The sequence below is a fragment of the Pseudomonas rhizoryzae genome, assembly GCF_005250615.1.
GTDB lineage: Bacteria > Pseudomonadota > Gammaproteobacteria > Pseudomonadales > Pseudomonadaceae > Chryseomonas > Chryseomonas rhizoryzae.
The window spans coordinates 111,848-167,027 of record NZ_SULM01000003.1; the positions used below are offsets into that span (position 1 = coordinate 111,848).

The 55,180-nt window shown below is 66.1% G+C and carries 54 protein-coding genes and 1 other RNA gene (2 of these 55 cut by a window edge); 28 read left to right on the forward strand and 27 right to left on the reverse strand.

Annotated features, from left to right (window positions below; translation table 11 throughout):
* A protein-coding gene (locus FAZ11_RS05110) for a CAP domain-containing protein (RefSeq protein WP_058773603.1) crosses the window boundary here: on the reverse strand, window positions 1-747 show its 5' portion. The gene continues 102 nt to the left of window position 1, outside the view; 747 of the gene's 849 nt are visible here — the first part of the coding sequence; the start codon lies at window positions 745-747; the stop codon falls past the left edge of the window.
* Window positions 748-898: 151 nt separating this feature from the next.
* Here FAZ11_RS05110 and FAZ11_RS05115 point away from each other — a divergent pair, with 151 nt between their 5' ends.
* The 4 genes from FAZ11_RS05115 to FAZ11_RS05130 all read left to right on the forward strand — a co-directional run bounded on the left by FAZ11_RS05115 (window position 899) and on the right by FAZ11_RS05130 (window position 4,322).
* The gene (locus tag FAZ11_RS05115) at window positions 899-1,180 is read left to right on the forward strand and encodes a peptidylprolyl isomerase (RefSeq protein WP_007160531.1); all 282 of its coding nucleotides are present in this window, start codon (window positions 899-901) and stop codon (window positions 1,178-1,180) included.
* Between the two features lie 99 nt (window positions 1,181-1,279).
* Complete coding sequence (locus FAZ11_RS05120) at window positions 1,280-1,711, forward strand: GFA family protein (RefSeq protein WP_058773602.1); 432 nt, start codon at window positions 1,280-1,282, stop codon at window positions 1,709-1,711.
* 659 nt (window positions 1,712-2,370) lie between these two features.
* On the forward strand, window positions 2,371-3,966 hold the full coding sequence (locus FAZ11_RS05125) for an isocitrate lyase (protein WP_058773601.1): 1,596 nt from the start codon (window positions 2,371-2,373) through the stop codon (window positions 3,964-3,966).
* 26 nt (window positions 3,967-3,992) lie between these two features.
* On the forward strand, window positions 3,993-4,322 hold the full coding sequence (locus tag FAZ11_RS05130) for a hypothetical protein (protein WP_058764486.1): 330 nt from the start codon (window positions 3,993-3,995) through the stop codon (window positions 4,320-4,322).
* 116 nt (window positions 4,323-4,438) lie between these two features.
* On the opposite strand, the gene prpD is transcribed toward FAZ11_RS05130, so the two are convergent.
* The 4 genes from prpD to FAZ11_RS05150 all read right to left on the reverse strand — a co-directional run bounded on the left by prpD (window position 4,439) and on the right by FAZ11_RS05150 (window position 8,810).
* Window positions 4,439-5,923 (reverse strand): 2-methylcitrate dehydratase, encoded by a 1,485-nt coding sequence (gene prpD / locus FAZ11_RS05135; RefSeq protein WP_058768558.1) that lies wholly within the window; start codon window positions 5,921-5,923, stop codon window positions 4,439-4,441.
* A gap of 110 nt (window positions 5,924-6,033) precedes the next feature.
* Window positions 6,034-7,161, reverse strand: a complete 1,128-nt coding sequence (gene prpC, locus FAZ11_RS05140; RefSeq protein WP_058773600.1) for a bifunctional 2-methylcitrate synthase/citrate synthase — start codon at window positions 7,159-7,161, stop codon at window positions 6,034-6,036.
* Between the two features lie 55 nt (window positions 7,162-7,216).
* Complete coding sequence (gene prpB / locus FAZ11_RS05145) at window positions 7,217-8,104, reverse strand: methylisocitrate lyase (RefSeq protein WP_058768559.1); 888 nt, start codon at window positions 8,102-8,104, stop codon at window positions 7,217-7,219.
* 4 nt (window positions 8,105-8,108) lie between these two features.
* Window positions 8,109-8,810, reverse strand: coding sequence for a GntR family transcriptional regulator (locus tag FAZ11_RS05150; protein WP_027598994.1), 702 nt, complete (start codon window positions 8,808-8,810; stop codon window positions 8,109-8,111).
* Window positions 8,811-8,963: 153 nt separating this feature from the next.
* Between FAZ11_RS05150 and pabB the strand changes: the two genes are divergently transcribed.
* Genes pabB through FAZ11_RS05165 form a run of 3 tightly spaced genes read left to right on the forward strand, consistent with a single transcriptional unit; the run spans window position 8,964 to window position 12,314 of the window.
* Window positions 8,964-10,307, forward strand: a complete 1,344-nt coding sequence (gene pabB, locus FAZ11_RS05155) for an aminodeoxychorismate synthase component I (RefSeq protein ID WP_058773599.1) — start codon at window positions 8,964-8,966, stop codon at window positions 10,305-10,307.
* Between the two features lie 48 nt (window positions 10,308-10,355).
* Entirely contained in the window at window positions 10,356-10,976 is a 621-nt protein-coding gene (locus FAZ11_RS05160; protein WP_017641933.1) for a phosphoadenosine phosphosulfate reductase domain-containing protein, read from the forward strand.
* Window positions 10,977-11,033: 57 nt separating this feature from the next.
* Complete coding sequence (locus FAZ11_RS05165; protein WP_058773598.1) at window positions 11,034-12,314, forward strand: MFS transporter; 1,281 nt, start codon at window positions 11,034-11,036, stop codon at window positions 12,312-12,314.
* Here the strand turns inward: FAZ11_RS05165 and FAZ11_RS05170 are convergent.
* Complete coding sequence (locus FAZ11_RS05170; RefSeq protein ID WP_058768562.1) at window positions 12,287-13,597, reverse strand: MFS transporter; 1,311 nt, start codon at window positions 13,595-13,597, stop codon at window positions 12,287-12,289. The genes FAZ11_RS05165 and FAZ11_RS05170 overlap by 28 nt on opposite strands.
* 265 nt (window positions 13,598-13,862) lie before the next feature.
* Here FAZ11_RS05170 and FAZ11_RS05175 point away from each other — a divergent pair, with 265 nt between their 5' ends.
* The 8 genes from FAZ11_RS05175 (at window position 13,863) to FAZ11_RS05210 (ending at window position 23,487) form a co-directional block, all read left to right on the forward strand.
* Window positions 13,863-14,615 (forward strand): FadR/GntR family transcriptional regulator, encoded by a 753-nt coding sequence (locus tag FAZ11_RS05175; RefSeq protein ID WP_058764502.1) that lies wholly within the window; start codon window positions 13,863-13,865, stop codon window positions 14,613-14,615.
* A gap of 28 nt (window positions 14,616-14,643) precedes the next feature.
* The gene (locus tag FAZ11_RS05180) at window positions 14,644-15,330 is read left to right on the forward strand and encodes a FadR/GntR family transcriptional regulator (RefSeq protein ID WP_058764505.1); all 687 of its coding nucleotides are present in this window, start codon (window positions 14,644-14,646) and stop codon (window positions 15,328-15,330) included.
* An 83-nt stretch (window positions 15,331-15,413) separates the two neighbouring features.
* Window positions 15,414-16,283: an SMP-30/gluconolactonase/LRE family protein gene (locus tag FAZ11_RS05185; RefSeq protein WP_058773597.1), complete on the forward strand. Its 870-nt coding sequence runs from the start codon at window positions 15,414-15,416 to the stop codon at window positions 16,281-16,283.
* Between the two features lie 218 nt (window positions 16,284-16,501).
* Window positions 16,502-17,506, forward strand: a complete 1,005-nt coding sequence (locus FAZ11_RS05190) for a substrate-binding domain-containing protein (RefSeq protein WP_058773596.1) — start codon at window positions 16,502-16,504, stop codon at window positions 17,504-17,506.
* A gap of 219 nt (window positions 17,507-17,725) precedes the next feature.
* Complete coding sequence (gene araG / locus FAZ11_RS05195) at window positions 17,726-19,252, forward strand: L-arabinose ABC transporter ATP-binding protein AraG (RefSeq protein WP_058773595.1); 1,527 nt, start codon at window positions 17,726-17,728, stop codon at window positions 19,250-19,252.
* A 173-nt stretch (window positions 19,253-19,425) separates the two neighbouring features.
* A complete protein-coding gene (gene araH / locus FAZ11_RS05200; protein ID WP_058764513.1) occupies window positions 19,426-20,394 on the forward strand; it encodes an L-arabinose ABC transporter permease AraH in 969 nt (322 codons plus the stop codon).
* Between the two features lie 82 nt (window positions 20,395-20,476).
* Window positions 20,477-22,216 carry an IlvD/Edd family dehydratase gene (locus FAZ11_RS05205; RefSeq protein WP_058764515.1) on the forward strand — a complete coding sequence of 580 codons (1,740 nt, stop codon included), beginning with the start codon at window positions 20,477-20,479 and terminating at the stop codon, window positions 22,214-22,216.
* Between the two features lie 122 nt (window positions 22,217-22,338).
* Complete coding sequence (locus FAZ11_RS05210) at window positions 22,339-23,487, forward strand: aldose epimerase family protein (protein ID WP_058773594.1); 1,149 nt, start codon at window positions 22,339-22,341, stop codon at window positions 23,485-23,487.
* A gap of 268 nt (window positions 23,488-23,755) precedes the next feature.
* On the opposite strand, the gene FAZ11_RS05215 is transcribed toward FAZ11_RS05210, so the two are convergent.
* Both FAZ11_RS05215 and araD1 read right to left on the reverse strand, forming a co-directional pair.
* Window positions 23,756-25,333 (reverse strand): aldehyde dehydrogenase (NADP(+)), encoded by a 1,578-nt coding sequence (locus tag FAZ11_RS05215; RefSeq protein ID WP_058773593.1) that lies wholly within the window; start codon window positions 25,331-25,333, stop codon window positions 23,756-23,758.
* A 149-nt stretch (window positions 25,334-25,482) separates the two neighbouring features.
* Entirely contained in the window at window positions 25,483-26,478 is a 996-nt protein-coding gene (gene araD1 / locus FAZ11_RS05220) for an AraD1 family protein (protein ID WP_058773592.1), read from the reverse strand.
* A gap of 102 nt (window positions 26,479-26,580) precedes the next feature.
* Here araD1 and FAZ11_RS05225 point away from each other — a divergent pair, with 102 nt between their 5' ends.
* The gene (locus FAZ11_RS05225; RefSeq protein ID WP_058773591.1) at window positions 26,581-27,504 is read left to right on the forward strand and encodes a LysR family transcriptional regulator; all 924 of its coding nucleotides are present in this window, start codon (window positions 26,581-26,583) and stop codon (window positions 27,502-27,504) included.
* A 190-nt stretch (window positions 27,505-27,694) separates the two neighbouring features.
* On the opposite strand, the gene cysB is transcribed toward FAZ11_RS05225, so the two are convergent.
* The 3 genes from cysB to FAZ11_RS05240 all read right to left on the reverse strand — a co-directional run bounded on the left by cysB (window position 27,695) and on the right by FAZ11_RS05240 (window position 29,680).
* Window positions 27,695-28,669: an HTH-type transcriptional regulator CysB gene (gene cysB, locus FAZ11_RS05230; protein WP_058764526.1), complete on the reverse strand. Its 975-nt coding sequence runs from the start codon at window positions 28,667-28,669 to the stop codon at window positions 27,695-27,697.
* A 105-nt stretch (window positions 28,670-28,774) separates the two neighbouring features.
* Window positions 28,775-29,257, reverse strand: a complete 483-nt coding sequence (locus tag FAZ11_RS05235; RefSeq protein ID WP_058764528.1) for a universal stress protein — start codon at window positions 29,255-29,257, stop codon at window positions 28,775-28,777.
* 96 nt (window positions 29,258-29,353) lie between these two features.
* Window positions 29,354-29,680, reverse strand: a complete 327-nt coding sequence (locus FAZ11_RS05240; protein ID WP_058773590.1) for a thioredoxin family protein — start codon at window positions 29,678-29,680, stop codon at window positions 29,354-29,356.
* A 165-nt stretch (window positions 29,681-29,845) separates the two neighbouring features.
* On the opposite strand from FAZ11_RS05240, the gene FAZ11_RS05245 reads away from it, so the two are divergent.
* Complete coding sequence (locus FAZ11_RS05245) at window positions 29,846-30,925, forward strand: 3-deoxy-7-phosphoheptulonate synthase (RefSeq protein ID WP_058764532.1); 1,080 nt, start codon at window positions 29,846-29,848, stop codon at window positions 30,923-30,925.
* 58 nt (window positions 30,926-30,983) lie between these two features.
* Here the strand turns inward: FAZ11_RS05245 and FAZ11_RS05250 are convergent, their stop codons facing one another.
* Window positions 30,984-31,265: a GNAT family N-acetyltransferase gene (locus FAZ11_RS05250; protein ID WP_058764533.1), complete on the reverse strand. Its 282-nt coding sequence runs from the start codon at window positions 31,263-31,265 to the stop codon at window positions 30,984-30,986.
* 444 nt (window positions 31,266-31,709) lie between these two features.
* Between FAZ11_RS05250 and FAZ11_RS05255 the strand changes: the two genes are divergently transcribed.
* Window positions 31,710-31,961, forward strand: coding sequence for an Lpp/OprI family alanine-zipper lipoprotein (locus tag FAZ11_RS05255; protein ID WP_007160560.1), 252 nt, complete (start codon window positions 31,710-31,712; stop codon window positions 31,959-31,961).
* Window positions 31,962-32,088: 127 nt separating this feature from the next.
* Here FAZ11_RS05255 and FAZ11_RS05260 read toward each other — a convergent pair whose 3' ends face one another.
* From FAZ11_RS05260 to FAZ11_RS05270, 3 genes are all read right to left on the reverse strand, one after another.
* On the reverse strand, window positions 32,089-33,066 hold the full coding sequence (locus FAZ11_RS05260) for a L,D-transpeptidase family protein (RefSeq protein ID WP_058764535.1): 978 nt from the start codon (window positions 33,064-33,066) through the stop codon (window positions 32,089-32,091).
* A 76-nt stretch (window positions 33,067-33,142) separates the two neighbouring features.
* Window positions 33,143-33,424: a hypothetical protein gene (locus FAZ11_RS05265; RefSeq protein ID WP_058764537.1), complete on the reverse strand. Its 282-nt coding sequence runs from the start codon at window positions 33,422-33,424 to the stop codon at window positions 33,143-33,145.
* A gap of 98 nt (window positions 33,425-33,522) precedes the next feature.
* Window positions 33,523-34,077, reverse strand: a complete 555-nt coding sequence (locus tag FAZ11_RS05270; protein ID WP_193557141.1) for an arylesterase — start codon at window positions 34,075-34,077, stop codon at window positions 33,523-33,525.
* Between the two features lie 148 nt (window positions 34,078-34,225).
* Here FAZ11_RS05270 and FAZ11_RS05275 point away from each other — a divergent pair, with 148 nt between their 5' ends.
* From FAZ11_RS05275 to greB, 3 genes are read left to right on the forward strand one after another with little or no spacing between them, the layout of a single operon-like run.
* On the forward strand, window positions 34,226-34,900 hold the full coding sequence (locus FAZ11_RS05275) for an ABC transporter ATP-binding protein (protein WP_058773589.1): 675 nt from the start codon (window positions 34,226-34,228) through the stop codon (window positions 34,898-34,900).
* Window positions 34,897-37,407, forward strand: a complete 2,511-nt coding sequence (locus FAZ11_RS05280) for an ABC transporter permease (RefSeq protein WP_058773588.1) — start codon at window positions 34,897-34,899, stop codon at window positions 37,405-37,407. The genes FAZ11_RS05275 and FAZ11_RS05280 overlap by 4 nt, the downstream gene beginning before the upstream one ends.
* Before the next feature lie 3 nt (window positions 37,408-37,410).
* Window positions 37,411-37,914, forward strand: a complete 504-nt coding sequence (gene greB, locus FAZ11_RS05285; RefSeq protein WP_058764546.1) for a transcription elongation factor GreB — start codon at window positions 37,411-37,413, stop codon at window positions 37,912-37,914.
* 3 nt (window positions 37,915-37,917) lie between these two features.
* Here the strand turns inward: greB and FAZ11_RS05290 are convergent, their stop codons facing one another.
* Window positions 37,918-38,223 carry a hypothetical protein gene (locus tag FAZ11_RS05290; protein WP_058764548.1) on the reverse strand — a complete coding sequence of 102 codons (306 nt, stop codon included), beginning with the start codon at window positions 38,221-38,223 and terminating at the stop codon, window positions 37,918-37,920.
* Between the two features lie 153 nt (window positions 38,224-38,376).
* Complete coding sequence (locus FAZ11_RS05295) at window positions 38,377-39,807, reverse strand: MltF family protein (RefSeq protein WP_058773587.1); 1,431 nt, start codon at window positions 39,805-39,807, stop codon at window positions 38,377-38,379.
* A gap of 224 nt (window positions 39,808-40,031) precedes the next feature.
* Between FAZ11_RS05295 and FAZ11_RS05300 the strand changes: the two genes are divergently transcribed.
* From FAZ11_RS05300 to FAZ11_RS05310, 3 genes are all read left to right on the forward strand, one after another.
* A complete protein-coding gene (locus tag FAZ11_RS05300) occupies window positions 40,032-40,862 on the forward strand; it encodes a TatD family hydrolase (protein ID WP_058773586.1) in 831 nt (276 codons plus the stop codon).
* A 160-nt stretch (window positions 40,863-41,022) separates the two neighbouring features.
* Window positions 41,023-42,297, forward strand: coding sequence for a methyl-accepting chemotaxis protein (locus tag FAZ11_RS05305; RefSeq protein WP_058773585.1), 1,275 nt, complete (start codon window positions 41,023-41,025; stop codon window positions 42,295-42,297).
* A gap of 47 nt (window positions 42,298-42,344) precedes the next feature.
* Window positions 42,345-42,551: a hypothetical protein gene (locus tag FAZ11_RS05310; RefSeq protein ID WP_193557483.1), complete on the forward strand. Its 207-nt coding sequence runs from the start codon at window positions 42,345-42,347 to the stop codon at window positions 42,549-42,551.
* Here the strand turns inward: FAZ11_RS05310 and FAZ11_RS05315 are convergent.
* From FAZ11_RS05315 to FAZ11_RS05335, 5 genes are all read right to left on the reverse strand, one after another.
* Window positions 42,533-44,542 (reverse strand): transglutaminase TgpA family protein, encoded by a 2,010-nt coding sequence (locus tag FAZ11_RS05315; protein WP_058773583.1) that lies wholly within the window; start codon window positions 44,540-44,542, stop codon window positions 42,533-42,535. The genes FAZ11_RS05310 and FAZ11_RS05315 overlap by 19 nt on opposite strands.
* Window positions 44,539-45,522 (reverse strand): DUF58 domain-containing protein, encoded by a 984-nt coding sequence (locus FAZ11_RS05320; protein ID WP_058773582.1) that lies wholly within the window; start codon window positions 45,520-45,522, stop codon window positions 44,539-44,541. The genes FAZ11_RS05315 and FAZ11_RS05320 overlap by 4 nt, the downstream gene beginning before the upstream one ends.
* The gene (locus tag FAZ11_RS05325) at window positions 45,492-46,409 is read right to left on the reverse strand and encodes an AAA family ATPase (protein ID WP_058773581.1); all 918 of its coding nucleotides are present in this window, start codon (window positions 46,407-46,409) and stop codon (window positions 45,492-45,494) included. The genes FAZ11_RS05320 and FAZ11_RS05325 overlap by 31 nt, the downstream gene beginning before the upstream one ends.
* Before the next feature lie 103 nt (window positions 46,410-46,512).
* The gene (pyrF, locus tag FAZ11_RS05330) at window positions 46,513-47,211 is read right to left on the reverse strand and encodes an orotidine-5'-phosphate decarboxylase (protein WP_058764563.1); all 699 of its coding nucleotides are present in this window, start codon (window positions 47,209-47,211) and stop codon (window positions 46,513-46,515) included.
* Between the two features lie 81 nt (window positions 47,212-47,292).
* Complete coding sequence (locus FAZ11_RS05335) at window positions 47,293-48,168, reverse strand: LysR family transcriptional regulator (RefSeq protein WP_058768591.1); 876 nt, start codon at window positions 48,166-48,168, stop codon at window positions 47,293-47,295.
* Between the two features lie 82 nt (window positions 48,169-48,250).
* Here FAZ11_RS05335 and FAZ11_RS05340 point away from each other — a divergent pair, with 82 nt between their 5' ends.
* Both FAZ11_RS05340 and FAZ11_RS05345 read left to right on the forward strand, forming a co-directional pair.
* Window positions 48,251-48,706 (forward strand): multidrug/biocide efflux PACE transporter, encoded by a 456-nt coding sequence (locus FAZ11_RS05340; protein WP_058773579.1) that lies wholly within the window; start codon window positions 48,251-48,253, stop codon window positions 48,704-48,706.
* Window positions 48,707-48,754: 48 nt separating this feature from the next.
* A complete protein-coding gene (locus tag FAZ11_RS05345; RefSeq protein ID WP_074528330.1) occupies window positions 48,755-48,922 on the forward strand; it encodes a DUF2897 family protein in 168 nt (55 codons plus the stop codon).
* A gap of 64 nt (window positions 48,923-48,986) precedes the next feature.
* Here the strand turns inward: FAZ11_RS05345 and FAZ11_RS05350 are convergent, their stop codons facing one another.
* The 5 genes from FAZ11_RS05350 to FAZ11_RS05370 all read right to left on the reverse strand — a co-directional run bounded on the left by FAZ11_RS05350 (window position 48,987) and on the right by FAZ11_RS05370 (window position 54,172).
* Window positions 48,987-50,096, reverse strand: coding sequence for a Gfo/Idh/MocA family protein (locus FAZ11_RS05350; RefSeq protein WP_058773578.1), 1,110 nt, complete (start codon window positions 50,094-50,096; stop codon window positions 48,987-48,989).
* Window positions 50,097-50,208: 112 nt separating this feature from the next.
* A complete protein-coding gene (locus FAZ11_RS05355) occupies window positions 50,209-50,796 on the reverse strand; it encodes a hypothetical protein (RefSeq protein ID WP_240043560.1) in 588 nt (195 codons plus the stop codon).
* A 43-nt stretch (window positions 50,797-50,839) separates the two neighbouring features.
* Entirely contained in the window at window positions 50,840-52,273 is a 1,434-nt protein-coding gene (locus tag FAZ11_RS05360; RefSeq protein WP_058764573.1) for an aminotransferase-like domain-containing protein, read from the reverse strand.
* 217 nt (window positions 52,274-52,490) lie between these two features.
* Window positions 52,491-53,420 (reverse strand): electron transfer flavoprotein subunit alpha/FixB family protein, encoded by a 930-nt coding sequence (locus FAZ11_RS05365; protein WP_058773576.1) that lies wholly within the window; start codon window positions 53,418-53,420, stop codon window positions 52,491-52,493.
* Window positions 53,420-54,172, reverse strand: a complete 753-nt coding sequence (locus FAZ11_RS05370; RefSeq protein ID WP_027599021.1) for an electron transfer flavoprotein subunit beta/FixA family protein — start codon at window positions 54,170-54,172, stop codon at window positions 53,420-53,422. Before FAZ11_RS05370 ends, FAZ11_RS05365 begins: the two co-directional genes overlap by 1 nt.
* A 144-nt stretch (window positions 54,173-54,316) precedes the next feature.
* Between FAZ11_RS05370 and FAZ11_RS05375 the strand changes: the two genes are divergently transcribed.
* A non-coding RNA gene (locus FAZ11_RS05375) (sX9 sRNA) lies at window positions 54,317-54,392 on the forward strand.
* Window positions 54,393-54,610: 218 nt separating this feature from the next.
* On the forward strand, window positions 54,611-55,180 hold the start of the coding sequence (locus FAZ11_RS05380; protein ID WP_058764577.1) for an electron transfer flavoprotein-ubiquinone oxidoreductase. Its footprint extends 1,080 nt past the window's final position; the window shows 570 of its 1,650 coding nt (coding positions 1-570); it begins with the start codon at window positions 54,611-54,613; its stop codon lies off the right edge, out of view.

Sequence of the window (55,180 nt, forward strand, 5' to 3'; positions counted from 1 at the left end):
GTTGGCGCAGTGTCCCGGACTGGCCAGCCAGCCCTGCATGGCCTGGGCCACCGAGCCGGCACCGGCGGCGATGTTCTCGCCGATGCGGGTCCAGCCATAGCCCTGCTTGGCCACGCGCTCGGCCACGGTGCCGCCACCGGGCGCCGTGTGGGAGAAGAAGTCATGGCTGGCCATGTCCTGGCTATGGGCCAGGGCGGCCTTGGCCAGCGCCGGATTCCAGCGCAGCGGCGTGGTCGCCGCGAAACGCCGGGTACCACAGGTGCGTGCCTGAGCGCGGGCGCGATTGACCTCGGCCAGCACCGCCTGGCCAGCGACCTGCCAATCCCCCAAGCCCGCACTCACCACCGGGCGCGCCAGCACCAGTTGCCAGCGCGGCCCCTGTTGGCTCACGCCGATCTGGGCAAAGTCGCCGCTGGCCAGCGGACGGCAATACTGCTGACGCAAGCCGGCCATGGCCGCCTGGGCGGTGGGGGCGCCGGCCAGCAGGATCACCTGCACGGCGGCGGCCTGGTAGCCCGCGGCGCGCAGGTCGCTCTGCAAGCGGTCGCGACCCGTCAGGCGCACCGCGGCCAGGCGGCTATCGGCAGCCAATGGCGCGGCAGCGCGTGCCCCGGCACAGCCCTGGGGGGCGGCGCGGTAGGCGTTGATCAGGCCGAGCAGTTGGGTTTCCTCGGGTGTCGCCGCCAGGGCGACATTGGCCAGCAGGCCAGCGGTGAGCGACAGGGAGACAGCGAGAAGACGAGACATGCGCGAACCGATCCGGAAACAGGGAAGCGCTATGTACCCGGCCTGGGCGCAGGGTGCAAGCCAGCCGCTGCGCCAGCCGAGGAACGGACGGCAGTTTGCTTGCCAGGGCGATTGGGGTAGGCTCGCCGGTCAATTCAACAGGAGTCATCCCATGGCCAAAGCCTCTGCCCGCCACATCCTGGTTTCCAGCGAAGCCAAGTGCAACGAACTCAAAGCCGCCATCGAAGGGGGCGCCGATTTCGCCCAGGTGGCCAAGGACAACTCCAGCTGCCCCTCCAGCCGCCAAGGCGGTGACCTGGGCACCTTCCGCCCGGGCCAGATGGTCAAGGAATTCGACACCGTGGTGTTCAGCGCTCCGCTGCACCAGGTCCAGGGTCCGGTGAAGACCCAGTTCGGTTATCACCTGGTGGAAGTCACCAGCCGCGAGGATTGATCCCGCGGGCGCTCCCGCCCTGCGCGGGAGCGTCGTTCCCTCTCCCTCCGCGTTCCCGGCTATCCTGCAGATTCCCCTGCCCCTTGCGAGGATAGCGCCTTGTCCACTCCCCTCTCCTGCCACGGCCAGTGCCTGTGCGGCGCCGTCCAGCTCGATTGCCGCCCCGACAGCACCGAGGTATCGGCCTGCCACTGCCAGACCTGCCGCCGCTGGGGCGGAGGCCCGCTGCTGGTCGCGGAATGCGCGCAGCAGCCCCTCATTGGCGGCGGTGACGCCCTGGCCATCCACGCCTCGTCCGACTGGGCGGAGCGTGGCTTCTGCCGCCACTGCGGCACCCATCTGTTCTACCGACTCAAGGCCAAACCCTACTACGCCATCCCCGTCGGCCTGCTCGGCGATGGCCCGGATTGGACCCTGACCAGCGAAGTCTTCATCGACGAGAAACCCGCCTGGTACTGCTTCAGCAACCAGACCCGCCAGTTGACCGGTGCGCAGCTGTTCGCCGAACAGGACCCGTCCGACCCGACCTAGCGCCGTGCTGCTGCGCCCTCGCTCGCCGTAGCGGACGGATCACCCCACATGAGTGACTACCAAGCCGGGGTGTCGCTACCGTTCGTCGGTACTGACTGGCGAGTCCTCCCTCCGCTCCCTCCCCTGGGCAGCGGCCAAGGCCGGATACCAAAGTCCGCTCAACCCCCTCTGCTATGACCGCAGGGTCACGGCCTAGGCCTTGGCTTACGGCCCTGTTTCGCCCCGAGCCGCGACCCGTTGGTCACCAATAGACGCCTGAAACCCACTGCACACCTGCTCTACGACTTTTGTAGTGACTATACGAAAGCACTACAAAACCTAGTTGACGACGCCCTGATCTCCTGCAAATCTCTAAGTGCACCGGACGCGAACCCCCTATCCATGCGGGTCGCGCCTGGGCTCCGGGTGACCCTCGGGCCGTCTTGCGTAGTGATGCTCAAGAGGCACTACAAGAGAAGACGACTGGAACGCCACGCTGCTCGAGGCAGCGTCGCCAGAGGTGACGTCCGGATCCATGCAGGCACGCACGGCGACATGACTCGACAGCTGGGCCCACCTCTCGCCTTCGCGACTGGCAGCCAGATGGCAACCGCCATCCCCCTGCCAGGCGTTGGGAAAAGACTGGTACCCAAGCAACCCTCATCAGGAAGGATCGACTCATGTCCGCTTACGAGAACGACGTTCAGGCCATCGCCGCCCTCAAGAACAGCACCGGCAATCACTGGAGCGCCATCAATCCGGAATACGCCGCCCGGATGCGCTTGCAGAATCGCTTCAAGACCGGTCTCGACATCGCCCGCCACTGCGCGGCCATCATGCGCCGGGACATGGCCGCCTACGACGCCGACAGCAGCGCCTACACCCAGTCCCTGGGCTGCTGGCACGGCTTCATCGGCCAGCAGAAGCTGATCGCCATCAAGAAGCACCTGGGCAGCACCCAAGGCCGCTACCTCTATCTGTCCGGCTGGATGATCGCCGCGCTGCGCTCGGAATTCGGCCCGCTGCCCGATCAGTCCATGCACGAGAAGACCAGCGTGCCGGCGCTGATCGAAGAGCTCTACACCTTCCTGCGCCAGGCCGATGCCCGCGAACTGGGCATGCTGTTCCGCGAGCTGGACGCCGCCCGCGCCGCCGACGAGAACGCCAAGGCCGCCGCCATCCAGGCCAAGATCGATAACCACGAAACCCACGTGGTGCCGATCATCGCCGACATCGACGCCGGTTTCGGCAACGCCGAAGCCACCTACCTCTTGGCCAAGAAGATGATCGAAGCCGGGGCCTGCTGCATCCAGCTGGAAAACCAGGTCTCCGACGAGAAGCAGTGCGGCCACCAGGACGGCAAGGTCACGGTGCCCCACGAGGACTTCCTGGCCAAGATCAACGCCGTGCGCTACGCCTTCCTCGAGTTGGGCGTGGACGAGGGCGTCATCGTCGCCCGTACCGACTCCCTGGGCGCCGGCCTGACCAAGCAGATCGCCGTGAGCAAGCAGCCGGGCGACCTGGGCGACCAGTACAACGGCTTCCTCGACTGCGACGAGGTGGACGCCAGCCAGCTGGGCAACGGCGATGTCCTCATCAGCCGCGGCGGCAAGCTGCTGCGGCCCAAGCGCCTGGCCAGCGGCCTGTTCCAGTTCCGTGCCGGCAGCGGCGTGGACCGGGTGGTGCTGGACTGCATCACCTCGCTGCAGAACGGCGCCGACCTGCTGTGGATCGAGACCGAGAAGCCCCACGTAGGCCAGATCAAGGCCATGGTCGACCGCATCCGCGAGGTCGTGCCCAACGCCAAGCTGGTCTACAACAACAGCCCGTCGTTCAACTGGACGCTGAGCTTCCGCCAGCAGGTGTTCGACGCCCTGCAGGCCGAGGGCAAGGACGTCTCCGCCTACGACCGCGCCAAGCTGATGAGCGTGGACTACGACGACACCGAACTGGGTCGCCTGGCCGACGCGCGCATCCAGAGCTTCCAGCGCGACGCGGCGCGGGAGGCAGGCATCTTCCACCACCTGATCACCCTGCCCACCTACCACACCGCGGCCCTGTCCACCGACAACCTGGCCAAGGGCTACTTCGCCGAGGAAGGCATGCTGGCCTACGTCAAGGGCGTGCAGCGCCAGGAGATCCGCCAGGGCATCGCCTGCGTCAAGCACCAGAACATGGCCGGCTCGGACATGGGCGACGACCACAAGGAATACTTTGCCGGGGAAGCCGCGCTCAAGGCGGCGGGCAAGGACAACACCATGAACCAGTTCCATTGATCACGGCCACTGCGGAGGACACGCTCATGAACCTGAACGACAACCCCAGCCTGGACGATCTCAAGCAACTGTTCGCCCGGCTCAAGGACAAGAACCACAACCACATCCTCTGGGTCTGCGAGAGCGGCGCGGTGCACGTCGACCGCCTGCCCGGCGGCGAGACGCCCGAGCAGTTCGAAGAGCGCCATCCCAGCCTGCGCATCCGCTTCAAGACCTACAACAAGGGCGGCGGCTACGTTGGCAAGTCGGCGGCGGCGGACGACAACTTCATCCGAAGCGTCCACGCTGCCCTGCAGGAACACTGGCGCCTGGCCGGTCGGCAGCAACAGCCGGCCTATGTGGATCGTTACTACTAAGCCATGAAAAAGGGCGCGATGGGTGCTTAGTCACCCATCGCGCCCTGCCCCAACCTTCGAGGCGACTCGCCTGATCCTGGATGGCCCTCTTGGATCGAGCGAGTCGCCTCTTCTGTTTACAACACGAATAGATCCACGAAGCGGTGCACCGGCGTCGCTTCCAGTCCTGCCTGATCCTTGCACAGCTCGAAGATCTGAGCGCAGCGACCGGCCGGGAAGCGCGTGGCCAGGTTGTTCTGGAATTTGCGCTCCAAGAGCGGAATGCCCTCTTCGCGACGCCGGCGATGGCCGATGGGGTATTCCACGGCGATCTTCTCGGTGCTGCTGCCGTCGGTGAAGAACACCTGCAGGGCGTTGGCGATGGATCTCTTGTCGGCTTCCAGGTACTCGCGGCTGTAGCGCTCGTCCTCGACGATCACCATCTTCTCGCGCAGCTGGTCGATGCGCGGATGGGCCTGGTGGAAGGCGTCCTCGTAGTGCTCGGCGACCAGATCACCGAACAGCAGCGGCACGGCGATCATGTATTGCAGGCAGTGGTCGCGGTCGGCGGCATTGGCCATGGGACCCTGCTTGGAGATGATGCGGATGGCCGATTCGTGGGTGGTCACCACGATCTTCTCGATCTGATCGACGCGATCACGCACCTGGGGATGCAGGAGCACCGCGGCCTCGGCGGCGGTCTGGGCATGGAATTCCGCCGGGAAGCTGATCTTGAACAACACGTTTTCCATCACGTAGCTGCCGAAGCCCTGGGGAAAGCGGAATTGGCGCTGGTCGGCCGGCTTGGTGGCCAGGTCCTTGTTGGTATGGCTGAACAGCACGTCATAGAAGCCCCACTGAGGCGCGCTGAGCACCCCGGGAATGCCCATCTCGCCACGCAGGGCGATGTCGGCCAGGCGCACGCCGCGGCTGGAGGCGTCACCCGCGGCCCAGGACTTGCGGCTGCCGGCGTTGGGCGCATGGCGATAGGTGCGCAGCGCCTGGCCATCGACGAAGGCGTGGGACAGGGCCGCCAGCAGTTGCTCGCGGTTGGCGCCCATCAGCTTGGCGCTGACCGCGGTGGAGGCCAGCTTGACCAGGAAAACATGGTCCAGGCCAACGCGATTGAAGGAGTTCTCTAGTGCGAACACCCCCTGGATCTCATGGGCCATGACCATGGCTTCCAGCACCTCACGCATGGTCAGGGGCGCCTCGCCCTGAGCCACGCGGCGCTGGGAGAGGTGGTCGGCCACCGCCAGGATGGCGCCGAGGTTGTCGGAGGGATGCCCCCACTCGGCGGCCAGCCAGGTGTCGTTGTAGTCCAGCCAGCGAATGATGCAGCCGATGTCCCAGGCCGCCTTGACCGGGTCCAGGCGATAGCTGGTACCCGGCACCCGCGCGCCCTGGGGTACCACGGTACCCTCCACCTGGGGGCCGAGCAGCTTGGTGCACTCGGGGAAGCGCAGGGACAGCAGGCCGCAGCCGAGGGTGTCCATCAGGCAATTGCGGGCGGTGTCCAGGGCCTCGCGAGAGGTGACCTGGTAGGTCAGCACGTAGTCGGCCAGGTCCTGGATGACCTGGTCGTAATCGGGTCGGTTGTTGAGATCGACGTTGGCGCTCATGAGATTTCCTTTATATCGTGGCCGTGGCGGTCCGCCGATGCGGCCGCTCCTACGGGGGTTGGCTGCCGAGGCCGCTCCCGTAGGAGCGGCCCATGGCCGCGATCAAACATTCACCGATTGGCGATGGGCGTGAACGGCCGCTGCTCCACACCGATGTAATCCGCGCTGGGGCGGATGATGCGGTTGTCGGCGCGCTGCTCGAAGACGTGGGCGCACCAGCCGGCTGTACGCGAGCAGACGAAGATCGGCGTGAACAGCGGCGTCGGGATGCCGAGGAAGTGGTAGGCCGAGGCGTGGTAGAAGTCGGCGTTGGGAAACAGCCCCTTCTCTTCCTTCATGGTGCGGTCGATGGCTTCCGAAACCGGGAACAGCACCCGGTCGCCCACTTCCGCCGCCAATTGCCGGGCGTAGTCCTTGATCACCTCGTTGCGCGGATCGCTGTCGCGGTAGATGGCGTGGCCGAAGCCCATCACCTTTTCCTTGCGTTCGAGCATCTGCTTGAGACCCGCGACCGCGTCCTCCGGCGAGGCGAAGCGCTCGATCAGCGCCATGGCCGCCTCGTTGGCACCGCCATGCAGCGGCCCGCGCAGGGAGCCGATGGCACCGGTGACGCAGGAATAGAGGTCGGACAGCGTCGAGGCGCAGACCCGGGCGGTAAAGGTGGAGGCGTTGAATTCGTGCTCGGCATAGAGGATCAGCGAAACGTTCATCACCCGGGCGTGCAACTCGCTGGGCGCCTTACCGTGCAGCAGGGTTAGGAAGTGGCTGGCGATGTCTGGGGCGTCGCTGCTGCAGTCGATGCGGGTGCCGCTCTGGCTGAAGTGATGCCAATAGAGCAGGATCGCCGGAAAGGCACCGAGCAGGCGGTCGGCCACCAGCTGCTGGTCGGCGAAGCTGCGCTCCGGCTCCAGGGTGCCCAGCAGCGAGGCGCCGGTGCGCATCACATCCATGGGATGGGCGCTGGCGGGAATGCGCTCCAGGCCTTCCTTGAGTGGCTGCGGCAGGTCGCGCAGCGCGGCCAGGCGCTGGCGGTAGGCGTCCAGTTGCGCCTGGGTCGGCAGCTCGCCATGGAGCAACAGGTGGGCGACTTCCTCGAAGTCGGCCTCAGCGGCCAGTTCGCGGATGTCGTAGCCCCGGTAGGTGAGGCCGGCGCCGGTCTTGCCGACGGTGCATAGCGCGGTCCGGCCGGCGACCTGGCCACGCAGGCCGGCGCCGCCAAGGGTTTTGCTGTCTGCCATCGTCTCGCTCCTCTTGGAGTTGTTATGCGAAAAAGCGGGCGTTCAGGGTGGAGCCTCAGTGCTTGTGTTGCTGGAACAGGCGATCCAGCTGATCTTCGTACCTGTGATAGTCGATGCGGTCGTAGAGCTCGGCGCGGGTCTGCATGGTGTCGACCACCGCCTGCTGGCTGCCATCGCGGCGGATCGCCGTGTAGACGTGCTCGGCGGCGCGGTTGGCGGCGCGGAAGGCCGACAGCGGATAGAGCACCAGGCTGACCTCGGCCCCGGCCAGCTCCTCGGTGGTGAACAGCGGCGTGGCGCCGAATTCAGTGATGTTGGCCAGGATCGGCACCTTCACCGCCTGGGCGAACTGGCGGTACATGGGCAACTCGGTCATGGCCTCGGGAAAGATCATGTCGGCGCCGGCCTCGACGCAGGCGCAGGCGCGGTCGATGGCGGCCTGCAGGCCCTCCACCGCCAGGGCGTCGGTGCGGGCCATGATGACGAAGTCGGGATCGGTACGGGCGTCCACCGCGGCCTTGATGCGGTCGACCATCTCCTGCTGGCTGACGATCTCCTTGCCCGGCCGATGACCACAGCGCTTGGCACCCACCTGATCCTCGATATGCATGGCCGCCGCGCCGGCCTTGATCAGCGACCGGACGGTGCGGGCCACGTTGAAGGCCGAGGCGCCGAAGCCGGTGTCGACGTCCACCAGCAGCGGCAGGTCGCAGACGTCGGTGATGCGGCGCACGTCGATCAAGACGTCTTCCAGGCCGCTGATGCCCAGGTCCGGCAGCCCCAGGGAACCGGCCGCGACGCCGCCGCCGGACAGGTAGATGGCCTGGAAGCCGGCACGCTTGGCCAGCAGCGCATGATTGGCGTTGAGGGTGCCGACCACCTGCAGCGGGCGTTCGGCGGCGACGGCGGCGCGGAATTTCTGGCCGGGACTGACGGCAGGCATGGCGTTACCTCGACTGAGCTTGGACTAGGGGATGGTGCTGCAGATTGCGCTTGGACGCGGCGATGTGGCGGCGCATCAGCAGTTCGGCCAGTTCGCCGTCGCCCTCGGCCAGGGCATCGAGGATGCGATGGTGCTCGGCGAAAGCCTGGCGCGGCCGGTTGGGGGTGGCGGAGACCTTGAGCCGGTACATGCGCACCAGGTGATAGAGCTCGCCGCACAGCAGCCGCACCAGCATGCCGTTGCCGCTGGCCTGGATGATGCGGTAGTGGAAGTCGTGGTCGCCTTCCTGCAGGTAATAGCCGGTGCCGGCCTGGAACGCCGGGTCGCGCTCGTGGGTATCCAGCAACTGACGCAGTTCGTCGATGCCCTGGGGCGTGAGGCGCTCCGCCGCCAGGCGGCAGGCCATGCCTTCGAGGGATTCGCGGATCTCGTAGAGTTCGACCAGTTCGGCCAGGCTCAGGGCGGCGACCCGGGCGCCGGCATGGGGCACCCGCACCACCAGCCGTTGGCCTTCCAGGCGATGGATGGCTTCGCGCAGCGGACCGCGGCTGATGCCATAGGTACGGGCCAGCTCGGGCTCGGAAATCTTGCTGCCCGGCGCCACGTCGCCGCGGACGATGGCCTCGCGAATGCGCCGGAAGACCTGCTCGGAGAGGGTCCCGCTGTCGGTCTCGGGCGCTTCGGCCTGGAGGGGGCTATCGATCATTGTCGACACCTTTTGTGTTTATGGGCTGAATAACTACGCCTGAACGCCTTTCCCGTCAATCTTTGTCGACAATCCAGCTGTGACAGTCTGTATCTCCCCTCCCCCTGAGCGGGTTCGCTACACTAGCGCGCCATCTACCCAGCCGACCTCGCCATGCCCTTCTGCCACCTGCATCCGCTGCCCTACCACGCCGAGCCCACGGCGCGTTTCGCCCTGCTGCAGGGCGAGCCCGGCGCGGTGCTGCTGGATTCCGGGCGGCCGGTGGCCGAGCGCGGTCGTTACGACCTCATGGCGGCCTGGCCGCTGGCGGTGCTGCAACCGGCAGCCGACGAAGATGGCCGCGCCTTCTTCGCCCGGGCGCGTGCCGCCTTGGGCACACTAGGCCGAGCGGAATTGCCGGACCAAGTGGAGCTCCCCTTCGCCGGTGGCCTGCTGGGCTATCTCGGCTATGACTTCGGCCGGCGCCTGGAACGGCTGCAGGAGGGTGCCCGCGCCGATCTGCAACTGCCCGATGCCCGCCTGGGGCTCTATGCCTGGGCGCTCACCACCGATCACCAGGCGCGGACCAGCCAACTGGTCTGCCATCCGGCACTGGACGCAGGCGAACGGCAGCGGCTGATCGCCCTGTTCGAAGCCGAGGCAACGCCCGAGACCTCGGACTTCAGCCTCACCGCGCCCTTCGCCGCCGACATCGACCGCGATACCTATCGCCAGCGCATCGAGGCCATCCAGGCCTATATCGCCGCGGGCGATTGCTACCAGGTCAACTTCGCCCAGCGCTTTCGCGCCCCCTTCCAGGGTTCGCCCTGGGCCGCCTACCTCGCCCTGCGCGCGGCCTGCCCGACGCCCTTCTCCGGCTACCTGGCACTGGACAGGGGCGCCCTGCTCAGCCATTCGCCCGAGCGCTTTTTGCGGGTGAGCCGCGGCCAGGTGGAAACCCGGCCAATCAAGGGCACCCGGCCACGCCGCGCCGATCTCGCCGCCGATGCCGCCGAGGCCGAGGCCCTGCTGGCCAGCCCCAAGGATCGCGCCGAGAATCTGATGATCGTCGACCTGCTGCGCAACGACCTGGGGCGCAGTTGCCGCATCGGCTCGGTACGGGTGCCCGAGTTGTTCGCCCTGGAGAGCTATCCCAACGTCCACCACCTGGTCAGCGCCGTCACCGGTGAACTGGCCGCCGGGTTGGACGCCCTGGACCTCTTGGCCGGCAGCTTTCCCGGCGGCTCCATCACCGGCGCACCGAAGATCCGTGCCATGCAGATCATCGACGAGCTGGAAGAGACCCGCCGCGGCCCCTACTGCGGTTCGCTGCTCTACCTGGACGTGCGCGGCGAGAGCGACAGCTCCATCCTGATCCGCAGCCTGCTCGCCGAAGACGGCGTGCTCAGCTGCTGGGGCGGCGGCGGCATCGTCATGGATTCCCACTGGGCCGACGAGTACGCCGAGTCCCTGGCCAAGGTGCGGGTGCTGCTGGAGACGCTGGAAGCCCACAGCTGATCGAGCTTTGTTACCATGACGTCATCTTCTCCCTGCCTGGAGCCCGCCATGTCTCTCGATCTCGCCCGCATCAACGCCGACCTCGGCCGCGACCCCGAAAAGCTCGTCGCCTGGGCCCTGGGGCTGGGTAAAAGCGCCATCGTCACCACCAACTTCCGTCCCTTCGAGGCGGTGATCCTGCACCTGGTCAGCCAGGTCAAGCCGGATATCCCGGTGGTCTGGATGGACAGTGGCTACAACACCCCCGCCACCTATCGCTGCGCCGACGAGATCGTGCGCAAGCTCAATCTCAACCTGGTGACCTACCTGCCCAAGCGCTCCCGCGCCCACCGCGAGGCCATCGACGGTCCGGTGCCGGGGCTGGACGATCCGCGTCACGCCGCCTTCACCGAAGAGGTCAAGCTCGAACCCTTCGCCCGCGCCCTGCGCGAGACCGCCCCGGAGGTCTGGTTCACTGCCCTGCGCGCCACCGACACCGCCGTGCGCGCCCAGATGGACCCGGTCAGCGTCAATCCGGATGGCCTGATCAAGGTCGCGCCGCTGCTGCACTGGACCTCCAAGGACCTCTACCAGTACCTGACCGCCCACGACCTGCCCAACGAATTCGACTACTTCGATCCCACCAAGGGCGACGAGAATCGCGAGTGCGGCCTGCACCTCGCCCACTGAGTCGACGTCTTTCGCGCGCTCGATTCGGGCGCGCCCTGCTCTGCTGAACCTCTGCCCATGAACGCTTCCAGCCCTACCCACTCCCGCAAGGGCGTCTTCGCCGTGGTGCTCGGCAACGCCGTGGAGTTCTTCGACTTCGGCGTCTATGCCACCTTCGCCGTGCTCATCGGCCAGGTGTTCTTTCCCTCGCAGAATGCCTTCGCCAGCCTGATGGCCAGCGTCGTTACCTTCGGTGTCGGCTTCGTCGTCCGGCCACTGGGCGCCCTCTTCATCGGTGCCTGGGCCGACCGCGTCGGCCGCAAGCCAGCCATGCTGTTGACCATGGTGCTGATGGCCCTGGGCACCGGTGGCATCGCCATACTGCCCGGCTACGAACAGATCGGCATCGCCGCGCCCATCCTGCTGGTGGTGACGCGCCTGCTGCAGGGCCTGGCCTGGGGCGGCGAAGCCGGTCCCGCCACCACCTACATCCTCGAAGCGGCGCCGCTGCACAAGCGCGGCACCTACGCCTGCTGGCAGGTGGTGGCCCAGGGCCTGGCGGCGGTGGCGGCCGGACTGATCGGCTACGGCCTGACCCTCTGGCTGACACCGGAGCAACTGCTGGCCTGGGGCTGGCGTCTGCCCTTCCTGCTCGGCCTTGTGATCCTGCCCATCGGTCTCTATATCCGTCGCGGCCTGGTGGATACCCACGTCGGTGAAACCCGGGGCACCGGCGCGGTACTGGGCGACGTGCTGGCGACCCAGCGCCGCCCCCTGGTACTGGGCCTGCTGATCCTCTCCGGCAGCACCATCACCCAGTATTTCCTCAACTACATGACCACCTTCGCCCTGGTCGAACTCAAGCTGCCGGCCGACATCGCCATGCTCGCCACCCTGGTAACGGGCGCGGCCATGGCGGTCTGCTCGATCGTCGGTGGCGTGCTCAGTGATCGCTATGGCCGGCGCATCGTGCTGATCCTGCCGCGCCTGCTGCTACTGGTGCTGCTCTATCCGGCCCTGGAACTGATCGTCCGGGCCCCCGGAGCCGGCGTCTTCTTGCTGACCCTGGCGGTGCTCTCCGGCCTGCACGGCATGAGCGGCGCCGCGCTGATCGTGCTGCTGGTGGAAAGCTTTCCGCAGCGCGTGCGGGCCACCGGCTTTTCGCTGGTCTATGCGGTGGGCGTGGCAGCCTTCGGCGGCACCGCCCAGATCGTGGTGACCTGGCTGCTCGGTGCCACCGGGGATCGCATGGCACCGGGTGCCTACCTGCTGATCGCCAATCTGGTGTGCCTCGGCGCCGCCTGGTTCGCCGCCGAGACCTGCCCGAATCGTCAGCCGGCGGAGCGCTCCACGGCGTAACCCTCTGCGCGGCGGTGCTTGCGCTCCAGGCGGGTGTAGACGATGCCGGTGAGCAGCAGGCCGAACACCAGCACCCCCGCCAGCAGATAGAGTCCGGAAGCCAGGGTACCGGTCGCTGCCTTGAGCGCGCCTATGCCATAGGGACCTAGATAGCCGCCGAGGTTGCCCACCGAATTGATCAGGGCGATGCCGGCGGCGGCACTGGCCCCGGCGAAGAACCGTCCCGGCAGGGTCCAGAACAACGCCGTGAGGGAAAACAGGCAGAAGGCAACCACCGACAGCGCCGCGAGTTGCAACACGGCGGTGTCGAACCAGGCGCTACCGGCCATGGCCAGGGCGCCCACTGTATAGAGCACCGCCAGGTGCCCGTAGCGATCACCCAGCCGATCCGAACTGCGCGGCACGATGAGCAGGCCGAGGATGCCGAAGGCATAGGGAATGGCCGAAACGAAGCCGGTGGTGAGGTCGCTGCCGCCGAATTGGTGGATCAGCGTTGGTAGCCACAGCCCCAGGCCATAGATGCTCAGGGTCACCGGCAGATAGTAGAGCGCCAGGAGCAGCACCCGACGATCCTTGAGTGCCTGCAGCGGGTTGCCATGGCGGGTCTGGTCGAACAGGTGCAGGTCCTTTTCCAGCTCCGTGGCGAGCCAGCGCTTCTCCTCCGCATTCAGCCAGGCCACCTGCTGCGGACCGTCCGGCAGTCGGGTCAGGGTCGGCCAGGCGAGCAGTACCGCCGGCGCACCGATGCAGAGGAACAGCCACTGCCAGCCGTGCAGGCCGAGCGCGCCATCCAGTTGCAGCAACAGGCCTGACAACGGCCCGGTCACCAGCATGGCGATGGGCTGGGAAAGGATGAACAGGCCCATGATCTTGCCGCGATGCCGTACCGGGAACCACTGGGTGAGGTAGTAGAGCACCCCCGGGAAGAAGCCGGCCTCGGCCACCCCCAGCAAGAAGCGCATGACATAGAAGCTGGTGGGCCCCTGGACGAAGGCCATGCCCATGGTGATGGCACCCCAGGTCACCAGGATGCGAGCGAACCAGCGCCGCGCGCCGAAACGCTCCAGCAGCAGGTTGCTGGGCACTTCGAAGAGGAAGTAGCCGATGAAGAACAGTCCGGCACCGAGGCCATAGGCGGCGTCGCCGATACCGACGTCGGCCCCCATGTGCAGCTTGGCGAACCCCACCGCGGAGCGGTCGATGTAGGCCACGAGATAGAGCAGAACGAGGAAGGGAATTAGCTTCCGGGTGATCCGGCGGATGAGGACGGAATCAGGATGCATGGCGGTCTCCGATTGTTGTTTTTGTGCCATTTGAGCGCGAAGCATAAAAAGGTTGACATATTATCATTGAAACGACAATTAGCTAAAAAATGCCATTTATCGGCAAAATTTATCTATTTGGTATTATAAAAATAAAGACACGAAGTAGGAAATCCTACATCTTGCTTTCCGCTAATCCCCATTCCAGAGCCGTCGGGCCGTCTTCTACAACGGTTATTGCGCTGACAGTGTTACAATGATGGCACGACGAATCGGATGCCTTTCGATGAATTACCAGACCCCGTTGCCGCGAAAAAGCCGACACGCCCGTATCGTCAATGAACTCGGAACTCAGATCGTCTCAGGTCATTTTCGACCCGAGCAGCGTCTGCCGCCCGAGGCTCAATTGTGCGAAGACTACGATGTCAGTCGTCCAGTACTCCGAGAAGCAACCCGGGTGCTGGTCGCCAAGGGGCTGGTCCGCTCCAAGCCCAAAGTCGGTACCGTAGTGCGGCCACGCCGTGAGTGGCACCTGTTCGATCCCGATGTACTGCATTGGCTGCTACAGAGCGACTCGCGGCACGGCTTCTACGAAACCTTGATCAAGGTGCGGAATATCATCGAGCCAGAGGTGGCGGCCATGGCTGCGGCCAATGCCCTACCCGAGGATATAGCCGCGATCGAAGATGCCTACATTCGCATGGAGCAGGCAGAGGGCATCGCCGGCATGGCCGAGCCGGACATGGAATTCCATCTGTCCATCGCCAATGCCACCCACAACGAGCTGCTGATCCACCTCTACAGCATCATGCTGCTGCCGGTACGCGAGTATCTCGAACGCTCCTCGGCACTGTTCAACGGAGACGGCCTGGCACTACTGGTGTCTCGCCACAAGGCGATCCTGACCGCCATTCAGCATCGTGATCCGCTCAGTGCCAGGCATGCCGCCATTGCCCAGTTGTCTGGCGTCGATGACCTGGTGACGGAGTCCTTTCGGACCGAGCCCTTGTCCACCGCCGATGTTTCATATGATCATTGAGAGAAGAACCCACTAGTGGTACGACCTCATGTCCAGCAGCTACCATGCCTCGACCGTAGAACAGCTCGGCCAACGCCTCGCCGCTGGCCAGTTTCCTCCCGGAAGTGCGCTCAAGGTAGAGGCGGATCTCTGCCAGGAGCTGGGCGTTAGCCGCACCATCCTGCGCGAGGCGATCAAGACCCTGGCGGCCAAGGGCATGCTGGAAGTCGGGCCCAAGGTCGGCACTCGCGTGCTGCCGCTCAGTCGTTGGAATCTGTTCGATACCCAGGTGGTGGGCTGGTTGGCCATCGGCGGCCTGCCCGCCCACTTCGTCAAGGACCTGCTCGACCTGCGCCATGCCATCGAACCGGCGGCGGTGCGCTGGGCTTGCGAAAGAGCCACGCCCGAGCAGGTCCAGGCGATCCAGGTCGCCTATCAGCACCTGGAAGCTTCGCTCAACGGCGGTGACTACAATACCGCCGACCAGCGCTTCCACGAATGCGTCCTGGCTGCCAGCCATAATCAGTTCATCGAGCAGATGGTGCCCGCCCTGGGCGCGCTGCTGGCCGCCTCCTTCACCCTGTCGTCGGCCGATCCCGACGAATTGCGCCGCACCCTCCCCCTGCACAAGACCCTCGCCGACGGGATCGCTTCCCGCGATGCCGCGCGTGCCGTCTGGGCCTGCATGATGCTGATCGACAGTGCCGCCGTGACCCTGGCGCGCTACACCGACTGACATCCCGCCCGACGCAACCTCCCCGTTCGTTCAGGTTCCTATGCCTGGATTTTCCTGCACCGCCACAACAAGAGAGGTGAACGATGGACTGGCAGCCGCTGCTTCCCCAGCGCTTCAAATTGGCCGAGGGTCCCTTCTGGGATCAACAGACCAAGGCGCTCTACTGGGTGGACATCGCCGGTTTCAAGGCCTGCCGCCTGCACGGCGAGCATTATCAGGAATGGCAACTGGATCGCCCCTGCTCGGCCTTCGTGCCCACGGTGCGCGGCGATGCCCTGGTGACCCTGCCGGACGGCGTCTTCCGCCTGGATCTCGACTCGCCCGAGGACCGGCCGCGCCTGGAACTCTTCTGCGTCGCCGATCCCGATCCGGGCAACCGCGGCAACGAAGCCCGTTGCGACGCCCGTGGTCGTCTCTGGCTGGGCACCATGCAGAACAACCTCGACGCTAAGGGAGGCGACGTCCCCATCGAGCGGCATTCGGGCGGCCTGTTCCGCATCGATCCGGACGGCAGCGTCACCCGCCACGCCAGCAACCTCGGCATCGCCAATACCCTGGTCTGGAGCGCAGCGGAAAACCACGTCATCAGCGCCGATACGCTGAAGGACACCCTCTATCGCTACCCCCTGGATGCAGCCGGCAATCTGGGCGAACCCATCGCCTGGGCCGGCCCCCACGAACGCGGCTCGCCGGACGGCTCGGCCATCGACAGCGAAGGCTGCGTGTGGAACGCGCGCTGGGACGGCAATTGCCTGCTGCGCTTTTCGCCGGAGGGCGAGTTGCTGGAGATCGTCGAGCTGCCGGTCCAGCGACCCACCAGTTGCGTCTTCGGCGGCGCGGATCTGCGCACCCTGTTCGTCACCAGCGCTGCGGCCGATGGCGCTCTCGACGGCGCCGTCCTGATGGCCACCGCCCCGGTTTCCGGCATGCCCTGTCACCGTTTCGCCGGTTGATTCATCCTACCTCGTCCGGGGCAACCAACAGCCTCCCAGCCCCGGGCGCTTTGTAACAGCGCCGTGACAAAGGCGACGAAAAACTTCGTCACCTTTTTCTTGCGCCCGCCCTCATCCAATCATACTATCAATGAGCAGTGACACCGCTCCTTCTCCAGAGCGCGTGCCTGTCGCCTCGCATTGCCTGGCCACACCAATAAAAACAAGGAGTTCCAGCTATGTTCCGTGTCCCGGGAGTTCGTTCCCTGCTGCGTGCCGCCCTCACTGCCGGCGCTGTCAGCCTGTCGCTATCCGCCTTCGCTGCCGATCCGGTCAAGATCGGTTTCCTGGTCAAGCAACCCGAGGAACCCTGGTTTCAGACCGAGTGGGCCTTCGCCGAAAAAGCCGCCAAGGACAAGGGCTTCACCCTGCTCAAGATCGCCGTGCCCGACGGCGAGAAGACCCTCGCCGCCATCGACAGCCTGGCCGCCAATGGCGCCAAGGGCTTCGTCATCTGCCCGCCCGACGTCTCCCTCGGCCCAGCCATCGTCGCCAAGGCCAAGCGCGACGGCCTCAAGGTGATGGCGGTGGATGATCGCTTCGTCGACGCCGACGGCAAGTTCATGGAAGACGTGCCCTACCTGGGCATGGCCGCCTTCGAGGTCGGCCAGCAGCAGGGCGCGGCCATGGCGGCGGAAGCCAAGAAGCGTGGCTGGAAATGGGATGACACCTATGCGGTGATCAACACCTACAACGAACTGGACACCGGCAAGAAACGCACCGATGGTTCGGTGGATGCCCTGGAGAAGGCCGGCCTGCCCGCCGACCACATCATCTACGCCCCGCAGAAGACCCTGGACGTGCCCGGTAGCATGGACGCCACCAACTCGGCGCTGGTCAAGCTGCCGTCCAATGCCAAGCACCTGATCATCGGTGGCATGAACGACAACACCGTGCTCGGCGGCGTGCGCGCCACCGAGAGCGCCGGCTTCCCGGCTAGCCAGGTGATCGGCATCGGCATCAACGGCACCGACGCCATCGACGAACTGAAGAAACCCGACAGCGGCTTCTTCGGCTCCATGCTGCCCAGCCCCCACGAAGAGGGCTACCAGACCGCCAGCATGATGTACGACTGGGTCACTACCGGTAAGGAACCGCCCAAGTACACCGCCATGGACAAGGTCACCCTCATCACCCGCGCCAACTTCAAGCAAGAGCTGGAGAAGATCGGCCTCTGGAAGTGATGACCCCGGCGGCGCCCACGCGGGCGCCGCTGCCCTCTTTAATTCTGGAGCCTTTTTACGATCTAGCGAGCTAGCGACAAACAAGGCGAAAAGACTTGAGGAAGCGCAGTTTACGAATAGTAAATGAGCATTCCGACGGGGCTGGCCCTCCAGAGTCTTTTCAACGCAGTTTGGCCGACGCGCAGCAGATCGTTAAAAGGTTGTGACAGGAGTGGCCCCATGGCAGCTTTGGAACAAACCGCCGCGCGCGGCGCCGACAGCCTCGGCTTCGTCGGCATCGGCAAGACCTTTCCCGGCGTCAAGGCGCTCGCCGACATCTCCTTCAACGTCCGCCCCGGCTCGGTGCATGCCCTCATGGGCGAGAACGGCGCCGGCAAGTCGACCCTGCTGAAGATCCTCAGCGGCTACCACGCCCCCAGCAGCGGCCATCTCATCATCGACGGCCAGGAGCTGGTGTTCAAGAGCACCGCCGAAGCCATCCGCGCCGGCGTCGCCGTGATCCAGCAGGAACTGCAGCTGGTGCCGGAGATGACCGTCGCCGAAAATCTCTTTCTCGGCCACCTGCCGGCGCGCTACGGCGTGGTCAATCGCGGTCACCTGCGCCGCCAGGCATTGGAGCTGCTCAAGGGCCTGGCCGACGAGATCGACCCCCATACCAAGGTCGGGCGCCTGTCGCTCGGCCAGCGCCAACTGGTGGAGATCGCCAAGGCCCTCTCCCGCGGCGCTCGCGTCATCGCCTTCGACGAACCCACCAGCTCCCTCTCCGCCCGTGAGACCGATCGGCTGATGACCATCATCGCCCGGCTGCGCGACGAAGGCCGGGTGGTGCTCTATGTGTCCCACCGCATGGAGGAAGTCTTCCGTATCTGCGACGCGGTGACGGTGTTCAAGGATGGCCGCCATGTGCGCACCATCGACCGCCTGACCGACATCACCCCCGAAGGGCTGATCAGCCTGATGGTGGGCCGTGACCTGGCCGACATCTATGACTATCGCCCGCGCGAGATCGGCGGCGGCTGCCTCAAGGTCGAGGGCCTGCTCGGCCCGGGCCTGCAGCAACCGGTGAGCTTCGAGGTCTGCCAGGGCGAGATCCTCGGCCTGTTCGGCCTGGTCGGCGCCGGCCGCACCGAGTTGCTGCGCCTGTTGGCCGGGCTGGACAAGCACAAGGCCGGCAGCCTGAGCCTCAAGGGCGCGCCGGTCAGCTTGAAATCCCCACGCGACGCCATCGCCGCCGGCATCCTGCTCTGCCCGGAAGACCGCAAGAAGGAAGGCATCGTGCCCCTGGCCAGCGTGGCCGAGAACATCAACATCAGCGCCCGCGCCCAGCATGCCAGCCTCGGCTGCCTGATCCAGGGCCGCTGGGAAAAGGCCAATGCCGAGAAGCAGATCCGCGCGCTCAACGTGAAGACGCCCCACGCCGGGCAACGGATCAAGAATCTCTCCGGCGGCAACCAGCAGAAGGCCATCCTCGGTCGCTGGCTGTCGATGCCCATGCAGGTCCTGCTGCTCGACGAGCCCACCCGCGGCATCGACGTCGGTGCCAAGTCGGAGATCTATTCGATCATCCACGACCTGGCCGCCCGTGGCATCGCCGTGGTGGTGGTCTCCAGCGACCTGATGGAAGTCATGGGCGTGGCCGATCGCATCCTGGTGATGAGCGAAGGCGCCCTGACCGGCGAGGTGGCCCGCGCCGATTTCAACGACGAGCGGCTGCTGCAGCTCGCCCTGCCCCGTACCCGTGCGTAAATAAAAAGAGTGCATTCATGGTCGAGCGAGCTAGAGACAAACAAGGCGAAAAGACCTGAGGAAGCGGAGTTTACAAAGTGTAAATGAGCATTCCGAAGGTCTTTTCAACGCAGTGTGGCCGACGCGCAGCCGATCATGAATGCGCTCGAGAAAACAATAAAGAGGTCCCGTCTATGTCCGCCCAACCCCACAGCCTGACCCCGCCGCGTCGCGGCTTCGACATGCGCCGCTTCCTCGACGACTGGGCCATGATGCTGGCCGCCGTCGCCCTGTTCCTGCTCTGCGCGCTGTTTGTGCAGAACTTCCTCTCGCCGCTGAACATCCGCGGCCTGGGGCTGGCGATCTCCACCGTCGGCATCGCCGCCTGCACCATGCTGTTCTGCCTGGCCTCCGGTCACTTCGACCTCTCGGTGGGTTCGGTCATCGCCTGTGCCGGCGTGGTAGCGGCGGTGGTGATGCGCGATTTCCACAGCGTCTTCCTCGGCGTGGCCGCCGCCCTGGCGCTGGGCCTGGTGGTGGGCCTGATCAACGGCCTGGTGATCGCCAAGCTCAAGATCAACGCCCTGATCACGACGCTTGCGACCATGCAGATCGTGCGCGGCCTGGGCTACATCTTCTCCAACGGCAAGGCCGTGGGCGTGTCCCAGGAGCAGTTCTTCGTGTTCGGCAATGGCCAGCTGTTCGGCCTGCCGGTGCCCATCGTCATCACCCTGCTGTGCATCCTGTTCTTCGGCTGGCTGCTCAACTACACCACCTTCGGCCGCAACACCATGGCCATCGGCGGCAACGAGGAAGCGGCGCTGCTGGCCGGCGTCCACGTCGACCGCACCAAGATCATCATCTTCGCCATGCACGGGGTGATCGGCGCCCTGGCCGGTGTGGTACTGGCCTCGCGCATGACTTCCGGCCAGCCGATGATCGGCCAGGGCTTCGAACTCACGGTGATCTCCGCCTGCGTGCTGGGCGGGGTTTCCCTGGCCGGCGGCATCGGCATGATCCGCCACGTGATCGCCGGCGTGCTGATCCTGGCGATCATCGAGAACGCCATGAATCTAAAGAACATCGACACCTTCTACCAGTACGTCATCCGCGGAACCATCCTGCTGCTGGCGGTGGTCATCGACCGCTTCAAGCAGCGCTAAACCCAGACTCTGCCCTCCCCCGCGGCGCCACGGGCGCCGTGCCGGGGACCGCTTTGCCCGTGAAATGCCCGAGGACAAAACAATGACCACGCCCAAACGCCCGCTGCGCTCCGCCCAATGGTTCGGCAGCAACGACAAGAACGGCTTCATGTACCGGAGCTGGATGAAGAACCAGGGCATCCCGGATCACGAGTTCCAGGGCAAGCCCGTCATCGGCATCTGCAACACCTGGTCCGAGCTGACCCCCTGCAACGCCCACTTCCGCAAGATCGCCGAGCACGTCAAGCGCGGCGTCTACGAAGCCGGCGGCTTCCCGGTGGAATTCCCGGTGTTCTCCAATGGCGAGTCCAACCTGAGACCCACCGCCATGCTGACCCGCAACCTGGCCAGCATGGACGTGGAAGAAGCCATCCGCGGCAACCCGGTGGACGCCGTGGTGCTGCTCACCGGCTGCGACAAGACTACCCCGGCGCTGCTGATGGGTGCCGCCAGCTGCGACGTGCCGGCCATCGTCGTCACCGGCGGCCCCATGCTCAACGGCAAGCACCATGGCCGCGACATCGGTGCCGGCACCATCGTCTGGCAGATGCACGAGGCCTATAAAGCCGGCGCCATCGACCTCAACGAATTCCTTTCCGCCGAAGCCGGGATGTCGCGCTCGGCCGGCACCTGCAACACCATGGGTACCGCCTCCACCATGGCCTGCATGGCCGAAGCCCTGGGCACCTCGCTGCCGCACAACGCCGCCATTCCGGCGGTGGATTCGCGCCGCTACGTGCTGGCACACCTCTCCGGCATGCGTATCGTCGAGATGGTGGAAGAAGACCTGCGGCTGTCGAAGATCCTCACCAAGGAGGCCTTCGAGAACGCCATCCGCGTCAACGCCGCCATCGGCGGGTCAACCAACGCGGTGATCCACCTCAAGGCCATCGCCGGCCGCATCGGCGTGGAGCTGGACCTGGACGACTGGACCCGTGTCGGTCGCGGCACCCCCACCATCGTCGACCTGCAACCGTCCGGGCGCTTCCTGATGGAGGAGTTCTACTATTCCGGCGGCCTGCCAGCGGTGATCCGTCGCCTGGGCGAAGCCAACCTGCTGCCCAATCCCGAAGCCCTGACCGCCAACGGCAAGAGCCTCTGGGCCAACTGCGCCGAGGCGCCCATCTACGGTCAGGACGAGGTCATCCGCGCACTGGACAACCCCCTGCGCGCCGACGGCGGCATCTGCGTGCTGCGCGGCAACCTGGCGCCCAAGGGCGCGGTGCTCAAGCCCTCCGCCGCGACCCCTGAACTGATGCAACACCGCGGCCGCGCCGTGGTGTTCGAGAACCTGGAAGACTACAAGGCGCGCATCGTCGACCCGGATCTGGATATCGACGAAACCTGCGTGATGGTGCTGAAGAACTGCGGACCCAAGGGTTATCCGGGCATGGCCGAGGTGGGCAACATGGGCCTGCCGCCCAAGCTGCTGGCCAAGGGCATCACCGACATGGTGCGCATCTCCGACGCCCGCATGAGCGGCACCGCCTACGGCACCGTGGTGCTGCACGTGGCGCCCGAAGCCTCGGCCGGCGGCCCGCTGGCAGTGGTGCGCGAAGGCGACATGATCGAGCTGGACTGCGCCTCCGGCCGCCTGCACCTGGACATCCCCGACGAGGAACTGGCCGCGCGCCTGGCCGATTGGCAACCGCCGGCGGAACAGCTGCTGGCCGGCGGCTATCGCCGCCTCTACGTCAACCACGTCCTCCAGGCCGACGAAGGCTGCGACTTCGACTTCCTGGTCGGCTGCCGTGGCGCGGAGGTACCCCGCCACTCGCATTGATCGGCTTCTACCCCCTCTCCCTCAGGGAGAGGGTTGGGGTGAGGGGGCTTTACCGCCCCTCCTCCGGTTCCCGGGTCGCCTGACCCACCCCTGCACAACAACAAACCGAAAAGGTGGTCGAGATGAAACGCACGTTAGCCCTCACTGGACTAGGACTGTCACTCATGATCAGCACCCTCACCGCCCAGGCGGCCGGCCTCACCAGTCAGCAGTCGAGCTTTGGCAAGCTGCCCGACGGCACGCCCATCGAGAAGTTCGTCCTGACCAACAGCCACGGCATGCAGGCCACCGTCATCACCTACGGTGGCGTGCTGCAGGCGCTCAAGGTGCCGGACCGCAAGGGCCACAGCGAAGACGTGGTGCTGGGCTTCGATGACGTCCAGGGCTATCTCGACAACCCCACGGTATTCTTCGGCGCCACCATCGGCCGCTTCGGCAACCGCATCGCCGATGGTCGCTTCAGCCTCGACGGCAAGAGCTACCAGATCCCGCAGAACGACAAGACCAACGCCCTGCACGGCGGCCCCCAGGGCTTCAACACCAAGGTGTGGAAGGCCGAGCCGGCCAAGGGTGACGGCTGGGTCGGCGTGACCCTGAGCTACGTCTCTCCCGATGGCGAGATGGGCTTTCCCGGCACCCTCACCACCCAGGTCACCTATCAGCTGGACGAACACAACCAACTGACCCTCAAGTACCGCGCCACCACCGACAAGCCGACGGTGCTCAACCTGACCAACCACAGCTACTTCAACCTGGCCGGCGCCGGCAGTGGCAACGTGCTCAAGCAGGTGGCGATGCTCAACGCCGACAAGTACACCCCGGTGACCGCCAAGCTGATCCCCACCGGCGAACTGCCCCCGGTAGCCGGCACCCCGCTGGACTTCCGCAAGCCGGTGGCCATCGGCAAGCACATCCATGACGACAACCAGCAGCTGAAATACGCCGAACCCAAGCAGGGTGGCTATGACTTCAACTGGGTACTCAACACCAATGGCGACCTGGAGAAGGCCGCCGCCGTGGTGACCGATCCGGCCTCGGGACGCACCCTCACCCTCTACACCACCGAGCCCGGTGTGCAGTTCTACACGGGCAACTTCTTGGAAGGAAATATCAAGGGCAAGGGCGGTAAGACCTACGACCACTGGGGCGCTTTCACCCTGGAAACCCAGCATTACCCGGACGCGCCCAACCAGCCGAACTTCCCCACCACCCGCCTGGACCCCGGCCAGACCTACACCCAGACGACGATCTTCAAGTTCGCCGCCAAGTAAGGTTGTTTTTGGTGTAAGCAAGGCCGCCCTCAGGAGCGGCCTTTTCTTTGGTGATCCCCTCACCCCAGCCCTCTCCCGGAGGGAGAGGGGGCAAGAGCGGAGCGCCTCTCGCCTCCGCGCCCCGTAGCGTGGAAAACGGCGCAGCCTTTTCCACTTGCACTCGCCTTTGCCACTCAACATCCATCCAGGCCACCATCCCCTTCCACCGCCCAATAAAAAACCCGGCGTCTCGCGACGCCGGGTTTGTTACCACCTCAAAGCACTACGATCAGATCGCGGCCTTGGTGTTCTCGCCGTTCACCAGGCGCTGGATACCCAACGGGTTGGCGTTCTGCAGGGCTTCCGGCAGGAAGGCATCCGGGTAGTTCTGGTAGCACACCGGGCGCAGGAAGCGATCGATGGCCAGGGTGCCGACCGAGGTGCCACGGGCATCGGAGGTCGCAGGGTAAGGACCGCCATGGACCATGGCATCGCAGACTTCCACACCAGTCGGATAACCGTTAAGCAGCAGGCGCCCGGCTTTCTGCTCCAGCAGGCCGATGATGGCCTCGAAGCGTTGCAGATCGGCCGGCTCAGCCAGCAGCGTGGCGGTCAGCTGGCCATGCAGGCCTTGCAGCGCCTGGTGCAGCTCGGCTTCGTCGGCCACCTCGACCACCACGGTGGTCGGGCCGAAGACTTCTTCCTGCAACAGTTCGTCGCTTTCCAGCAGCAGGCTCACATCAGCCTTGAACAGCTGTGGACGCGCCTGGTTGCCTTCCTGGTTGGCGCCTGCCAGGTGCTGCACCCCGGAATGGGCCAGCAGCGCGGCGACGCCCTTTTCGTAGCTCTTCAGGGTGCCGGGGTTGAGCATGGTCTGGGGACCCTGCTCGTTCATGGCCCCGGCCAGGTGCTCGAGGAAGCTGCTGAACTCCGGCGAACGCACGCCGATGACCAGGCCCGGATTGGTGCAGAACTGACCACAGCCCAGCACCACGGACGCGGTGAGCTCGGTGGCGATGGTCTCACCACGCGCCTTGAGCGCCTCGGGTAGGACCACCACCGGGTTGATGCTGGACATCTCGGCGAATACCGGGATGGGCTGCGGACGGGCCGCGGCCATGTCGCACAGGGCGCGACCGCCACGCAGGGAACCGGTGAAGCCCACCGCCTGGATGGCCGGGTGCTTGACCAGCTGCTCGCCCACGCCACCGCCATAGATCATGTTGAACACGCCCTTGGGCATGCCAGTCTTCTCGGCGGCGCGAATCACCGCGTCGGCCACGTATTCGGCGGTGACCATGTGCCCACTGTGGGCCTTGAACACCACCGGACAACCAGCGGCCAGGGCCGCGGCGGTGTCGCCACCGGCGGTGGAGAAGGCCAGCGGGAAGTTGCTGGCGCCGAACACGGCCACCGGGCCCAGACCGATGCGGTACTGACGCAGGTCAGGGCGCGGCAGCGGCTTGCGGTCAGGCAGCGCGGTATCGATGCGCGCACCATGGAAGTCACCGCGGCGCAGCACCTTGGCGAACAGGCGCATCTGGCCGCTGGTACGGCCGCGCTCGCCCTGGATACGCCCGGCCGGCAACGCGGTTTCCTGGCAGACCAGTTGGACGAAATCATCGCCCAGGGCGTCCAGCTCATCGGCGATGGCCTCGAGGAAGGTGGCGCGTTTTTCGGCGCTCAGCTTGCGATACAGCGGCGCCGCCTGCTCGGCAGCACGAGCGGCGGCATCAACCTCGGCTGGCGAAGCCTGGAAGAATTCGTAGGGCAGCTTTTCGCCCGTGCTGGCGTCGATGCTGTAGACCCGCACCTCGCCTTCGCCACTGCGCGCGCCACCGATGTAGTTCTTACCTTGGATCTGCATTGTTCTCGACTCCTTATACCTAGGGGTTCATGCAAAAACCGCCCGTAGGAGGTCTTCGACAGGCCGCGGCGATCAATGTCCGATCACCGCGATCCGAGTGTTCGCTACCGACTCTAGCACTGGCTTAGTCAGCAGTCATCATACAACTATCAGAGCTGGCGGACCTGCCCGGGTTGGAAGGCCGCCGTGCCGGCCTTGACGCCATTGCTCAGGGGCTCACCGAATTCCGGCACCGCGATCTCGAAGCGATCGCCCGGCTCGACGCGGATACCGTCGGCGAAAGACAGCGTCGCCGTGCCGAAGAAATGCACATGGACATCGCCCGGCCTGAGGAACTGCGCATACTTGAAGTGGTGATACTCCAGATTCTCCAGGCTGTGGCACATGTTGTCTTCGCCGGAGAGGAATTCCTTCTCCCAGACCACCTGCTCACCGCGGCGGATACGGCTGGTACCTACCAGATGGCGCGGCAGTTCACCGGTACGCAAGGCCGGCCCGAAGCTGCAATAGCGCAGTTTGGAATGGGCCAGGTAGAGATAGTTCTTACGCTCCATCACGTGGTCGGAGAATTCGTTGCCCACCGCATAACCCAGGCGATAGGGCTTGCCGTCGTCACCGATCACGTAGAGACCGGTCAACTCCGGCTCTTCGCCGGCATCCTCGGCGAATTCCGGCAGCGGAATGTCGCCACCGGGGCGGACCAGGATGCCGCCATCGCCTTTGTAGAACCATTCCGGCTGGGCCCCGGCAGTACCGGCTACCGGACGACCGCCCTCCACGCCCCATTTGAACATGCGCATGGAGTCAGTCAGCTTGGCCTCTTCCTGGCTGTTCTGCTGGTGCATCTTGTCGCGGGTGGCGGCGCTGCCCAGGTGGGTCAGACCGGTCCCGGTGACCAGGCAGTGCGCCGGGTCTTCATGGTCCAGCGGCGGCAACAGGCGGCCACTGGACAGCAGCTCCGTATAGGCCGGCCCGGGTTCCAGGCCCAGGCTCTGCACCTGAGACTCCAACGAGATACCGGCGCGGATGGCGTCGAGCGCCAGGGCGCGAGTACTGGTCGCCCCCTTGACCTGTTGGACCTCGCCACGTTCGACCACTCCTACCCGGCGCTGGCCCTGTTGGTCTTCGAACTGAATCAGGTGCATGGCATTCTCCTTGTTAGTTATCGCCTGGACCGGACTTTACTCGGCGCTACGGGCGCTGCCTAATGAGAGCTCCCTATACCGCAATAACCAATGGTTATTCCCATGCTGCCATCCCTGGGCTCCATCGCCTCCCGCCTACGCCTGCGTCAGCTGCGCCTGCTGATCGCCCTCGACGAGGAAGGCTCGCTGCACAAGGCCGCCGAGCGCATCGCCATTTCGCAGCCCGGTGCCACCAAGGCGCTGCACGAGATCGAGAGCACCTTGGGCACCACGCTCTTCCTGCGCACCCACCAGGGCCTGCAACCCAACGACCTGGGCCGTTGCGTGATCCGCTATGCGCGGCTGATCGAAAGCGATCTCGCCCATCTGCGCGAAGAGATGCTCGGCATCCTCCAGGGCGAAGGCGGTCGCCTGGCGGTGGGGGTGATCATGGGCGCCGTGCCCCGGCTGATCGCCGCGGTGTCGCGCCTGGGTGCGGCGCAGCCCCAGTTGGGGATCGAGATCATCGAGGACACCAGCGTGCGCCTGCTCGACCTGCTCGACGCCGGTCGCATCGAACTGGCCATCTGCCGCAGCAGCGTCAGCCGCCGGCCGGATGCCTACCACTGCCTGGAGATACGCGAGGAGCGCCTGGAGATCGTTTGCCATCCGCAGCATCCCTTAGCCCAGGCACCGATGGTGACCCTGGCCGACCTGGTCGACAGCCGCTGGATCGTCTATCCGGCCAACCTGCCCATGCGCCTGACCCTGGAGCGGGAATTCCGCGCGGCAGAGTTGGAGTTTCCGCGCTATCCGGTGGAAACCTCCTCGACCTTCACCCTGCTCGGGCTGCTGCAGGAAGAGGCCAACCAGGTCGCCATGCTGCCCAGCGATATCGCCCAGTTCGGCGAGCGCCATGGTCTGCTCAGGCGCCTGCCAGTGGCGCAACGGACGCGCAACGAACCCTATTCGCTGCTGGTGCGCCAGGGCACGGGGCTATCGGCAGCGGCGCAGTTGTTGTTGGAGCAGTGGCGGATGGAAGGGTGACCAAGGCATCGCCATGGGCGCGATAAGCCGTAGGTTGGGCTGAGACGGCTCCATCGTCGAAGCCCAACAGCGCCAGCACCGAGACAAGATTCGTTGGGCTTCGCTGCGCTCAACCCAACCTACGGCAGCCAGCAGGAACGGCAGCATCGGCGGATCGCCATGGCCGCGATAGCGTCAGCCGAAGAACACCTCAATACGTCGGCAACGTCACCCCATGGAACAGCGTCTCCAGCTCCTGGCGTGACGGCGTCTGCATGGCTTCGGTGAGCACATCCCGGGTCAGGTGCGGCGCGAAGCGGCCGATGAAGTCGCACATGAAGCCGCGCAGGAAGGTGCCGCGGCGCAGGCCGATCTTGGTCACGCTGGCTTCGAACAGGTGGCTGGCGTCCAGGCAGACCAGGTCGGCATCGGCCTTGTGATCCACCGCCATGTCGGCCACGATCCCCACGCCTAGCCCCAGGCGTACATAGGTCTTGATCACGTCGGCATCCGCGGCGGTCAGTACCACGTTGGGCTCCAGTCCTTGGCGGGCAAAGGCCTCGTCGAGCTTGGAACGGCCGGTGAAGCCGAAGACGTAGGTCACCAGCGGTTGCTCCGCCAATTGCTCCAGGGTGAGATTCTCGACCTTCGCCAAGGGATGCCCCTGGGGCACGATGACGCAACGGTTCCAGCGATAGCAGGGCATCATCACCAGGTCGTTGAAGCGCTCCAGGCCTTCGGTGGCGATGGCGAAGTCGACGGTGCCATCGGCCGCCATCTCGGCGATCTGGGTCGGCGAGCCCTGGTGCATGTGCAGCGCCACGTCCGGATACTGCTTGATGAATTCGCTGATCACGTCCGGCAGGGCGTAACGCGCCTGGGTGTGGGTGGTGGCGATGGACAGGGTGCCCTTGCGCTCGTTGGAAAACTCCTGGGCGATCTGCTTGATGCTCTCGCACTTGCGCAGGATCTCGCCAGCGGTCTGGATGATCCGCTCACCCGCGGGCGTCACCCGCGTCAGGTGCTTGCCGCTGCGAGCGAAGACCTCGACGCCCAGCTCGTCCTCGAGCAGGCGGATCTGCTTGCTGATGCCAGGCTGCGAGGTATAGAGACTCTGGGCGGTGGCGGACACGTTCAGATCGTGGTGGGCGACTTCCCAGATGTACCGCAACTGTTGCAGCTTCATGCCTGCTCCTCGCTAGCCCGTGCGCAAGCATATAACAGTAATGCAGCCCTTCAGGTTTTTCTAGACCGAAATCGAATTAAGTCGCGGATAGGCATGGCCCACCGCTCAGCCCTGACGCAGCGGCACCAGATAGATCGGGATGGGCGCGGTCTCCAGCAGACGGCTGGCAGTGCGCCCCAGGGGTGAAGCCTGGGCATCGCCCTGGCTGCGGCTGCCGATCACCAGCAGGTCCGCCGCGAATTCCTCGGCCTGCTTGAGGATCACCGGCGGCGGATCGCCCTGCAGGACCCGTACCGCCCGCACCAGGCCCACGGTCGCCGGGGTTTCCAGCAATTCCTCGCGCAGGGATTCGAAGACCTGTTGCTCGATGGTCTCGAGCACCTGATCCAGTCCACCATTGCGCAGGCGGTCCAGGGATTCGCCATCGAGGTGCTGTTGCAACAGGGTGGAAGCCAGCAGACCGAGCGGCTCGACGACGTGGACGACATACAGCCGCGCCTGGTGGATGCGCGCCAGATTCAGGGCATGCTGGAAGACGTAGGATGAACACAGGCCCAGGTCAGTGGCGTAGAGCAAGGAACGGATCACAACTCCTCCTGGCCAGATCACCCGATCTGGCCGGTGTGCCGCGGGATAGCTCTTTCAGCGTAGCAGCGGATTGCCAGTTTCGCCGCGAGCCGCGTCCTAGGGCAGTTCCTCGGACTCGCGTTCCTGCGCATCCAGGATCGCCGCCGCCAGCGGTGCCTCCCGCAGCGGCGCGTGCACGGCGCCGAAGAACTCCCCATCGCGCACCAGGAACAGCGCGGGCAGGTGGAAGACGCCATAACGCTGTACCAGGCCGCCGCTGCGCTCGGCATCCACCCAGTACAGCCGGTCCACGGGTAGCAATGCCTTGGGCAGTACCTCACGGGCCAGGCGGCAGGTGCTGCAGCCGGCACTGGTGAAGATCAGCAGCGAACGTCCCGCCGCCGCTAGCAGCACGGCATCCGCCGTCCCATCGTCCAATTCCATCCGTCCCTCGTCTCGATCATCGGCAAAGAGCGCCATCCGGGTCGCCAATAGCGTCGCGGCCATTGTGAGCGGGCGGTACACGCGCTAAGGTGCCCCACCCTCTCCACCGTATTTTGCCTGCACGGGCTCCGACCTGTCGCAGTGCCGTGACCGACGAGTAGCACCATGGCCGCACAGCCCCGCCTTAATGACCTGAACATCGAAGCCAACGAGCCGCTCATCACGCCCGAGCAGCTCAAGCAGGAGATCCCGCTGAGCGATCTCGCCGCCGACACCGTCGCCAACGGCCGCCAGGTCATCCGCGACATCCTCGACGGCAAGGACCATCGCCTGTTCGTGGTGATCGGCCCCTGCTCCATCCATGACATCAAGGCCGCCCACGAATATGCCGAGCGGCTCAAGACCCTGGCTGCCCAGGTGAGCGACACCCTGTACCTGGTGATGCGCGTCTACTTCGAAAAGCCCCGCACCACCGTCGGTTGGAAGGGCTTGATCAACGACCCCTACCTGGATGACTCCTTCAAGATCCAGGACGGCTTGCACATCGGTCGCCAACTGCTGCTGGACCTGGCGGAAAAAGGCCTGCCCACCGCCACCGAAGCCCTGGACCCGATCTCGCCGCAGTACCTGCAGGACCTGATCAGCTGGTCGGCCATCGGCGCGCGCACCACCGAGTCCCAGACCCACCGCGAAATGGCCTCGGGCCTGTCTTCCGCGGTCGGCTTCAAGAACGGCACCGATGGCAGCCTGACCGTGGCCATCAACGCCCTGCAGTCGGTCTCCAGCCCGCACCGCTTCCTGGGTATCGACCAGCGCGGCCAGGTCTCGGTGGTGATGACCAAGGGCAACGCCTACGGCCACGTGGTACTGCGCGGCGGTAACGGCAAACCCAACTACGACTCGGTCAGCGTCACCCTCTGCGAGCAGGCGCTGGTCAAGGCCAAGATCAAGCCGAACATCATGGTCGACTGCAGCCACGCCAACTCCAACAAGGACGCCGCCCTGCAGCCGCTGGTGATGGACAACGTCGCCAACCAGATCGTCGAAGGCAATAATTCCATCGTCGGCCTGATGGTGGAGAGTCACCTGGGCTTCGGCAACCAGCCGATTCCGGCGGACCTGTCGCAACTGCAATACGGCGTCTCGGTGACCGATGCCTGCATCGACTGGGCCATGACCGAGAAGAGCATTCTCGACATGCACCGCAAGCTCAAGGATGTCCTGCCGCGCCGCAGTCGCGACTGACCGTCACAGGCAAACGAAAACGCCGGGCTCAGCCCGGCGTTTTTCATGGTGCGGCCCGTCAGGCCAGCGGGGTCACCTGCCCGCGGCGCTCCAGATAGTGCTCCACGTAGGAGCAGGAGGGAATGACGCTATAGCCGCGGCTCTCGGCATAGTTCAGCGCGTGCTCGGTCAGCCGCGCGGCCAGGCCGCGTCCACGCAGGGCATCGGGTACGAAGGTGCGGTAGAAATCCATGGTCTGCTTGCCCAGATCCATGTAGGCGAGATAGGCGCGCTGCCCATCGACGGAGAGGTGGAATTGATGATTGGCTTCATCGTGTTCCACGCGCAGGGATTCGTTCATGACTACTCCTTGGCGGTTTGGCTCCGCCTTATCCATTGTTATCGATGCTACCCGAAGACGGGAACACAACCTTCCTGTGCGGGATTAAGCCTCAGCGCGTGAGACCCCGAGGGAGAAGGCAGGTTCTAACCAGCCGTCGCACCGTAAAAAGACACTATATCAGGGCTCGTCAGGCGTACGCAGCCACAGGCTGCACTTGACATCTTTCACCCATTCTCTAACGTTTTGAAACGTTCGACACTTTCGGCCATCCAAGCAGTTGCCGTCACCGGTGGAGCCATTCTGAGTGCGCTCACAGGGCAAAGGAGCGGAATTTCCGCAAAAATTCTTTGCTGCAATGGGTTCGCTTAGTTTACTTACGACCGGTAATGAGTAGTATGTAGCCGCAATTTTCCAACTGGGAAATTGACCTTAAAACAGGATGTCTACCTCAAGGGGTTTACGATGAACAACGCTCTGAAATTCGCCGCTCTGGCTCTGGCCGCTGCTCTGGCCACTGGTTGCAGCACCGCTAACAAGGAAAGCGAAGCTCGCCTGACCGCTACCGAAGACGCCGCTGCCCGCGCTCAGGCTCGTGCTGACGAAGCCTACCGTCACGCTGACGAGGCTCTGGCCGCCGCTCAGAAAGCTCAGCAGACCGCTGACGAAGCCAACGAGCGCGCCCTGCGTATGCTGGAAAAAGCCAGCCGCAAGTAATGCGCCTCGGCTAGGAAGGCGAGTGGCAACAGTCGCCTTTCTCGGAGCAAACAAAAAGCCTGCCATTTCGATGGCGGGCTTTTTGTTTGTCTGAAGGATGGCGCCCTGCGGGCGCCATCCCCACGGATCACAGTGCCTTGGCGGGCGCCTTGGCCACGGTACCAGGAGCGACCCCGGCCGGCAGCTCGGCGATTTCCACCGGCAGGCCGTCCTGTTGCTGCACGGTGTCACGCACCGTGTCCCAGTTCACCAGGCTGTTGGCTTGCAGCAGATCGTCACGCTTGATCAGGGCGTTGACCACCGCCGCTTGGCGGTCGATCTCGGTCGGATCACCCTTCATGTTGACCGGCTGGTGCGCTTCCAGATAGAGCTTGCCCTGGCTCACGCCGAACTTGTAGGGCTCGTCGATGATCCGCACCGGGGTACCGATCGGCAGCATGCCCACCAGCTCGGTCACGTTGAAGTTGTACATGCGGAAGCAACCATGGCTGGTCTGGGTGCCGATACCGAACTTCCGGTCCGAGCCGTGGATCAGGTAGCCCGGCATGGTCAGGCGGATCTTGTAGGGGCCGAGCGGGTTATCCGGGCCGGGCGGGACCACCTTGGGCAGCGGATCGCCTTCGGCGGCGTGCTCGGCGCGAATGGACTCCGGCGGATACCAGGCCGGATCCTTGATCTTGTCCACCACCTTGGCCACCCCGACCGGCGAGCCCCAGCCTTCGCGACCGATGCCCAACGGATAGGTGAAGACCGAGTGCCCACCCTTGGGGTAGTAGTACATACGGTATTCGGCGATGTTGATGACAATACCTTCACGCGGGCCGGGCGGCAGGATGAAGCGCGTCGGCAACACGATCTCGGTACCGGCGCCCGGCAACCAGGCGTCCACGCCGGGGTTGGCGGCGACCATCTCGTTGTAACCCAGATCGTACTTCACCCCGAGGTCGGCGAAGGTGTCTTCGTAAGCGGCCTTGATGACCTGCACCTGACCGACCACATCATCGCCGGGGGGCGGCAGGGGCAACTCCAGTGCCCGCGCCGAACCCGCGCCCAGCAGACCTAACAGCGAAAGGGAACCGACCAGGGTCGAAAGACGCGGCGACATGGAGTGAATCCTTGCAAGGAACGAGAGAGGTTGGAGGCGCGAATTGTACACGTCCACTCGCCCCTCTGGCAGAGGCTCACAGAGCCTGTAACGGATTGGGCAAGCCGCGGCGGGCGCCCTGCAAACGCTGCATGCAGGCGGGACACAGCGCCTTCTGGCGCAACGCCTGGCGGTCCAGCGGGCGTAACGCGGGCCGCGCCGGCAGGAAGGTGCCGCACAGGGTGCGGTCGGTGGGCGAGCCCAGCTCCAGCTGCCGGGCGACGATATGGACCCGCCCCTCGCGGCAGGCGAACAGGTCGAGCTGGGCATCGGGCTGGATCAGCTGATAGCCGTGCATGGACCGGGTAAGGCGGGACATCGGGATACTCCAGGGGCGGTTCCGCCAGGCGGTCGATTGACCGGACCGGCGGGGCGCGCAACCTTAGCGGAAAGCCTTGCCGGGGAAAAGTCCGGCGTTCAGTCGCGCAGCACGCGCTGCAGTTCCGGCCAGGCGTTATCCAGCAGACGCTGCTGGGCATTGGCCCGTGGGTGGATGCCATCCGGCTGCATGAAGGCGGGATCGCCCCCTACCCCTTCGAGCAGGAAGGGTACCAGGGCCACCTGCTGGGCCTTGGCCACGTCCTGGTAGACCTGGGCGAAGCCCTCGGTGTAGCGCGGCCCGTAGTTGGGCGGCAGGCGCATCCCCAACAGCAGAACGCGGGCGCCCTTGGCCTTGGCCTGCTGCACCAGGGCGGTGAGATTGCGCTCGAATTGGGCCAGCGGCTGGCCACGCAGGCCATCGTTGCCGCCCAACTCGATGGCCACCACCTCGGGGCGGTGCGCGGCCAACAGCTGCGGCAGTCGTGCCAGGCCGCCCGCCGTGGTGTCGCCACTGATGGAGGCGTTCACCACCTGGTAGGGGCTCTGCTGCTCCTGCAGGCGGTTTTCGAGCAACCGCACCCATCCTTGGCCGTCGGCGAGGCCGTAGCCGGCGCTGATGCTGTCACCCACCACCAGCAGGGTGCGCGCCATCGCCAGGGGCGTCAGCAGCAGACAGGCCACCGCCAGCAACCAGGCAATGCCTTGCCGCAAAGGCGCGCTGGACTTCGGCGCGGTTTTTGACTCTAACTCGCCACAGCAGCCCGCCTGCGGGCCCTTCGGATACGGCATTGGATACCTCATGAGCGAAGTCATTTTGCGGGCACGCGACCTTAGCAAGGTCGTCACCGGCGCGGAAGGCGCCTTGCCGATCCTCCAGGCGCTGGACCTGGAACTCCAGGCCGGCGACAGTTTGGCCATCGTCGGCAGCTCAGGTTCCGGCAAATCCACCTTGCTCGGCCTGCTGGCCGGTCTCGATCTGCCCAGCTCCGGCGAGGTGGAACTCGCCGGCCAGCGCCTGGGCGCCCTCGACGAAGATGCCCGGGCCCGCCTGCGGGCGGAACGGGTGGGGTTCGTTTTCCAATCCTTCCAGTTGCTCGACAGCCTCACGGCACTGGAGAACGTGATGCTGCCACTGGAGCTGGAGGGCGCTCGTCAGGCCCGTGAGCAGGCGACGGCTTTGTTGGAGCGGGTCGGCCTCGGCGAACGGCTACGCCACTACCCCCGCCAGCTCTCCGGCGGTGAGCAACAGCGGGTGGCCCTGGCCCGGGCCTTCGCGCCGCGGCCAAGCATCCTCTTCGCCGACGAACCGACCGGCAATCTCGACAGCCGCACCGGTGCCCACATCAGCGACCTGTTGTTCGAACTCAACCGGGAACGGGGTACCACATTGGTCCTGGTGACCCACGACGAGCGCCTGGCAGCCCGCTGTGCCCGGCAATTGCGCCTGGAAGGCGGTCGGCGGGTCGCGGCATGAGGGGTGCCGGCCTACCGCTTACGCGGCTGTTCCTGTTGGCCTGGCGCCAGACCCTGCGCGAGCTGCGCGCGGGGGAGATCCGCATGCTCTGCCTGGCATTGGTGGTGGCCGTGGCGGCCAGCGTCGCCATCGGCTATTTCACCGCCCGCCTGGGAGCCGGCATGCAGACGCGCGCCAGCGAATTCCTCGCCGCCGACCTGGTGTTGCTGGGCAGCGAACCGGCCCGCCCCGAACAGGTGGCGGCCGGTCTGCGGCTCGGCCTCACCCACAGCCGTACCCTGACATTCAGCACCATGGCGGCGGGCGCCGAGGCCCTGCAACTGGCCAGCGTCAAGGCGGTGCAGAAGAACTTTCCGTTGCGCGGCGAGGTACGTAGCGCGGCGGCGCCCGCTGCGCCCGACCAGGCGGGCGGCGCGCCGGCCCCCGGCGAGGCCTGGGTCGAGCCACGGCTGTTGCTGGCGCTGGATGCGCGGGTCGGTGATCGACTCGACATCGGCCGCAAGCCGCTCACCATCACCCGGGTGCTCACCGCCGAACCGGATCGGGCCGGCGACTTCTACAGCCTGACGCCGCGGGTGCTGATCAATCTCGACGACGTGGCCGCCACCGGGGTCATCCAGCCCGGCAGCCGGGTACGCTACCGCGAACTCTGGCGCGGAGAACCGGCGGCGCTTGCCAGCTATCGCCAGGCGCTCACGCCCGACCTCGCCGCCAACCAGCGTTTCGAAGGACCGGGCGACGGCAATCGGCAACTGGGCAATGCCCTGGAGCGGGCCCAGCGTTATCTCGGCCTGGCCAGCCTGGTGGCGGTGTTGCTGGCCGGCGTGGCCGTGGCGCTCTCGGCCAATCGCTTCGCCGCGCGGCGTTTCGATGCCAGCGCCCTGCTCCGCTGCCTCGGCCTGACCCGGCGCGATGCCCTGCTGCTCTATGGTCTGCAGCTGGGGCTGCTGGGCCTGGCCGCCAGCCTGCTCGGCGCCCTCCTCGGTTGGCTGGCGCAGTTGGTGCTGTTCCAGCTGTTGCATGGCCTGCTGCCGGCGCGCCTGCCCGCGGCCGGGATCGGGCCAGCCCTGGCCGGCATGGGTACCGGCCTGGTCGCCCTGGCCGGCTTCGCCTTGCCACCGCTGGCCGCCCTGGGCCGGGTACCGCCCTTGCGGGTGCTGCGCAGCGATCTGCAACCGGTGCCCCTGCGCACCTGGCTGGTCTATGGCTGCGCTCTGCTCGCCCTGGGGCTGATCATGTGGCGGCTATCGCTGGATCTACGCCTGACCCTGGCCCTGCTGGTCGGTGGCCTGGTCGCCGGCTTGCTGTTCGGCAGCCTGCTCTACCTGGCCCTGCGCGGTCTGCGCCAGGCGCTACAAGGAGCGCCCCTGGCCTGGCGGCTGGGCCTGGGCCAGTTGCTGCGGCATCCGCTGGCGGCGGTGGGCCAGACGCTGGCCTTCGGCCTGATCCTCTTGGCCATGAGCCTGGTAGTGCTGCTGCGCGGCGAGTTGCTGGAGCGCTGGCAGGCGCAACTGCCGGCCGAGGCGCCCAATCATTTCGCCCTCAATGTGTTGCCGGATGAACGCCAGGCCTTTGCCCAGGCGGTCGCGGCTCTCTCACCCCATGCCAGTCCGCTCTACCCCATCGTCCAGGGGCGCCTGGTCACGGTGAAGGGGCACCCGGCCCGGGAAGGCCTGGAAGATGACTCCCGCGGCGGACGGGCGACCCGGCGCGACCTCAACCTGACCTGGTCGGCTGAGTTGCCGGACGGCAATCGCCTGGAAGCCGGCCACTGGTGGAATGCCGTGCCAGCCGGTGACCTGCCCGGCGTTTCGCTGGAGGGCGAGCTGGCGCGCAGTCTCGGCGTCGGCCTGGGCGACCCCCTCGGCTTCGTCATTGGCGATCGGCAGATCGAGGCGCGGGTCACCAGCCTGCGCCAGGTGAGTTGGGACAATTTCCAGCCCAACTTCTTCGTCATCTTCGCGCCGGGCGCCCTGGAAGGGGTACCGGTCACCTATTTGGGCAGCTTCTACCTGCCGCCCGGCCATGATCGCGAACTGCTGGCTCTGGCCCGCCAATTTCCGGCGGTGACGCTGCTGCCCATCGACGCCCTGCTCGATCAGCTGCGCAGCATCCTGCGCCAGGTCAGCGTGGCGGTGGAATTCGTGCTGCTGTTCGTGCTGGCCGCCGGTATCGCCGTGCTGCTGGCCGGCTTGCAGGCCACCCTGGACGAGCGCATCCGCCAGGGTGCCCTGCTGCGCGCCCTGGGCGCCCGGCGCGAACTGCTGCAACGGGCGCGGCGCACCGAATTCATCCTGCTCGGCGGCGCCAGCGGCTTGCTCGCGGCGCTCGGTTGCGAGATCGTCAGCGCCCTGCTCTACCGGCTGGCCTTCGACCTCGACTGGCAACCCCATCCCTGGCTCCTGCTCCTGCCGGTGTTGGGTGCCCTCCTGGTCAGTACGGCCGGGCTACTGGGCACGCGGCGGGCCCTCACCGCCAGTCCGTTACTGATCCTGAGAGAAAGCTGATCCATGAGCCGTTACCGTCCGCCGCGCACCGCCGGCACGCCCCTGATCACGCCCGCTGGCGAAGCCCGGCTGCGCGCCGAACTGCATGAGCTGTGGAACGTGCGCCGCCCCCAGGTCACCCAGGCGGTGAGCGAGGCGGCGGCCCTGGGCGATCGCTCGGAAAACGCCGAGTACATCTACGGCAAGAAGATGCTGCGCGAGATCGACAGCCGGGTGCGCTTCCTGCGCAAGCGCCTGGAGAATCTCAAGGTGATCCGCGAACGCCCGGCCGATCCGACCAAGGTCTATTTCGGTGCCTGGGTCACCCTGGAAGACGAGGAAGGCGCCGAGAAGCGCTATCGCATCGTCGGCCCGGACGAACTCGACCTCCGGCAGAACCTCATCAGCATCGACTCGCCCTTGGCGCGGGCGCTGGTCGGCAAGGCGCTGGACGCCGAGGTCCGCTTGCAGACGCCGGCCGGCGAACAGCGCTGGTATATCGTCGAGATCGCCTATCCGGACGAGTGACGGCTAGCGCCGCCGGGTGATCACGCCTTGCCGCGCCACTCGGGTCAGCTCCCGCACCAGAGGTTCGAGACCGGCCCTACCGGGCGACTGCACCACGGCGAAGTCGAAGCTGTCGTTACCGAAGCCGCGCAATTGCTCGGCCTGGTCGGCGAAACGGATCTGCAGGGTACGGCTATGGGGCCAGCGCTTGGGCCAGCCTTCGAGATAGCGCAGCAGGGTGGGCTGGTCGGGGCCGCCGAGCAGGATGGCGGGATGACAGGCGAGCTTGCCCTGGGTCAGCGGGGTAAGGCGTAGCGGGAGAGGAAGCATGGACAGGATTCCGCCTCGTAGGTCCAGCTGGGCGGTAGTACGAGGCCTGTTCCGTCCAGCGCTTTAGCGGTATTTGGGAGCGCCCCGCAAGTTGCTGTTTAAATCGGCGCGGGATCATCCTAGGGAGGCCCCACTTGCCCTGTCAAGCCGGTTTCAGCCGTCATCGCCACGCCCCACGGTGGTCGTCGTGGCGGCCACCGTGGGGGCTTCGAGCCGAGTACGCTCGAGACTGAAGGCCACCCGATATTTGTTGACACTGTCGACGTAGTTGACCACCCCGATGCCCACCTCTTCGGCGGCAACGCGCTCGACCTGGAAGAACCAGCGGTCGCCGTCCAGCCCCTGCTGGCGTGCCTTGGCGCGTAGCGCCTGGACCCGTTCCGGGCCTAGGTTGTAGGCCGCCAGGGTAAAGGCTCGGCGCTCACGCTCGGCGAGCCGTGGGCTGGAGAAGAACTCCCGGCGCAGCTGGGCGAGATAGCGGGTGGCGGCCTTGACGTTGCCCTCGGCGGAACGGAAGTCGCGCACCCCAACGCTGCGCGCCGCCTGCGGGGTGATCTGCAGCAGCCCCGTCGCGCGCCCGGCGCCGCGGGCGTGAGGGTCGAGCCCGGATTCCTTGTAGGCCATGGCGGCCAGGGTCAGCCAGTCGAAGTCGTAGGCCTTGGCGTAGCGCTGCAACAGCGGCCGGATCTTGGCCAGGCGGCGCCGTTCGTTGCCCAGCAAGGGGTTACGCACCTGATAGCGGCGCGCGGAGGCCTGGCGAAAGGCCTGGTCGTCATCCCGCGCCTGGGGCTGCCGGGCGAAGGCGCGTACCCTTTGGGCGAGCTGCTGCGCCGGAGCACGCAGGTACCAGAGCTGCGCCTGGTCATGGGCCACCACTACCCGGTCGGCCACCCGCAGCCGGGGCAGCACCCGCGCCCAGCGGTGGGCCAGCCCGGCTTCGACGACGGTGAGCGGATAGATGCCGGCCTGGGTCAACTCTAGGACATCTTCCACCGCCAGGGTCGGATCGGCCCATTGGATCTGCACCGGTCGCAACTTGCGCCTTTCCAGCTGGGCGTTGAGCCGCGCCAGGGCCGGACCGGCTGCGCTACCCTGGGGCAGCACTATCCGGCGCCCCGCCAGTTGCTCCAGGTGCCGCGGCAGGTGCTGACCACGACCGCCGACCACCACCAGGTTAGCCGGCGCCGCCACCGCGGCGGCGATCAGCGCCGAGTGCGCGGGCGGCAGCAGGGTTTCCCCCGGTGCCACCAGATCGCCCTCGCCTCTTTGCAGAGCCGACAGCAAGTCCGCCTTGGCCTTGGGGACGAACACCAGGCGCAGGTGCCGTCCGCCCGGCTGGTGCTGCAGATAACGGGCGAAGGCCTGTAGCCGGCGATATTCGACGCCCAGCGCCTGACCATTCCATTCGCCCGAGCTGTGGCGACTCTGGTTGACCAATACGCGCAACTCACCGGCGCGCTCGATGGCGGCCAGATCGCGCGCCGCGACGTGGCGGGGCGCCTCGGGCGGCAAGGCGCCCAGGCGGGCCTGGGCGGAACAGGCGAGCACGCAGCCCAGGACGGCAAGCGTGAATCGAAACGGCATCCAGGACTCCTGACCTGGCCGGGACAACGCCGACAGCACCCGGACTACGGATAGAATGGTGGGATAGAGTCTGTTCATAATCTGCTGCGCGTCGGCCAAACTGCGTTGAAAACGCCTTCGGAATGCTCATTTACTAATTGTAAACTCCGCTTCCTCAGGCCTTTTCGCCTTGTTTGGCTCTAGCTCGCGAGATCCTGAACAGACTCTAATTGAAGGTCCGCACCATGCAATTGATCGACATCGGCGTCAACCTCACCCATCCCAGTCTGCTCAAGGAGGTGGACGCGGTGGTCGAGCGGGCCCAGGCCGCTGGCGTGGTGCAACTGGTGCTCACCGGCACCACCCTGGACGACAGTGAGAACGCCCTCAATCTCTGCCTGCGCCTGGACGCCGGCGAGGCGCTGTTCAGCACCGCCGGCGTCCATCCCCACGAAGCCTCGACCTGGAACGCCAGTGCCGCCAAGGCCCTGCGCGACCTGGCCAGCCAACCCAAGGTCCGCGCCCTGGGCGAATGCGGGCTGGACTTCAATCGCGACTTCACCCCGCGTCCCCAGCAGGAGCGTTGCTTCGAAGAGCAACTGGCGCTGGCCGCCGAGTTGCGCCGGCCGGTATTCCTCCACGAGCGCGACGCCAGCGAACGGATGCTGGCGATCCTGCGCGACTATCGCGACCACCTGCCGGCCGCCGTGGTGCATTGCTTCACCGGCGAGCGCAAGGCGCTCTATGGCTATCTGGATCTCGACCTGCATCTGGGCATCACCGGCTGGATCTGCGACGAACGCCGCGGCCTGCACCTGCACGAGCTGGTCGGCCAGATCCCGGTCGGTCGCCTGATGCTGGAGACCGATGCGCCCTATCTGCTGCCGCGCACCCTCAGACCCAAGCCACGCCATGGCCACAACGAGCCGGCCTTCCTGCCGGAGATCCTGCGTACCGTGGCCCGGCTACGCAATGAGACGCCCGAGCAGACCGCCCTGCACACCACCGCCACCGCCCGCGCCTTCTTCGAGCTGCCGGAAGTCCGCATGCCAGAGCGGACCGAGGAATTCGACTAAGACGCGGGTGCCGTTTTGCTAAAGTCAGACCAGTGCAAGCCGTTAACCTTTGGGCTTATTCCACGGCGTCAGACGCCTTCTCGCAAGACGTTGACGTCAGTCAAGATCCGGGTTGCCGCGGCCTGTCAGGCTGGACGGCCCCGCCGACTGGATGCCCCCTATGTTCGCCTGGCTGCGCGATATCTCCCTCAAGTACAAATTCTGGGCGGTCAATGCCGTCGCCTTCGTCACCAGCCTCTTGCTGGTGCTGTTCGCCATGCAATTGGAAGTCTCGGGTCGCGCTGACCAGCTCAAGGCAGTCAAGAGCGCCCTGGGTGAGACGGCCGCCCACCTGAGCGCCCCGACCTTCGGCGAGATCTTCCTGGCCCGCGCTCCGGAATACGCCCTGGCCGTGGGGGTGCTCATGCTGGTGCTGCTGGTGGCCTCGCAACTCTTGATCCGCTTCATTCTCGGCAATCTGCAGCGCCTCAAGGACACCATGCTGCGGGTGGAGCGCGATGGCGATCTCACCGCCCGCGTCGAGGTGCGCGGCCGCGACGAGGTCGGGCAGATGACCCAGGCCTTCAATGCCATGCAGGACAGCTACACCCGCGTCGTCGGCACCGTGGCCGCCAGCGCCGCGCGCCTGGACGAAGGCGCCGGGCGCCTGGCCAGCGGCATGCAGGGCGTGCGCGGCGGCATGCAGGATCAACAGCACGAGACCGACCAGACCGCCACGGCGATCAACGAGATGAGTGCCACCGTGCAGCAGATCGCCGAGCACGCCGCCGGTACCCGCGACCAGTCCCGGGAAGCCGACCGCCTGGCCGGTGCCGGTCAGCAGGCGGTGGATCTGGTCAGTCATTCCATCGCCGACCTGTCGCAAGGCGTGCAGCAGACCGCCGTGATGATCCAGGAGCTGGCCGAGAACAGCGAACGCATCACCAGCGTGGTCAACGTCATCCACGGCATCGCCGAGCAGACCAACCTGCTGGCACTCAACGCCGCCATCGAAGCCGCCCGGGCGGGCGAAGCCGGGCGGGGTTTCGCCGTGGTGGCCGACGAGGTGCGCAACCTGGCCAAGCGCGTCCAGGGCTCCACCGATGAAATCACCCGCATGGTCGACAGCCTTCAGGCCGGCACCCGCGATGCGGTGGAATTCATGCGCGAGAGTTCGCTCAAGGCCGACGACTGCGTGGTCCAGGCCGGCGCCGCCGGGCAGGCCCTGGCCGACATCACCGCCGCGGTGACCCTGATGCGCGACAGCAACACCCAGATCGCCGTGGCGGCGGAACAGCAGGCCCAGGTGGCGGAAGAGATGAGCAGGTCGGTGGTAGGCATCCGCGATGTCACGGAAAGGACCATGCTGCTCACGCAAGACTCGGCCAGCACCAGTACCGAATTGGCCGCCCTTGCTGGCACCCTGAATCAGGCGATCCGTCAGTTGCGCCTATAGGCTCCATAGCGAGAGCGCATTCGCGCGGTTGCCCGACAGGCGGCAAGATGCCCGCACTTTTTCGGAGAACCGCCATGCGCTCGGTCAACGCCCTCACGTCTGTCGTCCTGTTGCTGCTCGGCCTCGGCTGCGTGGCCCTGGCCCTGGGCAGCCAACATCCCCAGCCGCTGATCCTGGCCGCCGTGGTCTGCCTGGCCGCCTTCGCGCTGCAGGAGCCCGAGGTCCTGCCCGGTCCTCAGTCGCTGCGCGCCTGACGCCCCCGCAGACCGCTTCTCAGCTGTTGCAATGCTCGCCTGAGCGCGGCCGGGTCCGGCTGCCGACCGGCATAGCGCTGGGCCTGGAATTCCTCGGCGAAGGCGGCGATCTCCGCCCGCGCCGCGGGCAGGGCCACTATCGCCCGCTGGGCGAAGCGACCGGCGGGCTCGCCGCTGTGGCGAATCACCCCCTGGCGCGCCAGCAGTCGCTCGAACTGGGCGAAGCGCGCCAGCAGCGGATCCCGTTGCCGCTGCCAGGGCTTGAGCACCAGCAGCGCCATCACGCCGAGCAGCCCCAACACCGCCGCCGCCAGCAACAGCCCCAGGCGTTGCAGCGAGCCCTCGCCCAGCAGGCGCTTGAACACCTCGCCCTGGGTATCCCCTTCGTAGTTGAGCACCCAGCGCTGCCAGCCATAGTTGATCCTGTCCCAGCTCAGCCGCAGGCTGGTGAGCCACGCCAGATTCCGATAGCGATCGGCGGCGAAGGGATTGTCGGCGAGGAATTCGTTGGCCGCGCCCTGGGCCGCCAGCGCCTCCTGCAAGCCACGCTCGACCCGCTCGGGCGCCACCTGGGCGGTGGGATCGACGCTGACCCAGCCGCGCTCGGGCAGCCAGTATTCCACCCAGGCATGGGCATCGAATTGCCGCACCAGCAGGTAACCGCCGGCCGCGTTGAATTCACCGCCCTGGTAGCCGGCCACTACCCGCGCGGGTATGCCTGCCACCCGCAGCGCGAAGGTCATGGCGCCGGCATAGTGGGCGCAGAAGCCGCGACGGTTGTAGAACAGGAAGGCGTCGATGGCATCGACGCTCGCCGTGGGCGGTTGCAGGGTGTAGACGAAGGGCTGCTGGCGGAAATAAGCCAGGATCGCCCCGGCCAGGGCCTCGGGCGCCGGATAGCGCGCCTTGAGCTGGGCGACCCAGGCGCGGGTTCGGGGTTCGCCCCCGCTGGGGAGTTGCAGCGCACGGCGCTGGCTGGAGGCGGATAGCCGGCCGGGCTCGCGCAGTGCCTGGGGCCAACTGGTCGCCCGATAGAGCAGCGCCTGGTCCACCGGCCGTCGGCGTTGCAGATGGAAATCGCTGGCCAGGCGCACGTCGCGCTGGTCACTGCGCGCCACATCCAGCCCATAGAGCCAGGGCCGCCCGCTGGGTTCCATGATCACCTGGTACGCAAGGCTCGGCCCGCGGGGCGTCCAGGCCGGCTCCGGGCTCCAGGCCGTATCTGGATCGACCGACCAGCGCGTGCCATCGAAATGTTCGTAGGTGGTGGCGCGCCAATAGAGGTCGCGCTGCGCCGGCCGTTCGCCGTCGAAGCTGACGCGGAACACCCGCTCGGCGGATTGCGAGAGCTGGGCAATCTCTCCGGGCGCCATGCTGTCGCCCAGCCCGGTACGCGCCTGGTCACCGGGTTGCGGTAGCGACCACAACGGACCGATCCGCGGAAACACCAGGAACAGCAGGAGCATCAGCGGCACCGCCTGCAACAGCAGGGAGCCGGCGACCTTCAGGGTGGCCAGCGGGCGGCTGGCCAGGGCACTCTGCTGCAGGCCGATCAGCGCCGCCACCAGGGCGGTCACCGGCAACAGGCTGTAGAGCGCGGCGAGCAGGCCGTCCTCGAACAGATAGGCGATCACCACGGCGAAGAAGCCCAGGTAGATCACCACCAGCGCATCGCGCCGGCTGTGCATCTCGATCAGCTTGAGCGCGAAGGTCACCAGCAGCAACACGGCGCCGGCATCCAGGCCGATGAAGGAGCCGCGCGACAGCCAGATGCCGCCCATGGTCAACAGCAGCAGCCCACCTTTCTCGATCCGCGTGGGCGCCCGGATCTTCATGCGGAACAGCAGTACCCGCCAACCGGCACAGAAGGCCCAGAGCAGCCCGACCCAGGGCGGCAGATGGGTGAGGTGCGGCAGGATCACCAGCGCCTGGGCCACCAGCAGCCAGACCAGGGCGATACGCGGGATGGGTTGCGGGATGCTGGCGCTCATACCGGACGCCCGAACAGGGCCAGGGCCTGGAGCGCCGCGTCGCGCTGGTTGTCACCGCTCGCCGGGCTCAGTTCGACGCCAGGTAACCGCAGGCCGAATCTCAATTGCCGCGCGCTGCAGTCCAGCACCGCCTGGCACAGCCAGGACAGCCGCGTCTCGGTATCGCCATCGAGCACGCTGAAATCCAGCCAGAGTTCGCTGCCCGCCAGGGCGGTGAAGTCCTTCACCAGCAATCCCTGGCCGCGGGAAAAGGCTTTCCAGTCCAGCCGCCGCCGCGAATCACCCGGCTGATAGGGCCGCAGCCCCTGGAAGTCATCGGCGCCCTGCCCCGCCTGGCGCTGGCCTTCCTCGCCGCCCCTGTCCTCGCCACTGCGCGGCGGCGGCGCTGCCTCCAGCGGTCGCGGATAGACCAGGGCGCGCACGTCCAGATCCAGCCAACTCCAGGCGACGAACAGGCCCAGGGGAAAGCGGCTCTCTACCCGCAGGCGTTCGGGCCTGAGCCAACCCCGCTTCGGCGCCGGATGAAAGACCTGTAGCGCCACGCTCTCCCCCGTCGGCACATCGCTCTGGATCAGCGGTTCGCCGGGCCAGCCCAGGGCGATGGCCTGGTGCGCGCGCCGATCGCTTTCCAGGCGCAGGCGAAAGCCCGCCGCCTCCCCGGCGAACACCGGGCTGGCGCCGCCACCGGCCAGTTGCAGACCGGCCAGGTTGCGATAGGTGTGCAGCATGGCCACCAGGGCCAGGGAGAACAGCAGGAAGGTCAGGCCATAGGCCAGGCTGTTCTGATAGTTGATACCGGCCAGCAGCATCAGCAGCAAGGCCACGGCGAACGCCGCTCCCTGGCGGGTTGGCAGGATGAAGATCCGGCGCTGATCGAGGGTGATGCGATTGGCCGGCGGTATCCGCCGCGCCAGCCAACCGTCTCGATAGCGCTGCCAGGCACTGCCGGTCACAGCGCCGGGACTTCGCGCAGCAGCCATTGCACCAGGGCGCCGCCGCCGTGCCCGGCCGGGTCGGCGATATCGCGCAGGCGATGCCCCGCCACCGCCGGCAGCACCGTCTGGACATCCTCGGGCAGCACATGGTCGCGGCCGGCCAGCAGCGCCCAGGCCCGCGCCGCCGCCAGCAGCGCCAGGCTGCCGCGGGGTGACAGCCCCAGGGCGAAGGAGGCCTGGGTACGGGTCGCCTCCACCAGGCGCAGCACATAGTCCACCACCGCGTCGCTGGCATGGATGCGCGGCACCTCGGCCTGGATCAGCCGCAGCTGGGCATGATCCAACAGCGGCTCCAGCCGCGGCAGCTGCTCGCGCCCGGAGCCGCCGAGCAGCAGCGCCCGCTCCGCGGCGCGGCCCGGATAGCCGAGCGACAGCCGCATCAGGAAGCGGTCGAGCTGGGATTCCGGCAGGGCGAAGGTACCGCCCTGGGAGACCGGATTCTGGGTGGCGATGACGAAGAAGGGCTCGGGCAGCGGCCGGGTGGCACCCTCGATGGTCACCTGCCCCTCTTCCATGGCTTCGAGCAGTGCACTCTGGCTCTTCGGCGTGGCCCGGTTGATCTCGTCGGCCAGCAGCAACTCGGCGAACACCGGTCCGGGATGGAAGACGAACTGGCCGCTGTCGCGATCGAACACCGAGGTGCCGAGGATATCGCCGGGCAACAGATCCGAGGTGAACTGGATGCGTTGGAAGGACAGCCCCAGCACCCTGGCCAGGGCATGGCTGAGGGTGGTCTTGCCCATGCCGGGCAGGTCCTCGATCAGCAGGTGTCCCCGCGCCAGCAAGCAGGTCAGCGCCAGCCGTACCTGGGTTTCCTTGCCCAACAAAACGCCGTCTACCGCCTTGAGACAGGCGTTCAACCTATCGTGCATGCCCTGAGGTCTCTCGCCTTGTGCCGGCGCGAGAAGGCGCCGGCCTGCAAGACGAGAATAGCAGCACCTTTTGCCGATACCCGCAGGCGAGGAGTTTTAGCGCTTATTTCAGGCTGGCGAGAATCTCTTCCACCGCCCGCGCCGGATCGGCCGCTCGGGCGATGGGGCGACCGATCACCAGGTAGTCGGAGCCGGCATCCAGGGCTTCGCGTGGGGTGAGGATGCGGCGCTGGTCGTCCAGGGCACTGCCGGCCGGGCGGATGCCGGGGGTGACCAGTTGCAGCGCCGGTTGCGCGGCCTTGAGCGCCGGCGCTTCCTGGGCCGAGCACACCAGGCCGTCCAGACCGGCACGCGCGGCCAGGCCGGCCAGGCGCAGGACCTGCTCCTGGGGATCCACGTCCAGGCCGATGTCGGCCAGGTCCTCGCGCTCCATGCTGGTCAGCACGGTCACGCCGATCAGCAACGGCTTGGGTCCCTGGAAGGCTTCCAGGGTCTCGCGACAGGCGGTCATCATGCGCAGGCCGCCCGAGCAGTGGACGTTGACCATCCAGACGCCCATTTCCGCCGCGGCCTTGACCGCCATGGCAGTGGTGTTGGGAATGTCATGGAATTTCAGATCGAGAAAGACCTCGAAGCCGCGCTTACGCAGCGCCTCCACCACCCCGGCGGCGCTGGCGGTGAACAGCTCCTTGCCGACCTTGACCCGGCAGGTGGCGGGGTCGAGCCGGTCGGCCAGGGCCAGGGCGGCGGACGACGAAGGGAAATCCAGGGCGACGATGATCGGAGACGAACAGGCGGACATGGGGGCTCTCGGTAAAACGGCAAAGGCCGGCATTTTCGCAGAAAAGCGCCGCGCGGGCACTTGGCAGCTGCCCAAGTTGCCTCAATTCGGCCGTAGCAGCCGTTCCCGCAACCAATTGCCCGCCGGCCCCAGCGGCCTGCGGCGCGACCAGACCACATCCACCGCTACCCGTTGCGGCCAGCCCGGCACCGCCAGCTCCACCAGGCGCTCCTGGCCGAATCCCGCCACGACCCAGTGCGGCAGTTCGGCCCAGCCGAAGCCCTGCACCGCCATGTCTAGCAGCAGCAGGTAGTCGGGCGCGGACCAGCAACGGCCACGGGTATCCGGCAGGCGACAGGGCTGGGACGGCGCCTCGGTCACGGTACTCAGGCGCAACAGCCGATAGGGCGCGAGATCCGCCTGGGTGAGCCCCTGCCGCCCCGCCAAGGGATGCTTGGTCGCCACATAGAGCCCCAGCGCCACCAGGCCATCCAGGGTGGCGAACTCGATGTCCGCAGGATAGGGCGGCTGCGCGGCCAGAAGGCCCAGATCCGCCCGCCCTTGCACCAGGCTGAGCACATCGGCGTCCTCGGCGATCAGGCATTCGAATTCGAGATCCGGATAGCGCTGGTCCAACTCCACCAACAGCGCCTCGTAACGGGTGGGCTGATAGGTATCGGAGATCACCAGGGTCAGCCGCGGCTCCACCCCCGCGGCCAGTTGGGTAGCCCGATTGGCCAGCCGGTCGTGGGCCGACAGCACGGCGCGGGCCTGGTCGAGCAGTTGCTCACCTGCCACCGTGAGCACCGGATAGCGTCCCTGGCGATCGAACAGCACCACCCCCAGCTCGTCCTCCAGGCGGGCGATGCTCTCGCTGATGCTGGACTGCCGCTTGCCCAGCGTCCGCGCGGCAGCACTGAAAGAGCCTGCGGCAGCCGCTTCGACGAAGGCTTCCAGGGCTTCGGCATTGGGATACATATCGGCTCAGCCTATGGAATCCACTTTGATCCCCCAAGCTTAGCCGATGAGACTAGCAGCCTGTCCACTTGGGAGATGCCCTATGTCCATCGCTCTCACCCAGCGTTCCTCCGGCGCCCGCCTGCTGCATGCCGTGCTGTTCGAAGGCATCGCCATCCTGCTCTGCGCGCCGACCCTGGCCTGGCTGCTGGAAAAACCCCTGGTACACCTGGGTCTGCTCACCGCGGCCTTCTCCGCCGTCGCCATGCTCTGGAATCTGGTCTTCAACCTGGCCTTCGACCATCTGCAGCGCCGCCTGGGCTTCACTCGTGGCCTGTCCATCCGCCTGCTGCACGCCTTTTGCTTCGAAGGCGGACTGGTGGTGATGCTGGTACCGCTCGCCGCCTGGTGGCTGTCCATCGGTCTCTGGGAAGCCTTGCTGCTGGACCTGGGGCTGCTGCTGTTCTTCTTGCCCTACACCCTGGCCTTCAACTGGCTCTACGACCTGGGTTACGCCGCCTGGCGCAAACGCACGAACACCCCATGCCAGGCGCACTGATAAGCTTTGCCGTGGTCGAAGTCGTATAGCCACTCAAGGAGAAGACAGATGCCCTGGTACGCCTGGTTGATCCTGCTGATCGCCGTAGGCTCCGTGGTCGGCAGCCTACTGATGCTCAAGGACACCGCCCGTAAGGTGCCCCTGACCGAAGAACAAAAAGCCAAGATCCGGCAGCGCAATGCCGAGATGGACGCCAAGGAGGCCCAAGACCGCTGATCGTGCGTCCAGGCTCCAGCAGAAGAGGCCCTGTTACACCCGCGTGTGGCAGGGCCTCGTTGCATCAGGACTCCAGCGGCTCCTTGGTATTGACGTACTCGGGCACCTTGGCCAGCGGTAGGCTTCTTACCTGCTCACGGGTCGGCCCCTGGCGCTTGGGCAAGGGCTCCAGGCGCTGCGTCTCACCGCTCTCCAGGGCCCGCTCGATAGCTGCCAGTACCCGCACGTCCCGCCAACCCTCTTCGCCATCCATCTCCGGTTGGCGATCCTTGAGGATGCAGTCGGAAAAATAGGCCGTCTCGCCGCCGAAGTGATCGACCACCGGCGCCTTGTGCTCCGAGGTTTCGCCGCCCACCGTCAGGCGATAGCCGATGGCGACGCCCTCACCGAAACCGAAGCACGGCGAGGCCTCGATCTCGCCCTTGCTGCCGACCAGTTGGAAGCGCTCGGTATTGGGCCCGCTGAAACTGACGGTGAAACTGGCCAGCCGCTCTTCGGGAAAACGCAGCGTCACGGTTACAGCGTCCCAGGTAGTGACATCGCGCCCGGGCGTCCGCGCGCCGACCGCAGTGACCTCGATGGGCTCGTCGGCGAATAGCGAGCGCACGGCATTGAGCGGATAGGGCCCCATGTCGGTGACCGGGCCCGCCCAGAAACCATGCTGGGCGCGGTGATTGGCGGTGTCGAGCGGTTGGGCGAAGGTCGAGGTGAACAGCCGCGGATCGCCGATCTCGCCATTGCGCACCCGTTCGATCATCTCCACCGTACCCGGCTCGCAATGCAGCCGATAGGCGATCATCAGCTTGGCACCGGAGCGTTCGGCCGCGGCGTTGATCGCGCGGCACTCCGCTTCGCTGATCGCCATCGGCTTTTCCAGCAAGACGTGAATGCCGGCTTCCAGCGCCGGTACCGCGAATTCCAGATGGCGAAAATTGGGAGTCGCCAAGTAGATCGCATCGATCTCGCCCGACTTGAGCAGGGTCGGGAATTCCTCGTAGGTATAGCTCTTGAGTCCGTACTTGGCCGCCAGGTCCCGCGCCTTGATGGGGTCGCCGGTGACCAGGGCGGTCATCTCCGAATTGTCGGTCTGGCCCACCCCGGGCATGAAGGCGCCCTGGGAAATCCAACCGCCACCTACCACTGCATAACGAATCTTGCCTGTCGCACTGGGCATGGAAAGCTCCCGAATTCAGGCAGACGAGCTGTCCGCCACCTGAACTGTCGGCAAGCGGAAGGGCGATGAAGTTCCGAGGCCATGTTCAGCAGCGGCGCCCGGTCGCGGATAACTAGCGACGAAAGCGCAGCTCGACTTCCGCTCCTTCGAAATCGTCGCTGCGATCACGGCTGATCACGCGTCCACCTAGCTCGAAACGCCCGGCGTTGTCATCCCGATGGAACATTTCCGGCAGTAGGCCGGCTTCGGCAAGGGCCTTCTCGGATTGCTTTGGCGTGACTTGCCGCGACATCAGGGTTTGCGGCTTGGCGGCCTCGCTGGGAACGCTGAGATCCAGGGGGCGCTGGACGACGGGGACCTCTTTGGTCGAAGCAGGCTTTTTCAGCTGGGTGTTCTTGGCCAAGTCCTTTTTCTTCGGTGGCGGCGCAGGCAAGTCGAAAGCCTTTGCCGGCAGCGGATCCAGGCGCAGGGCACGCAGGTCGGCGGCGCTGTTCTGCCGTTCGCTCACCACAGGCGGCGGCGCGGTCGCAGCAGGGGAATCGACAGCCGAAGGTGCCTTGGCCGTTGCAGGCGGCGAGTCGTTATCGCAACCCGACATGAGCAACAGCAACGCCACCACCGGCACAGCCCCGTATCCGCGCATAGGTTCACCGTCCACTAGGCGCCGCGCCTCGACCGGGAGCGCGGCAGGATCAGTCACTACAACCGACCCGAGCGTTGTGGAGCGGGTTCCAGCTATTCCGCTAGGCGGCCAGGGTTTCCTGGCAGAGCTGACGAGCGAGCAGGCCGAGGGTCATCAGCGCCCGCTGGGCATCGCGGCCCCAGGGCAGCCCGCAGTTGAGGCGAATGCAGTGGTTGAACTGGTCGGTGTTGCTGAAGATCATGCCCGGCGCGATGCTTACCCCCTGATCCAGCGCTCGCTGGTGCAGCAGGCGCGTATCCACCCGCACCGGCAGGCTGACCCAGAGGATGAAGCCGCCATTGGGGCGACTCATCTGGGTGCCCTCGGGGAAATGTTCCTGGATCGCCAGCTGGAAGGCGGTCATGTTGCGCCGGTATTCCTGGCGGATGGCGCGCAGGTGGCGGTCATAGCCGCCGTTTTCCAGGTAGGCGGACACCCCCATCTGGGTCACGCTGCAAGCGGAGTGGGTGGTAAAGGTCTGCAGCCGGCAGATGTCGTCCTGGTAGGGACCGGCCACCACCCAACCGATGCGCACCCCCGGCGAGATGGTCTTGGAAAAGCTCGAGCAATAGATGACGCGCCCCTGCTTATCGAGGGCCTTGAGCGCCTTGGAGCCACTGTCATAGGTTAGCTCGCCATAGATGTCGTCTTCGACGATGGCGATGTTGCGCTCCGCCGCCAGCCGGAGCAGCTGCTTCTGCCGCGCCTCCGGCATGCTGCCACCCAGCGGGTTGCTCAGGCGGGCGGCCACCACCAGGGCCTTGACCGGCCATTGGCTAGCCGCCAGTTGCAACGCCTCCACGCTGAGCCCGGTGTCGGGATCACAGGGAATCTCGATCACCTTGAGGCCCAGCACCTCGGCCAATTGCAGCAGCCCGTAATAGGACGGTGACTCGGTGGCGATCAGATCGCCCGGCTTGGTCAGCACCCGCAACGACATCTGCAGGGCATCCACGCAGCCATGGGTAATCACCACCTCTTCCGGGCCCACCACCACCCCCGCATCGCGCAGGCGAATCGCCACCTGGCGGCGCAAGGGCTCGAAGCCCGGACTGTGTAGATAGGAAAAGGCTGCCCGGGCCTGGAAGCGGGTCACCTTGGACAGCTGCTGGTGCAACGCGCGCAGCGGCAGATAGTCGGGCTGGGGCACCGCCATGCCCAGGGGCACCACGCCCTCGCGGCGCGATTCGGCCAGCACCTGGTTGATGATCCCGGCACGGGTCACCAGGCTCGGCCGCTCCACGGTGGCGATGTCCGGCGTCGGCGCGGTCAGGGCGGGGGTCTGATGCACGTAGAAACCCGACTGTGGCCGCGCGCGGATCAGGCCCTGGTCTTCCAGGGTCGCGTAGGCCTGCAGGACGCTGGCATGGCTCACCCCCAGTTGCTGGCTCAACTTGCGCACCGAAGGCACCCGCTCACCGGGCTTGTAGACCCCGGTGCGGATGTCGTTCGCCAGTTGCTGGGCGATGCGCTGGTAGAGCAACAGGTTGGTCATGGCGTCTTCCTGGACGAGAGCGGAACAGTAGCAGGCTACCCTGAAGGTATACCGGTACAGCTGGTACTGACCTTAACGCTTCCATTCCCAACGCGGCAATGTCCAAAAACGACAAAGCAGCGGAAGGCTCCTGCTCGGTGCCAGAGGCTCTACGCTAAGCATTGGCGCGCCCATGAAAAAGCCCGCCAAAGGGCGGGCTTTTGCGAGCGGAAGAGCCTTAGATAGCCTTTTCCAGCTCCGGCACCAGCTCGAACAGATCGCCCACCAGGCCGTAGTCGGCCACTTGGAAGATCGGTGCCTCCTCGTCCTTGTTGATCGCGACGATCACCTTGGAGTCCTTCATGCCCGCCAGGTGCTGGATGGCACCGGAGATGCCCACGGCGATGTACAGCTGCGGGGCGACGATCTTGCCGGTCTGGCCGACCTGCATGTCGTTGGGCACGAAGCCGGCGTCCACCGCGGCGCGCGAGGCACCCACCGCCGCGCCCAGCTTGTCGGCCAGGGCGTAGAGGATCTTGAAGTTGTCACCGTTCTGCAGACCGCGGCCACCGGAGACCACCACCTTGGCGGCGCCCAGCTCGGGACGGTCGGACTTGGCCAGCTCTTCGCCGACGAAGCTGGAGATGCCGGCGTCCTTGACCGCGCTCACGGCCTCGATGGCGGCGGAACCACCCTCGGCGGCGACCGGATCGAAACCGGTGGCGCGCACGGTGATCACCTTGATCGGGGCGGTGGAACGCACGGTAGCGATAGCGTTGCCGGCATAGATCGGCCGCTTGAAGGTATCGGCGGATTCGACGGCGATGATCTCGGAGATCTGGTCGACGTCCAGCAGGGCCGCGACGCGCGGCAGGAAGTTCTTGCCGTTGGTGCTGGCGGCGGCCAGCACGTGGCTGTAGTTGCCGGCCAGTTCGACCACCAGCGGGGCGATGTTTTCCGGCAGCTGGTGGGCATAGGCGGTGTTGTCGGCCAAGAGCACCTTGCTGACGCCGGCGACCTTGGCGGCGGCCTCGGCGACCGGCTGGGCGTTCTGGCCGGCGACCAGCACATGGATGTCGCCACCGATGGCCTGGGCCGCGGCGACGGTGTTCAGGGTGGCGCCGAAGAGGTTGGCGTTGTCGTGGTCGGCAATGACGAGAATGGCCATCAGATCACCTTAGCTTCGTTCTTGAGTTTTTCGACCAATTCGGCCACGGACTTGACCTTGATGCCCGCCTGGCGGCCGGCCGGCGCTTCCACCTTGACCACCTCGTAGGAGGCCTTGACCGCCACGCCCAGGGCGTCGGGGGTCAGGGTTTCCAGCGGCTTCTTCTTGGCCTTCATGATGTTGGGCAGCGAGGCATAGCGCGGCTCGTTCAGGCGCAGGTCGGTGGTCACCACCGCCGGCAGCTTGAGCGCCACGGTCTGCAGACCGCCATCGATCTCGCGGGTCACGTTGAGGCCGTCACCGGCCTGCTCCACCTTGGAGGCGAAGGTGCCCTGGGCGAAGCCGGTCAAGGCGGCCAGCATCTGGCCAGTCTGGTTGTTGTCGCTGTCGATGGCCTGCTTGCCGAGGATCACCAGCTGCGGCTGTTCCTTGTCCACCACGGCCTTGAGCAGCTTGGCGGTGGTCAGCGACGACAGTTCGGCAGTGCCGGTGTCGATCAGCACGGCGCGATCGGCGCCCAGGGCCAGGGCGGTACGCAGTTGCTCCTGCGCCTGGGCGGGACCGGCGGTCACCACCACGATCTCGCTGGCAATGCCCTTTTCCTTCAGGCGCACCGCTTCTTCCACGGCGATTTCGCAGAAGGGGTTCATGGACATCTTGACGTTGGCCAGGTCGACACCGGTCTGGTCGGCCTTGACGCGGACCTTTACGTTGTAGTCCACCACGCGTTTGACAGCTACGAGAACCTTCATGAATCCCTCGATTTATTCTGGTGAATAAACAGGACGCCAAGGCGGCCTTGCGTTAGATACGACCCCTGTCGGTCCAACACTTCACGCGGCTGACAAACCTACTGCGCGTCCGCCATGCGGGTGCGTGCGGTGCTCGGAATCCTCATGTACCGCTCGTACACTGCGGTTCCTGCGCGCCGCACACACCCACCTGACAGCCGCTCGCGACGTTTTGTCAGCCGCTCTTGTTGCAAATTCTTCCTATGTTGACCTCCACGGCAGCAGGGGTCAACGCGACAGTCCGTCAGGGGTCAGTCGCTCCCGAGTCTAACAGGCTTGCAGAAAATTTAAACAAACGTTTGAATGGGTGCCAGGGAGCGCCACAGATATAATGAAGTCTTTTGTTGTACCCCTACATAAATAACCAGATCGTGAGTTTTGCCTGAGGAGAAGTGAGCCGTGGAACGCGAATACATGGAATTCGACGTGGTGATCGTCGGGGCCGGCCCCGCGGGCCTGTCCGCGGCCTGTCGCCTCAAGCAGCAGGCCACCGAGAAGGGCCAGGAGATCAGCGTCTGCGTGGTCGAGAAAGGCTCCGAAGTGGGCGCCCACATTCTCTCCGGTGCGGTCTTCGAACCCCGGGCGCTGGACGAGCTCTTCCCCAACTGGAAGGAGCTGGGTGCGCCGCTGAACACCCCGGTCAAGCGCGACGACATCTACCTGCTCAAGGACGAGCGCCAGGCCACCAAGGTGCCCAACTTCTTCGTGCCCAAGCCCATGCACAACGAGGGCAACTACATCATCTCCCTGGGCAATCTCTGTCGCTGGCTGGGCCAGCAGGCCGAAGCCCTGGGCGTGGAGATCTATCCCGGCTTCGCCGCCCAGGAACCGCTGATCGATGAGCAGGGCGTGGTGCGCGGCATCATCACCGGCGACCTCGGGGTGGATCGCGAAGGCCAGCCCAAGGAGGGCGTCTACACCCCCGGCATGGAACTGCGCGGCAAGTACACCCTGTTCGCCGAAGGCTGC

Coding starts and splice junctions, on each gene's coding strand:
- FAZ11_RS05115 (WP_007160531.1), top strand. CDS start 899: ATGGCCAAAGCCTCTGCCCGCCACATCCTGGTTTCCAGCGAAGCCAAG.
- FAZ11_RS05125 (WP_058773601.1), top strand. CDS start 2,371: ATGTCCGCTTACGAGAACGACGTTCAGGCCATCGCCGCCCTCAAGAAC.
- FAZ11_RS05130 (WP_058764486.1), top strand. CDS start 3,993: ATGAACCTGAACGACAACCCCAGCCTGGACGATCTCAAGCAACTGTTC.
- prpD (WP_058768558.1), bottom strand. CDS start 5,923: ATGAGCGCCAACGTCGATCTCAACAACCGACCCGATTACGACCAGGTC.
- prpC (WP_058773600.1), bottom strand. CDS start 7,161: ATGGCAGACAGCAAAACCCTTGGCGGCGCCGGCCTGCGTGGCCAGGTC.
- prpB (WP_058768559.1), bottom strand. CDS start 8,104: ATGCCTGCCGTCAGTCCCGGCCAGAAATTCCGCGCCGCCGTCGCCGCC.
- FAZ11_RS05150 (WP_027598994.1), bottom strand. CDS start 8,810: ATGATCGATAGCCCCCTCCAGGCCGAAGCGCCCGAGACCGACAGCGGG.
- pabB (WP_058773599.1), top strand. CDS start 8,964: ATGCCCTTCTGCCACCTGCATCCGCTGCCCTACCACGCCGAGCCCACG.
- FAZ11_RS05160 (WP_017641933.1), top strand. CDS start 10,356: ATGTCTCTCGATCTCGCCCGCATCAACGCCGACCTCGGCCGCGACCCC.
- FAZ11_RS05165 (WP_058773598.1), top strand. CDS start 11,034: ATGAACGCTTCCAGCCCTACCCACTCCCGCAAGGGCGTCTTCGCCGTG.
- FAZ11_RS05170 (WP_058768562.1), bottom strand. CDS start 13,597: ATGCATCCTGATTCCGTCCTCATCCGCCGGATCACCCGGAAGCTAATT.
- FAZ11_RS05175 (WP_058764502.1), top strand. CDS start 13,863: ATGAATTACCAGACCCCGTTGCCGCGAAAAAGCCGACACGCCCGTATC.
- FAZ11_RS05180 (WP_058764505.1), top strand. CDS start 14,644: ATGTCCAGCAGCTACCATGCCTCGACCGTAGAACAGCTCGGCCAACGC.
- FAZ11_RS05185 (WP_058773597.1), top strand. CDS start 15,414: ATGGACTGGCAGCCGCTGCTTCCCCAGCGCTTCAAATTGGCCGAGGGT.
- FAZ11_RS05190 (WP_058773596.1), top strand. CDS start 16,502: ATGTTCCGTGTCCCGGGAGTTCGTTCCCTGCTGCGTGCCGCCCTCACT.
- araG (WP_058773595.1), top strand. CDS start 17,726: ATGGCAGCTTTGGAACAAACCGCCGCGCGCGGCGCCGACAGCCTCGGC.
- araH (WP_058764513.1), top strand. CDS start 19,426: ATGTCCGCCCAACCCCACAGCCTGACCCCGCCGCGTCGCGGCTTCGAC.
- FAZ11_RS05205 (WP_058764515.1), top strand. CDS start 20,477: ATGACCACGCCCAAACGCCCGCTGCGCTCCGCCCAATGGTTCGGCAGC.
- FAZ11_RS05210 (WP_058773594.1), top strand. CDS start 22,339: ATGAAACGCACGTTAGCCCTCACTGGACTAGGACTGTCACTCATGATC.
- FAZ11_RS05215 (WP_058773593.1), bottom strand. CDS start 25,333: ATGCAGATCCAAGGTAAGAACTACATCGGTGGCGCGCGCAGTGGCGAA.
- araD1 (WP_058773592.1), bottom strand. CDS start 26,478: ATGCACCTGATTCAGTTCGAAGACCAACAGGGCCAGCGCCGGGTAGGA.
- FAZ11_RS05225 (WP_058773591.1), top strand. CDS start 26,581: ATGCTGCCATCCCTGGGCTCCATCGCCTCCCGCCTACGCCTGCGTCAG.
- cysB (WP_058764526.1), bottom strand. CDS start 28,669: ATGAAGCTGCAACAGTTGCGGTACATCTGGGAAGTCGCCCACCACGAT.
- FAZ11_RS05240 (WP_058773590.1), bottom strand. CDS start 29,680: ATGGAATTGGACGATGGGACGGCGGATGCCGTGCTGCTAGCGGCGGCG.
- FAZ11_RS05245 (WP_058764532.1), top strand. CDS start 29,846: ATGGCCGCACAGCCCCGCCTTAATGACCTGAACATCGAAGCCAACGAG.
- FAZ11_RS05250 (WP_058764533.1), bottom strand. CDS start 31,265: ATGAACGAATCCCTGCGCGTGGAACACGATGAAGCCAATCATCAATTC.
- FAZ11_RS05255 (WP_007160560.1), top strand. CDS start 31,710: ATGAACAACGCTCTGAAATTCGCCGCTCTGGCTCTGGCCGCTGCTCTG.
- FAZ11_RS05260 (WP_058764535.1), bottom strand. CDS start 33,066: ATGTCGCCGCGTCTTTCGACCCTGGTCGGTTCCCTTTCGCTGTTAGGT.
- FAZ11_RS05265 (WP_058764537.1), bottom strand. CDS start 33,424: ATGTCCCGCCTTACCCGGTCCATGCACGGCTATCAGCTGATCCAGCCC.
- FAZ11_RS05270 (WP_193557141.1), bottom strand. CDS start 34,077: ATGGCGCGCACCCTGCTGGTGGTGGGTGACAGCATCAGCGCCGGCTAC.
- FAZ11_RS05275 (WP_058773589.1), top strand. CDS start 34,226: ATGAGCGAAGTCATTTTGCGGGCACGCGACCTTAGCAAGGTCGTCACC.
- FAZ11_RS05280 (WP_058773588.1), top strand. CDS start 34,897: ATGAGGGGTGCCGGCCTACCGCTTACGCGGCTGTTCCTGTTGGCCTGG.
- greB (WP_058764546.1), top strand. CDS start 37,411: ATGAGCCGTTACCGTCCGCCGCGCACCGCCGGCACGCCCCTGATCACG.
- FAZ11_RS05290 (WP_058764548.1), bottom strand. CDS start 38,223: ATGCTTCCTCTCCCGCTACGCCTTACCCCGCTGACCCAGGGCAAGCTC.
- FAZ11_RS05295 (WP_058773587.1), bottom strand. CDS start 39,807: ATGCCGTTTCGATTCACGCTTGCCGTCCTGGGCTGCGTGCTCGCCTGT.
- FAZ11_RS05300 (WP_058773586.1), top strand. CDS start 40,032: ATGCAATTGATCGACATCGGCGTCAACCTCACCCATCCCAGTCTGCTC.
- FAZ11_RS05305 (WP_058773585.1), top strand. CDS start 41,023: ATGTTCGCCTGGCTGCGCGATATCTCCCTCAAGTACAAATTCTGGGCG.
- FAZ11_RS05310 (WP_193557483.1), top strand. CDS start 42,345: ATGCCCGCACTTTTTCGGAGAACCGCCATGCGCTCGGTCAACGCCCTC.
- FAZ11_RS05315 (WP_058773583.1), bottom strand. CDS start 44,542: ATGAGCGCCAGCATCCCGCAACCCATCCCGCGTATCGCCCTGGTCTGG.
- FAZ11_RS05320 (WP_058773582.1), bottom strand. CDS start 45,522: ATGGCTGCTGCGCGAAGTCCCGGCGCTGTGACCGGCAGTGCCTGGCAG.
- FAZ11_RS05325 (WP_058773581.1), bottom strand. CDS start 46,409: ATGCACGATAGGTTGAACGCCTGTCTCAAGGCGGTAGACGGCGTTTTG.
- pyrF (WP_058764563.1), bottom strand. CDS start 47,211: ATGTCCGCCTGTTCGTCTCCGATCATCGTCGCCCTGGATTTCCCTTCG.
- FAZ11_RS05335 (WP_058768591.1), bottom strand. CDS start 48,168: ATGTATCCCAATGCCGAAGCCCTGGAAGCCTTCGTCGAAGCGGCTGCC.
- FAZ11_RS05340 (WP_058773579.1), top strand. CDS start 48,251: ATGTCCATCGCTCTCACCCAGCGTTCCTCCGGCGCCCGCCTGCTGCAT.
- FAZ11_RS05345 (WP_074528330.1), top strand. CDS start 48,755: ATGCCCTGGTACGCCTGGTTGATCCTGCTGATCGCCGTAGGCTCCGTG.
- FAZ11_RS05350 (WP_058773578.1), bottom strand. CDS start 50,096: ATGCCCAGTGCGACAGGCAAGATTCGTTATGCAGTGGTAGGTGGCGGT.
- FAZ11_RS05360 (WP_058764573.1), bottom strand. CDS start 52,273: ATGACCAACCTGTTGCTCTACCAGCGCATCGCCCAGCAACTGGCGAAC.
- FAZ11_RS05365 (WP_058773576.1), bottom strand. CDS start 53,420: ATGGCCATTCTCGTCATTGCCGACCACGACAACGCCAACCTCTTCGGC.
- FAZ11_RS05370 (WP_027599021.1), bottom strand. CDS start 54,172: ATGAAGGTTCTCGTAGCTGTCAAACGCGTGGTGGACTACAACGTAAAG.